This is a genomic window from Nonomuraea maheshkhaliensis, from assembly GCF_039529435.1.
Classification (GTDB): Bacteria; Actinomycetota; Actinomycetes; order Streptosporangiales; family Streptosporangiaceae; genus Nonomuraea; species Nonomuraea maheshkhaliensis.
Window position 1 is genome coordinate 109,970 of sequence record NZ_BAAAMU010000011.1, and the last position, 42,346, is coordinate 152,315.

Consider the following 42,346-nt stretch of genomic DNA (forward strand, 5'->3'; position numbering starts at 1 on the left):
GCGTCTCCTGCTCGGCAGGGACTAACGCCGGGGATCGTTCTGATGCTGCCTCGTGACTGTGTCCGGGAAGGGGCACGACATTGTCGAGGTGGTCTTCCTCGCCGGCCTGGCGCGTGGTTCGAATGCGGCGCACGGGGACGGTCACCGGCCCGCCTGTTCGGGCCAGGTCTCTTCCGGCAGCCCGGCCTCTTCGCTTCCGGCCGTGAACAGTTCTCGGGCGTAGTGCTGGTACTTCGTTGGCGAGCCGATGTTCTTGAGGACCTGTTTGAGGTAGTCCACGGCTACCGCGAGTTGTTCCTCTTCCGTGGCGGCGCTGTCCATCGCCGCCCTGGAGCGATCGCGGATGCGTTGAGGTCTGGGCTTCCTCCGCTTACGAGGACTTCTTGGCGTCCTGTTCGAAGGCATGAGGTCAGTTCTCCTGGTTACAGATCGTGGCAATCGGAGGTGTATGCTTTCTCGCGCGCCCGCGCGCGCCCGCGCGCGCGTTGGGTCCTCCAGATGCGGCGCGGATCAGGCCGGTCGGCGCACCATCTGACTGCAGAGGCGGTTACGCGCCGTGTTGTTCATTCCTGGTGACTTCGTGGCGCCGGCACGCGGAACCGGGCGGGGTTGGCCTCGAACTCCTCGAGCAACGTCTTGCCGCGCGGCCACTCGCAGGACAGGGCCTTGCGAATCTTCTCGGCCGACAGGTCGTTCGCGTCGAGCCGACCGGCGGCCAGTGCCTCACCGAACTCGATGCGCAAGTCTTCGACGCTCCGCCGCTTGTTCGCTCGATGCGTCGAGGAGGGAAGGATTCGACGCGTTGAGCCGCGCGGCTTGGTTGCGTCGAGTTTCGTCGCTCGACGGGACTTCGATGCCTTGCGTCCTGATTCCCTCGGTGCATCGAACCCTGGCTGCCTCGATTCTTGGCGTGGCGTCTTCGACGCGTCGAGATGTGGTTGCTTCGATGCATCGAGGAGGGCAGCGTTCAATGCATCGGGCACACGCTGGCCATTCGCCTGCTCGCTGGGCAGGTGCATCGAGCCGTTCGCTGCGGCACGTGGTCCTCTCCCCCGCTCTGCCGGCCTCGATGCGTCGGCGCGATGCGACAAAGCGATCATCGGGAACCTCTGCCTGAGGTAGTCCTCGATTCTGGTCATTTCGTTCTGGCCGACGAAGTCGTACACGTCGGCTGTGCGGACTCGTTCTGGGGCAAGCTGCTTGGGGCGCAGGATCCGCCCATCGGGGCCGATGACCAGTTCGCCGGCCTTGGCCATCTTGCGGTCGGCCTTTTTGCGTGCGCTGAGGATGGCCCGGCCGAGTCGGCGCTCGGCTTTCGTGCTGGTGGGACCCATGCCGTACCGATCGTGCCAGGCCAGATACCATGCCTGGTCAGGGGTGCAGGCCGGGCCGAGGGCAGCGCGGATGGAACGGGCCTGCCACTGCAGGACCCCATACCGGAGCCAGCGCCACAGTTCTGTGCGGATCTCCGCGAAGCTGCGCTGGCTCACCATCTGGGAGTTCAGAGCGGCGGTCAATTCCAACTGCAGCACCCCTAGCACGCTGCACGCTGCAAGGGTGACACCCTTGGCCGGTGACACCTCTGCGCCGTGCCAGAAGTTCATCCCGGCCGCCGCCGCGGTGAAGACCCAGGTCCAGATGCGGTAGCGCAAGGATGGCAACCGGCGCTGGATCGCCCGGTGGGTGAGGTAGGACAGATAGAGGGCGGCGCCTTCCAGCGCCGTGGGGAGCAGGAAGGACAAAGCGCCCAGTCCGAGGACCGCCGCGCCGAACTCGATCTGGCCCCGCCAGGCGATCAGGATCGGCGCGCCCATCGCGATGCCGCCGATCAGCCACGGCAGGCGGCCCACGATTCCTGCGGTGACCGTGGATGCGGCTCTGCGGACCTTGGCCCACCGTTCGGTCGCCTGCCGTGAGGCGGCCTTCCGCTTTTCACCCTTGAACGCGAGCTTCGCCCGCTTGCGATCGATCTTCTGCTGGTCTCGCCGCGCGGCGCTTGCGTCTTGAAGTTCAGCCTCGCGAGTTCGTCGCTCAAGTTCGCTCTCAGCGCGAATCCGCTCGGCCTCGGCGCTGGACTTGTCTCGCATGCCTTCGGCGAGGGTACGAGCGGCCTTGCTGTCGAACTGCGGCATTGCGGACCTCAGCCTCGCGCCGCAGACTCGCGTGGCACGGCGGGCCACTCAGCGGAGTCGCCTGATCGCATCCGCGGCGTTTGAGGCGCGGCTCCTGACGGACCGGTGAGCCCGCGACGGGCGGCCGCGAGGTCGGTCCTGTTCGGCGCGGCGATCTCTCCTCGGCGGGTCAGGTGTTCGAGGTCATCGCTGCTGCGCGTGCTCATGCGTCGTTTCTCCAAGCGGGGTGTCGTGCTAGGGCACGGGTCTGGACGGGCAGAGGGCGGGCTGCCATTCCGTATGAGGATACCTAAAATAGACCTAAAAAGTACCTTAATAGAACCATCAAGATCGACGCGTGCCACTCGCAGGCGGCCATCGAGTGCCCGAGCGGTCTAAAGTGGTGCAGCTACATGGCATGACGCCCCCCACTCACCTGGAGTCGAATGGACCTCGCGCATGGCCAAGCCGCCCGCTAAGGCGCAGGGGATCGCCCGGCAGCTAGCGCAACGGATCCGCGCCGGAGAATTCCCCGCCGGCAGCTGGTTCCTCAGCGAACGCCAGCTCGCCGGGGAGTACGACATCAGCCGCGGAACAAGCCGACGAGTCCTGGACATGCTTGCCGCCGAGAAGGTCATCATCCGCACGCCGGACGGGGCTCAGGTCGCCTTGCCTGCGTTGAGCGCGGCTGAACTGCTCAAGGAGGGACACTCAGTCACCTTGACGCGGACGTCTCAGGGCCTTGTCAAGGCAGTGGCCAGCGACGAGGCCGGTCGCGTGACAGCCGCCGGCGAGGCACCTACACCGGAACAGGCCTTGGCAGCCATGCGACACCTGCCAGCCCCATAGAGAGGGCTTGACAGGCGCACCCCTCTCTTCGACGACTCCTTTCCCGACCCTTCGGGGAGGCCATATGCGGAGCTGTCGTAGGCGTGGACCCTGAGCAGCGAATCGGTGGCCACCAGCCGCAGGCATACCGCCAGCGCTCCGGTGTCGGATCATCGGACGCGCCAGGCGCACGCGGTGACAGTTTCGGCACACGATGTGCTGGCGATCAACGTCGTGCTCCAACCTCTCTGGAAGGAGATGGGGCTCCGACGTCGAGATGTGACTCATCACGCAGCCTTGGAGCGCAGGAAGGCTCGCCCTTGGGCGACCGCGCGCAGCGCGGCTTGGCCTTCCGGAGCGGGGAGGCTGCGTGATTGCATCCTCGGCAGCGGCGGGGCGCGCACGCTGGCCTATGTCAAGGCAGCCGACTCAGCCACGCGGTGACCGAGGTGATGTTGTCGCCCGGGCCGCAGGCGCCATGCGGCGAGCAGAGATGGCGAGTCGAACGCGCGCACCAGCTGAAGACAGGGGCGGGTGGATTGCCGAGCGCATTGGAGCCGACCGCAATGATTCTGAAATGTGCAATGGACGCTGCGTCGCCGCCGAGGGCTGGGGCGTGAGATGCATCCTTGTGGTCCAGGGCCACGGAGTGCGCAATCACACCTACCAGCGCCCCCTTGGGGGACGTTCTCCAGCGTAGGCGCCCGGAGTGCTGATCACAGCGAAACTGGCCGGATGGCCTCGGGAATCTGATCGGGGAACAGCCCCATGAAGATCGGCTGGTCGGCGTGCGGTGAGACGACGGCGCCGGCTCGTCCGTCACAGCCATGGCAAAGCGCCGGGCCCAAGCCGGAGCGTGGGCAAAGAGGAAGCACTGAGGAACAGGAAAGAAGACCGCGGCAGCTTGATGAGCTGTCGCGGTCTTCTCCGATTGCTGTGCATCGGCTGCACCCTCAGCGCTGGACCGGTGGGCTCAGCCGTCGGTATCGGCCGGGTATTCGCTCATATACCGGTACACACTCATCTCGGAGATGTGCAGCAGCTCGGCGATTTCGCCGTACTCCTTGCCGTCGGCCCGTAGTTGGTGCGCGCGTGCGGCCAGGCCCTGCCGTTCCTCATCACGATGCCGCGCCTGGGCAGACAGCCGTTTGGTCCGCTGCGGGTTCAGATATCGCTCGGCGGTCGTACGGTCTACCTGAAGATGCTTCGCAATGTCCCTGATGTGCGCGCCGGCGGCATGCAAGCGGATCGCCTCTGCAGCGAGGCGCTCTCGTTCATCGGCGAGTTCCTGCTGAGAGGTGCGCGCCTTCTCTGACCGCCGGCGTGATGCCGGGTGGCCCGGTGGCGGTGTGAAATGAGGATCTTCCGTGGGTGCCAGCGGCTGGCCGATGACGACGCTGTAGGCGAAAACCGTGCGAAAGAGCCCGCCACCGCCTGACTTCAGCATCCGTTCAAGCCGGTACACGTACTCAGTGTCGACTCCCATCAGGGCTGAGACGTCATGACGTGATTGCCCGCTGCCTTCCCGGTACTGCACCAGTTCGCGGAAGGTGGGCCGGAACGGATAGCCGATCGCGTCGGCGTAGTCGAAGACGGTCTTAGCGTGGAGTTTCGGTGCGCCGGAGCTCAGCATCTGCTCCAGCCGTCTGAGATTGCTACGGACCATCCCCATCCGGGCCGCTATCTGATCTTCTGTGAGCGCACGCGCTGCACGGAGCGCCAACAGAATCGTTAGATCGAACGTGGGCGCTTTCCACGCGGCGGAAGTGGAACCCCGCCGTGTTCCGGCGCTCTCCTGCTGAGGCTGTCCTGAGAAGGGCGCGAGGTCTGGCCGCGGTGTGCCGGTCGGATCTCCGGTAAGAGTCAGCGGCTGACCGGTGATCACGCTGTAGGTGAAGACCGTCTGGATGGAAGCGCCCCCGCGACTTGTCAGATCGGCTTCCAGTTCACGTACCCTGCGTGCGCTGACGCCCATCGCGGCCGCGACGTCGTGAGGCGATTGCCCGCTGCCTTCTCGATGCCGAACCAACTCGTGCAGGGTGGGCCGGAGGGGGTGGCCGATCGCTTCGGCATAGCTATAGACGGTCTTGGCGTGGCAGGCGCTGTGGGCACGCAGTCTGCGTTCCAGTACTGCGAGGTTGCTGCGCCGGACTCCCATTCGCGAGGCAATCTGACTCTCCGTGAGTCCATGTGCCTCACGGAGATCAACCAGGACGGGCAAGGCGAGAATAGGATCAGCCACAGCTGGCCCCATTCAGTCCGCCCACCTCGTGATGGGCTACCCATGCCGCGCCTGCTCCGTCTGGGAGACCGTTGGGGCACCGCCCCCCACATAGCAGGGTCGGGCGCATCCCGAGACCGGGCTCGGCAAGCATCGCTCCGCTCTCAAGCGCCGCAAACGACGCACCGATCGCGATGGCCCGGGTTACCCGCGCCCGACGATCGATGCCAATGACGGGTACCACCACATCTTGCGCTTCGCTCACTCCCGACTCACACATGATGACCACGCGCAGCCCCCTTCTCGACCGCACCCCGGGGTGGTCCCGGTGCCTGGGGATCAGCGATCGCACGCACCCGTCGTTTCAGGAAGGCTCGCCCGCCAGGGCGACCGCGCGCAGCGCGGCTTGGCCTTCCAGGAAATGAAGGCGGCGTGCGATATCCCCAGGAAAGGCGCCGAGACCCACCCCGTCCGCAAGAGCCCAACGCTCGTGTCGCAACACCTTGTGGCACGTCCTGCGGCGGCAGGGACCCGGCGGCCGCTGGCGGCGGTCGTTGTGAAATCCCTCGCTGCGGCATCGCTGCCGGGCACACGACGGCATAACCCGGGAATGAGTTCCGTTGATCGGCTTCCGACGACCGATGAGAGTCGGCAGGCCGACAAGCCGTCAACATCACGACGGCGATCGAGGTACGGTGCGGCTGGCCGATCAGGTGCTGACGCCTCTGAAGGCGAAGGATTCAGGCTCGATGCCATCGGTGTGGAGCGCTCGTATGGTGGCGTTCAAAGCTCAGGCCCCGAGCTCGCCGCGACGATGAGTGTTGGCCACCCGAGCGGAACAACTCGCCCACGAGCAGGGGCCCTGCTCAGCCAACCCTCGATGCGGCGTGCAGCAGTACGACCATCTGACCGCCCGCGTCGGCCGTATGACGGACCCGGCGTAGTTGCCGAAGATCAACTCTCGGCAACAATTTGCAACACGCCGCTTCGGATGTGGCGTATGCAAACATCGATGCGTAATGATGCTCGGCATGGCTGCTATCGCTGGACGCACACGCCGCCCCGACTCGGGCGGCGTCTATGCATCGCTCGGTGGTCGCGTCGACCCAGCGATCCATCAACTCGCTTCGGACGGCGCTGCACGGGACCGCGTATCCATCGCGCTCTACCTCGAGCGGCTCGTGGAAGCTGATCCGCTAACCCGGCGAAAGCCAGCTGGTCCAGTGCCGCGCCGCGCCCGCGTTCCCTCCGGCAATGAGGTCATGCTGTCAGGGCGCGTCCGGCCGAAGGTGGCAGCGGCGGCGAAGAAAGGTGCCAAGGCCCGCCGGGTGCCGATCTGGCGCTATCTGGAGATCTTGGTCCAGGGTGCGGAAGTGGGGAAGCTCGATCTGAAGGCAGTGTCTCCTGACTCGGTGCAGGAGACACTGCCGTTCACGATCGATCACAGCCCATCGCAGGATACGGCTGACGCGGTCGCAGCGTGAGTCGTCAGTCGATGAAGAGCGGAAGGAGCGCCCTCGTGTAAGGGCAGCGCGGAAAGACCCGCAAAATGATGCGGGCCCTAGAGCACCTACTTGGCGGTTGAGGCTCTAGGACCCGAATGACACTCCGGCCCGGCTGAGCGTTGTCGGTCCTGAGATCCCGTTTCACGAGCCTTTGCTCGTTCCACTGGTCTTATGACCCTGGCGCCTTCGTCGTGCCGGTGTCGAAGCTAGGAGCCACGATAGACGATGGCCCCCTGGTGTCGCCAGTTGTGCCCGCGATCGGCGTGTCGTATTTGGGCGATTCCGGCTGCACCAGTTCGGACAACTTCATACCCGGCCAGGTGACCCGTACTCCTCATGACGGGCACAATGCCCTGGTCGAGGCAGTGTCGGACCGTGCCCTTGCGGTCGAAACGTATGCGCGTGTCGTGCCGTTGGTCGCTCAAGGTCTACGGGTTCGGCTGTCTCCGGACGGCGGGAAGTCTTTCCCCGATGGTAAGCATTCACGTCCGCTGGCCGTGCATCGGCCCCAACTGCCGCCTCAGCCCTCCACAGTGGCGCTGTACACCGACGACGGTGAGGGTCGCGTGCTCGCGGCTGACCTCGACGTGTCCGCGGCCCTCACCCAAGGCTTGTCCTACCAGGACGCAATTGCGCTGGTGGCGCGGGAAGCAGCCGCCATTGTCGAGCTCGTCGAGCGGTGCGGGGGCCAGGCTGTCACCGTCCGCTCCCCCAGCGGCGGCCGTCACGTGTGGGTGCGCTGGCAGCGGCTGCTACCGCGCCGCGAATTGGCCAGGCTGACACGGGCGCTCGCGATCCGCTTCACCACGTTGGACATCAGGCCCATGTGCCGGTCAGGGCAGATCCGGCCGCCGGGGGCACTGCACAAGACCATGGCCGCGCAGATCACCGGCTACATGCTGCTGACCATCCCGGTCGATGAGGCCGAGCGGATCCTGCGGCGTCCCTGCGGGCCCAGCGTGTGGGCACGCCTGCATCAGGAGCTCAGCGCCGAACTTGCCACGATCGACAGTGCCCACGCCGGCCACCCCACTGGGAGCGGCTCCCCCCCGACGGCGAGCATGCCCGGCGCTGCTGGTCGCACCTGCCCTCGGTGCGACCAGGTTGTCGACGTGCCGCTCGATGACGACGGCCACCCGTGGCTGCCACGCCGCGGCGGTCCCCGTCCTCTGCCCTCTGCCATGGAGACGCTGGCCCGGCGCGGAGACTGGCAAGAGCGAAGCAGCCCTTCAGCCTCTGAGGCCCGCCTGGGACTGCTGAACAGCATGGCCGCGGCTGGGCTTCGCCACCGCGAGGTACTCGCCCGGATGCGCGCTGGCGAGTGGGGCGGCGTGGAGCGGCTGCTGGCGTCCAAGCGCGTGTCGCACCGTGCTCGCCGCCTGCGGTGGGACTGGTGGCGAGCCGTCGTCGACACCGCCTTTCACCGCCATGTCCGCAACTGCAACACAAGCCCGAGTAACCCCTCCACCACCCCCCTCCCCTCCCCCGGCCGGCCGGCATCGCCGAAAAGCAACGCGGGACGCTCCATGGGGATGGACCAAAGGGGGCTCCTGTACAAAGTAGATTCGTTCGTTACCGTCGCTGGGCAGCACAATCTGAACGTGTGGGGACTGGCCACGCCGAACCCTGACGAAGTCGATGAGCGGGTGCTGGGCTGCTGGCAGATGATCCTCCGGTGGCGCACGTGCGTCTGGGTGGCCGAACGTGACCCCGAGCGCGTCGCCCGGTGGGGCCGGGCGGCACCCGCGATCCGACTCCTGCTGCGCGGCATGATCGTCGCCGCCCGCATGAGCGGTTCGGCGACGCCGGCGTTCGGCGTGCGATCACTGTCCGAGCTCGTCGGCCTGGACTACACCACGATCGCCCGGCACCTGCGGGCGCTACGCGAGGAGGACGACCCGCTGATCGTGCTGGACGAAGCGGGCCGCGGCAAGGAAGCCGACCGCTACCGGCTTGTCGTGCCCACCGCCTATCGCGCGCAGGCCCGGTGGATTCGCTGGCGGGGCGGCCACATCGACATCCTTCATCCGGCCTTCCACGAACTCGGTCCGGTGGCGGCACTGGCGTTCGAAGCGTTGTCGTCATGGGAGACAGGCTCGAGTGAGGTGGCCCGAGCCGCGCAACTGTCGCGCTCGGCGACCATCGAGGCGCTGCAGGTCCTGGCCAGCTTTGGACTGGCCGTACGCGAGCGAGGCGGCTGGGTGCGCGGCGGCCGGCCCCTGGCGGAAGTGGCCGCAGAGCTCGGCGCGGACACCGCGCTGGCCGATCGGCGACGGCTGCACCGGGAGCACCGCCGGCTCTGGCATGAGCTCATCGACTCGTGGGAGCAGCCGTCGGCCGGCCGCCGTACGCACCCGGTCGACGCGACATACGGGCAGGACGCGCCATGGCCGACGAAGCCAGCCGATGATAGCCAGGAGCGTGCGTACGACGGCGCAGAGTCCGCTGACGGGCCGGAACGGTTGCTGCCACGACCGCTGAGGGAAGGCCTGGCGTGGCCGGCGACGATCCCCGGCCGGCCGGACCGAACGCGCCCGGTGCCGATGAAGCAAATGGAGCTATTCTCGGCGCTGGGTGGGTGACAGCGTGCCGGTCGGGTGGTACGCGCACCTCCTTGCCGGGCCGCGACTGGCACGCTGGCATGTCTTCCGCCCTCTGACAGGTGTGAACGGACACGAGTTTCTCCAGGTAGATGGCCACGACGATCCAGATTCATGGCCACTCGACCTCCAGGTGGGCGGACACTACGCGTCCTGTTGGACGGCCATTTGTCCGTGCACGTAGTGACCTTCGGAAGGCTCGGGGCTGAGACCGTCACGATCGCCAACTTCGGCGCCCTCCCTACGGGCTGGGGCGATCGGAGCCGCAAGACCCTCCTTCGTCGGGCCTCACGGCATCGCACACCGAGCTCAGCGTCGCCTGGTGGAGCCCGAGGGGCCTCGCCATCGTTCGCTATGCCTGGCTGTGGCCCCCACATCTCAGCCCTGTGGAGTTGTCCGTCTACCTGGAGATCTCGTGGCCGCCCAGCAGGAGTCACATGGCCATCTACCAAGGAATGACGTGTCCGCCCACCAGGGTTTCCATATGACCGCTAACAACAGGCATGGTTTTTCTCGACGGTTGTGCCGGGCGGGCGGCGCGCACCCCTGGTGACTGGGCTGCCCGCCCGGTATGGAAGAAACCACATCACCAGGCTGTATCGGACCATGCCGTCCCGTCGGCTCCAACGTTGAGTGAGGCGAGGCGTGCGGATCTGGCAGGCGTCGCCGGTACTCAACGTGTAGGGGTTGCTGAGCTGGAAGGCAGGCTCTCGTTGTGAGCAGATGCAGAGGTCGGCACGAAGAGGAAGACTGCCGAGGCTACCTCAGCGATTGTTCTCACGTCCTCGGCGACTGCCGCTCCAGGCTCGCTCGGGTTGTAGGTGATGTTCACCCGCAGGCTTCGGCTGCGCAGCGCCTTCCAGACCTCGTTCGTGTGTCCCCCGTTGGTGTCCTGGCGTCTGTCGGCCAGCCTCCAGGTTTGGTTGTCGAAGGTCTGCTCCCATGTCCACAGCACCACCCACTTGGCGCCCCGGCGCAGAGGCACGTCGACGCGCTCGCGTACCAGCTGCGCGGCAGCCTTCGCGTCACATTCATCGGCCTTCGGATCCGCAGTGGGGCACGAGACCGGGCGAGGACGGGTATCTCCGGAATGAGCCAGACCGATCTCCCGCGAGCCGACATCGAGACCGGGCATACGGGTCTCCCAGCTCAGCTGCCGAAGTCGAAGCCAGACGTTGTTGATCACCGCTGCAGGCTGGATCTTGAAGGACTCGTATTGGTTGCCGAACACGGCGGAAACGTTGACGGCGTCGATGTCGCCGCTCAGAACGTAGCGCTCAACGGCTGTCAGCGACGCCTGTGGGTAGGCCTTGCGCATGGCCGTCACACACGCTTGATGTGCGCCGCATCCGAGTTCGGGAACGACGATGTCCACCGCGATACGACGGCCTGCAGGGAGTGCGGCGCGCAGTGCCTGGGAGGTCTCGGTGACGAACTGGTTGATCTGGTCGGCGTCGGAGAATCCGCGCAAACCTAAGTCGTAGGCGAACTTCACGCCGACCACGCCCGGTTGACGAGCGTAGAGCGCAAGTTGTTCGGCCGCGGTCTTCAAGCTCCCGGGTCCCGCCTTCCACGCGCCGATCAGGTCGCTTTCCAGCCAGATCCTGAGCTTGTTCTCCTGGGCGGCGGCTACGGCCTGGCTGACCGGATCGTCCGCGGCGATCGTTGGAGTCGGCGAGTTGGTAGGGGTTGCGCTCGTCGGTGTGGAGGAGGGTGAGCTGGCGGACGCGGAGGAGGCAGGTGTGCGCTGCTCCGGCGTGCCATCGCCGGGTGAGGCAGCAGTAGGGGAGTCGGTGGGGGATGGTGCCTCGGCGGGCAGCGAGGCGATGACGACGTCGTCGGCACAGGCGAAGTGCGGGTTTGTCGTGCAGATCCGCCCGGGTGGGCTCACCGAAGTGCCCTTGCCATCGACGCAGTGGTATTTCCCGTCGTCAGGTTGCCACAGGCAGACCAGGGTGTCCTTGCACTCCTTGGTTGGCTTGGTCGTGGCGGTTGCCGATCTGCCCTTGTCCCGGCAGAAGTAGAAGGGCGGGTTACCGCCCGCGTTGAGGGATGTCGCGGAGATGGAGGGTGACGTGCTGGCCTGGCCGCCGGCCACGAAACCGGCTGCGCCTGATGTGCCGGCGAGGTTGTCCAGGCATTCCTGGTAGCCCTGGGTGCCGACGTCGTCCCATTGCGCGCAAGCAGCCGCGTTGCCGGAGTCGTCGGTGGGGTTGGCGATGGCCAGCCCGGCTGAGCCGGTGACCGCTGCGGCGAGGATCACCGCGATGGTGATCCAGCCGCGTCGGCGGAAGTGGATGCGTTTCATCGTGTGTTTCTCCCTGATACGGCGTGGAGATGCATGCGCCTGGGCCCTAGCTCGCTGGGCAGGGACCGTTTCGCAGAGCGCAGGTGACGGTGATGCCGGCGATCGTCATCACGAGATGGTGCTGCAGCCGGTCCAGCACTGGTCCCCTTGTCTGTCCGTGACCGACTCGCTGCGGTCTTGAGCGATCGTCCAGGTGACGATCAGATGAAGGGTTCCGGAGGTCTCGGTACGGCCGGCGGAGTACACCCCGTCCCCGGTGTGGGTGGCGCGCCACGTGATGGTGACGGTTTCGGTGATAGTGCGGGGCTGCACATCACACCCGGGCTCGGACGCGGGAGCGTCTACCGTGAGCAAGCCGTCAGACGTGAGGGACACGGACGTGCCGGAGGAGTTCACCCACCAGGTCCCCGTTCCAGGTGTGAACGTGATGTCTATCGTGGCCGTCCGCGCTGAGCCAAGCTCAAGGATCGACGGGGTCAGGTGTGCCTGCGGTGACGCCGGGCGTGGCAGGCCGCTGGCCGGAGATGTGTCTGGGTGAGCGACAAGTCGGTCAGGTTCGACAAGCGTGGACACCGGTTTCGCAGCAGCGCTCGGCGCCACCTTGCCAGGGGTGCGCCGGGGCTGGGCCGGACTCGGGCGGGGAGAACCTCGCGCGAGCGAAGGGCTGGCGGATGACGTGCGGAAACCTGGCGTCGACGCGGTGTCGTCCGCGAGGAGTGCGGGTGGGGCCAAGTCGGTGGGCAACGGAGGTGAGGATTGGAACGGCAAGGGGCCTAGGTCGATGCCTGAGGCTTGCGGAGTCTGTGTCGACATGAGACTCGCTGGCGCAAAGGGGTTGATCAGAAGGATGAGGGCGATTGCCCCGGTCACGATCAGCCCTGCAGGTTTAATGGCACAACGCCACATGTCGGCGTGAAAGGCGATGGCGCGCCGGCCGAGGGGCAGGGCTGTTCCCAGTTCGTGGCGTCCGCCGGTGCGCGGGGCGCGCCGGTGCCTCCCGCCTGTGGCGTCTGTGTGCGGCGAGGAAGTGTCCGCTGACGCTTGGTTTCCCAGTGTCAGCGCGGGTGGCGTGAGGTGTTGCCGGTGGGACCCCTGCGGCACTGACGTGGCTCCTCACACTTTACAACTGGCATCAATTCTCAAAGTCATGCGGCTAGTCAATGTAGTCATGAAGGCTTTCTCCGGCCATGGAGAATTTGCAGCGAAGAGCCGATTGTGACCTTGTCGTGATGAATACTGCAGATAGATGCGACGAGCATCTATTCACAACCTGTAAACGGCCGAAAGTGGCACAAGATAGACGGTTCGGGCGTCGCGAGCAGGCGTTTCGTGTGGAAGACGAGCATCCTGAAGATAACGAAGTCATCACAGGTAAGGCTGTTCGATGATTTATCGGTGACGCAAAAGGCCAACCCCTCTAATCTCTGACCCTGGCCGCGCTAATCAGCCGATGACAGAGAACCCGTTCCAGATAAGGTCCGCAGGCCGCGCTCGTACATCCATGCTCCTGTATCGCGCGGTGATGAGAAGCCTCGATCGCAGCTCGGCAATGTACTGACCGCCTTGTCGCCTCATCGCGGAGTCTGCCCATGTATCAGCCAGGCGTTGGCGCGGACGGCCACGGCATCGTGGCTTGGGGATCGGACTCTCGTCCCACCCATCTCTGGCTGGCACCCGTCGCCTACCGCGGGGCCATCGCTTCGTTCGATTCCATCGGCGAGGTTGGCTTGATGTTCTGGCGGGACTTGACCGAGCATGCCCTCATGACCGATCATCGGCTGGTCAACCTTGGTGACGTACACCAGCTGGACGATGCACCGAACTCGGCACCCGACTCGACGCGCGAAACGCGCTTGTCAGCACGCACAGCCGCCCTTCCCGTACGGGGAGTACTCAGTGTGTCCGAGCAGAGCATCGTCTCGGCTGCGGAGCTCGCAGATCGTCTGGGTCTACCCGGATTCGGAGTGCAAGCTGCCCGCACCCTGCACGATCGGGGGAGGACGCATTCCGTCTTGCGGGAGGTAGATCTTCCCCTGCCGGTGACACTACAGGTTGACACTCTCAGCGAAGCCATCAAAGCCGCAGCCGTGCTCAGCTACCCGCTCTCCGTGGCCCCCGCAGAGCGGCACCTCGGCGTGGCCCGGCTGGTGCGAAACCCTGCGCACCTGACCGCATCCATCAATGCTGCCATGATCGACGCCGGCGAGGGAGGCAGCGTAGTCATCCAGTCGGCCAACCCCGCCGCAACCGTCATGCTGTGGTGCATGACCCGCGATGGTCACACTCAGGTGATCGCCGCGCGGCGGACCTTGCATCGGCGAAGCTCCTGCGGGTGTCTCGTCGGCCACCTGGTTGACGCAGCCGACCATGTTCGTACGGACGTCGCGATCGCGCAACACGCAGCCGCGGCCCTGGAGACGTTGGGCGTGCGGAACGGCCTTTCACGAGTCACGATGGAGATCACCACCCACGGCCCCGTGATCGTCGAGGTATCCCCCGGTTTTGGCGAGGCAAGCGATGTGCAGCTCGTGCGCATAGCCACAGGCATCGACCTTGGCCGGCTGAGCATCGCCATCGCTCTCGGATCGTCGACTGGACCCGTCACTGATTTGGACTTCCGGTGCGCGATGCAGGTCCTGCTTCCCGGCCAGCGAAGAGCCCGGCCTATGCGAGAGCGACTGGGTGATATCGCGGCAATGTCGTGGGCGAAGCACGTCACCTGGATCTGCGACCGCAGCCACCGCTGCCCACACCCCTCCGCCCTCTGCCCAGCGCCTATCGCAGCGGCCATCGTGGCAGGTTGGGACCCAGCACAATGTCTGCATTTGGCCGCGATCACGCAGGCCAAGTTCGCAGGAACCGCCCGTGTTTGAAGCTTCGCCGTCCAGCACACCACTCCTTCGGATTGGCCGTTCGGTGTCCGTGGCCATGTAAAACAAGTGGGTATGGCCCGCTTTCCGAGATCGGCCGTACTTCCAAGATCACGATCATGTTGAGCCGGATGCGGGCCGGTGGCGGCACCGGGACCCTGCTCTATGTCGATCATGGAATTGCTGGCGGTCGTGTTCCCGAATCTTGCCGCTGTGCGCATCGAGCGGGTGTATCGAATGAGGAGCGACCGTACGGGTGAAGGCCGCGACGAGGGAGCCCACGAGCGAATGTCCGGGCCTGTGGCAGCAAGTCGGTGCGAGTTCATAGCCGCTATGAGCGGTGTCTGGCGGATCTGCCGGTGGCCGGGCGGGAGGTGCTGCTCCAGGTGCGGATGCGCCGCTTCTTCTGCGACAACACCGCCTGTGCCAAGCGGACCTTCGCCGAGCAGGTACCCGGCCTGATCAGCAGACACGGCCGACGGGCAGGCATGCCTGCTGGAGATGCTGCGGACCGTGGCGCTGGCTCTGGGCGGTCGTCCCGGTACCCGTCATACCGCGCGCTTGGTCTGTGCGGTGGGTCGCTCTACGCTGTTGCGGCTGCTGCGGAGCTTGCCTGACCCGCAGGTGGTGACCCCGCGGGTGCTCGGAGTCGATGAGTTCGCCTGGCGCAAGGACCACACCTACGGAACGGGTGCTGGTCCACGTGGAGGGCGGCCATGCGGTCGACTTGCTGCCGGATCGGTCAGCGGACTCTTTCGCGGCCTGGCTGGAGTCGCACCCTGGGGTCGAGGTGATCTGCCGGGATCGGGCCGGCTGCACCGTTGGGAAGGCTGCGGCTCCTCCTGAGTGACTGAAGCGATCAAGCCGTGAGGGCGTATCCGTCCTGGTAGCTGGTCTGATGGACGCGCTCGTGTTGCCGGGAGAGGTGAAAGCGCCACTATGCCGACCTCCAGGTTATGCTGACCAGGACGCCGATCGGCGTGGTGAGCGGGCAGGGCCTGGAGTACGAGGTCGGCATAAAATCGCGGGGGTCACATGCCTTCCAGGAAAGCCAGGACGGCGTCGGGTGGACGGTAGCGTCCTGGCTGGCTGGTGGTGGGCCGGGTGAAGGCCAGAGCACGTTCTTTCAGGGCCAGATCGGCGTGGATGTAGATCTGGGTGCTGGCGATGTTTTCGTGGCCGAGCCAGAGCGCGATGACGGTGATGTCGACGCCCGCGGCCAGCAGGCGCATCGCCGCGGTATGCCGCAGGGTATGCGGAGAGATCGTCTTTTCCGACAGGGTCGGGCAGGCAGAGGTCGCGGTGGTGATGTGTTTGGCCAGGCGCCGCTGGACGGCGTCGACGCTCAGTGGCCTGCCGCGTCGGGTGGAAAAGACCGGATCGGTGGGCGTCCCGGCGCGTTCGCGTAGCCAGGACTTGAGCAGGGTGACGGTGCCGGTAGTCAGCGGGGTGATGCGCTGTTTGCGGCCTTTGCCCAGGCAGCTGATGTGGGCCCCGACTCCAAGATGCGCGTTGGCGCACGTCAGCGCAACCAGTTCGGAGACGCGCAGCCCGGTTTCGATAGCCAGGGCCAGCATCGCGTGATCGCGTCGGCCGGTCCAGGTGGATCGGTCGGGAGCGGCCAGCAGCGCGTCGACTTCGGCGTCGGACAAGAAGGTGACCAGGGTCTGGGTGAAGCGTTTGGGCGGGATGGCCAGCACCCGGGCGATGATGGCGGCGTGTTCGGGATGGCGCGGTGCGGCGTAGCCGAACAGCGCGTGGATGGCCGACAGGCGGGCGTTGCGGGTGCGGACGCTGTTGCCTCGATCATGTTCTAGGTGGGCCAGAAACGCGCTGATCAACGGCGCGTCGAGATCGGTGAGCGTCAGCCGGGAGGGTGGGGTGCGGGTGCGGGCGTGGGCGAAGGTCAGCAGCAGTTTGAGCGCGTCGCGGTAGGCGGCGATGGTGTGCCGGCTGGCCTGCCGGTTGCCGATCAGGTGGTCGGTGAAAAAGCTCTGCAGCGTCGATGCCAGGTCAGTCACGATGAGCCTTTCTGCAGGTGAGCCTCCAGGCGCTGGCCGGCCAGGGCGAGCAGTTCGGGGGCCGCCGACAGATACCAGTAGGTGCTGCCGGGATCGATGTGTCCCAGGTAGGTCGACAGCCGGGGCAGCAAGGCGGGCACGTCGGCGCCGTGGCGATACCACTCCAACAGGGTGCGCACCGCGAAGCTGTGTCGAAGATCATGAATACGGGGACGGCAGGAGGCCGAGCGTGCGCTCAAGCCAGCACCCTTGACCAGGCGGCCGAAGGTGGCGCTGACGGTCACATGGCGCAGCCGGGTGCCGCGGGTGGAAATCAGCAACGGCCCGGCGGGTGCACCCGGACACAATCGACGGCTCTGGTCGAGGTAGGCGCGCAGCGCGCCGGTGGTGCTGGCATGCAGCGGGACCAGCCGGTCCTTGCCGAACTTGGTGTTGCGGATGGTCAAGACGTCGTGCTCGGCGTCGAGATCGGCCACATCCAGCGCGATCGCTTCGCCGATGCGCAGCCCGGTGACGGTCAGTAGCCCCAGCAACGTCCGGTAGGTCGCCGCGTTCAGCGGGGAGGGCAGCCTGGCCGCGGCCTCCATCAGGCTGTCGATCTCGGCGTCGGTATAGAGGTAGGGCGTGGCCCGGGACTTGGCGGGGCCGAGGAGACCGGGTGGCACAACCTGGTGGGCCGGATTCAGCACGTGCAGGTACGCGGCGAATGAGCGCACGGCCGACAACCGCAGCGCCCACCACCGTGGGGAGGCCGTCGCGGGCAGGGTCGCCCAGGCCAGCGCATGATCGATGGTGATCACGTCGGTGTCGTGCTCGGCCAGGTAGGCGACGAACTGGGCCAGCAGCTGACCGGGCCGCTGAAGCTTGTAGCCCAGCGCCCGGCGCATGGCCAGATACTCCTTCAGCGCCTGCGGCAGCGACGCGGTCATGCTCGTCATGACCGCTGCGCCGGCCAGGGCCGCGCGATCACACGCAGCGCCTCGATATCGACCTTGGCGTAGATCGCCGTGGTCTTGAGCCGCTGGTGCCGCAGCAGCTGGCTCACCTCGGCCAGGGTTGCCCCGGCGGCCAGGGTCCGGCCTGCCAGCGCATGCCGCAGCCGATGCGGGGAGAGCCTTCCGACTCCGGCGCGGCCAGCGGCGTTGGCCACGACCGCTCCCAGGCCACTGGGGGTCAAGGCCCGATACGGGGCGCGGCTGCGGACGAACACGGCGCGGCTGTCGGTGGCCGGCCGACCGTCGCGCAGGTAATCCACGATCACTTGGCCCACGTCGGTAGGCAGCGGTAACCGCTGGTGCCGGTCGCCTTTGCCGCGGACCAGGATCTCCCCGCGCCGCCAGTCCACATCCTCCAGGCGCAGCGCCGCCAGCTCCGCACTCCGCAGCCCGAGCCGGGACAAGACGATCAAAATCGCCGTATCCCGCAGCCCGATCGGAGTGGCGCGATCACAGCAGGCCAGTACAGCGGCGAGCGTGTCGGCCTCCACACCGCGCGGCACTCCCGTCAGGGTCCATGAAGCCACCGAGGGGACCGCCGCGACCAACAATTCGTCGATGAGTCCCTCGACGTGGGCAAACCGCAGGAACGCCCGCAGCGCGGTCAGCAGCGGTTTGGCCGTGGTGACCGGCACCTGTCGGCAGCCGTCCAGGGCGAACCTGGTCACCTGCCCGGCGGTCAGCCGCCGAAGATCTGCGCTGCCGCCGACCACGTGCTCGGTCACGAACGGTCCGACGTAGTACAGATACTGCGCGGCAGTCCCCGCACCTGCCCTGCGCTCACCCAGTAAATACGTCCGGAACTGCGCCAGCACCTCATCCGCCGGAGTCACGGCCGCCCTGGTCACCGGTCCAGGAGCGATTCCCAGCCGCCGCAGATAATTCAGCAGCGGCGCCAGAGCAGCGCCGGTGCGGTGGTTGACATACCCGGCTGCGCGGCGGACGGCCATGAAATCCTCGACGATCAACGCATCCAACGCGGCGCCGTCCATGCCACGTTCCCCCAGCCACCGGCTCAGATGCGCCATCAAGTTCAGCTGCATGGCCGCCGAGGACGGCGTATACCCCAGGTCGGCCAGCTCGCCGCGGAACCCATCCGCATGCGGCGCCAGAGGGCCGGTGACCCGCACTCGTGAAGGGTCTCTCATCGGTGATCTCCCCTCGCCGCTTTCCCCGGCATCCGCCGACGAGACGAGCATCACCGATAGTTTCAATCTGAGCACTTAGCGCGACAGGCGTGGAATTATGCCGACTCGGCCAGCGCATACACCCCTTGCCAGGACATGCTTCATCTTTCATGTCGGCATAGCCGCGAGGTCGGCATAGTGGCGTTTATGCAGACGTCTGCATAAAGTCCAGTATTCGTCGAGTTCGCCGTTGATGATCAGGGCGCGGAGTTTGAGGACCGCTTCGGCTCCGGCCAGGCCCAGCGCGCCCCGGCCAGGTCGAACCTGTCGGCGATCAGATGACGGCACGCGCCCTCGACCACCCCGGTCGCTATCGGCCATCCCGCCTCCAGCGCCTGGTCATACTGCAGATGCCTGGCGTTGTTGGACAGATAGCGGATGCACGCTTCGATGCCGTCACGGTGCTGCGCGCCGGCTGTGGCGGCTTGCGTGGTCAGCGTGGTGATGACCTGGCCGGTGTGCCCGGCCAGCAGGGCCAGGGCATGCCCGGCGACCCAGTCCTCTGCGGCCGGTGCTGCGGGCGGGTGCAGACTCCACGCAGCAGCCCATAACTTCTCCAGCACGCGCACGAAATCGATCACGATGTGGACGCGGATGCGGCGCCGGGCGGCTTCGGTGGTGATCAGGTCGAGCTGGTGGCGGGGCCCCGTCGACGAGCACGACCCAGGGACGGGCGTGCGCGGGGTCACGGGCCTCGGCATGGTCGAACACCTTGGCGATCACAGGGCCGGGGCCGGTGACGACCGAGCCGCACAGCCACTTGCGCGTCGCGTTCGGCCGAGCCCGTGGCAGGCGCCAGCTGGATCAGTATCGCTGTTGCTCTCAAGGCCGCGAACCACTGACCCACAGTCATCACCTGGCCCGAACGCAGGCCGACGGTGCGTCGCCACCTCAAGCACAAGTCGTTGACGATTGACGAGCCGTCACTAACCGCGCTCTTACTGATCTGCGATTGCATACGGCCCTGCTGAGGAGCGCGCCGCATCGCAACGGAGTCGGCATCCGCGAGCGAGACAGGCGGCCTGGCCGGCCGACCGGGCCCCGTCGCACGGCAACGCGGCATTTCGGGTAGAGATCCACCAGCAGCGTCCGATGCTCGGGACAAACCGCGGCCCAGCCCAGCTTCCACCAGGTCAGCCCACACTCCGCCCGAAGTCGCAAGGCAGGTCGGGCATACTCCGCTGCCGAAGAACTGCACCCACTCACGGCCCTCAGCCCGGCGCACTGACTGCTCGTCGCCCACGCGGACCCCCGCCAGATCCAGGACCGAACCGTCGAACACCTCCAAGTGCATCCCACGCACGACCTCGGAGCTCACGCCTGTGGCGGCCTCGATCGCCCTGCGCATCTCCGGTCTCGTGACGACGCCGTACGCCAGTGAACGGACGTCACTCGACGCGCGCACGTTCAGCCCCAACGCTTCGATCATCGCCCACGGCGGGCATCCGTTCCGCAGGGCCATCCGATCTACCCACAACGCGAACGACTCACCGGACGCCGGTGCCACCACCAACGCCAGCCGCCGGGGCCAGACCGCCGCCATCTTTCGGGCCAAACCTCCTGCCGTACAAGCCGCTACTGCCAACTTCGATGACGCGCTTCCATGTCCACTTCCAGTTGCCGTGACGGACTGTCGTCTTCAAGACCGCTAGACAACCGGGAGTCACATCAACCGATTGGCCAGATCATGATCAAAAATGTCAATACACTATTGACATGCCTAAGCGCGCAGAGCCGCAGATCAGTAAAACCGCAGGTCAGAGGGCCATTGCTGAGATTGTAGAGCGTCGTCGGCAAGTGCGCGACCCGGACCTGGACAGCCTGCTGCGTAACGTCCCGGAGGAGCAGCCCGTCGACGTGATCCGGTACGTCCTGGCCTGTCAAAGGGTGCCGGACTGGGTGACCTCGAGTGACGTCATCGATGCCCTCTGGGTCCTGGCTTACGTGCGCCGATACTTCCCGCACCTGCCCGACGAGGCCGACCGGCTCGAGCGCGACCTGCTCGAGCTCGGGTGCGCCAAGCAGATCACCATGATCAGAATGGCGCCTCCACTCAACGTCCGAACGCGACAGGCGGTGGAGAACCGGATCCTGCGCCACCGAGCGGCCACATTGGGCTTGGCGCGGAGCGAACGGCAGGAGCGCGCTCACCGGCTGTCGTCCGTCCCGCTGCGAGCTACATCCGTCGAGGGACGATGGTACGACCGTCATGCCCTGACGCTCTGGGAGACGGCATCGGAACTCGTCAGCTATCGCGCCAGATTCGACCACCTTATCGACGACGAGCTTGCGGAGAGCCTCATCGGCCTGCGACGTGCGGTACGTGAGATGAAGTGGCCACTGACCCAGGAACGCTATCCCACGCTCCGCGAGATCGGTTGGTGGGCGCAGGAGATCGTTGACGCGCTCGACGACGAGCGATACGCCGCCTTTCGGCGGCAGCTCGGTGAGGTGCTCCCCCGCATGGCCGAACTCGCCGCCCAACAGCACGAGGCGCGGTTCGGCGCCATGTAGGTCACACTCTCTCACGCGTGGCTGGTCCCGGGAGACCCCCCGAGAAGGTGGAGACGGCCCCCTTCTGCTAGATCCATTCACGCCTTCGCATCCCCCTCTTGAAGAGGTCGCCCCATGGGTGAGCGGAACGAGGACCCTCATTGCCGCGCCGCTAAAGGACGCCTGCCGGCAGGGAGAGACGGTCCGGGACCTGAGGGCCAATGTGAATACTAGGGTGAAGACGAAGCGAGTCCAGTCGTTGAGCTGTAGGGCCCTCACTTCGCCCGCCGAGTTTCAGGCTCGGTCGTCATCGTCACTCCAGCAAGGGTGGGGACGTCCCTCCGTGGCCCCCGGCTGATCCCGGTCTCGAGCGCGGACACCCGCTCCGGCATGCGCTCTACCGCATGCACCGAGGCCGCCGCGGAGAGCGGAAGGCGCCCGACTACGCGTCGCGATTGGACGCCATCCGGGCAGCAACTCGGTGGCCCGATCGTGCTGGGCTAAGACCACCTCACGACGAACCGCGACGTGCTGATGCGCCGCCTGATCGGTTCTGTCCCTGACCCGAGCGCCTTCCACCTGCTCTCCAGCGTCGCGAACACAACCCATCCAGGGGTCTGGCACACACCTCAAGCGCAACTTGGGCAATCTCGCTTCCGCCACACCCCGACCGGCTCGAGGCGCTGATCCGTGCGTGGCTCTGGCCACATGCAGTACCCGATCCAGTCTGCTGGAGGCGTTCATCGCGCACATCGACCTGCTCCGCATGGTCGGCCGCGATGAATCCTGGGATTTCACCCTCTCGCACTCGTGCATGCACAACGGGGCTCATAAGCGGGAGGAGTTGTATCTGCGCGGAACCGGTATTGAAGGCCTGCCCTCCAGCAGGCGCGCCCTCCTACGGGAGGAAAATGGTCACCTCTGGAACTGGGCATTCGCGTGTATCGTCTGGGGACGCGGAGGCCGGAGAGAAGAGGCGGCGCGCTCGTGGCTCTCGCACCCTCCAGGATGGGACACTTGAACCCCAGTGATCAGTATGGAATCATCTTCTTAAGGTTGCAGGCGTAGAGCGTTTCCGCAGGTCGGCACGAGTAATAGGTGTCCAGATAGGCGTGGAGACAGGTCTGCAGATAATTACTACAGAAGACTCATAGAAAGTAGTGAGAATATGTTTTGGCAGATGTGCTTCAAAATAACTAAAGATATGATGACAAATAACTTAGAAAATAAGTTTACAGATACTGAAGTGAATAGACGTGAAAAGCTGCATGAAAATATGGCTTGAAAGCAGAGGAGCGGTAGTTGCTCCAACAGTTATTCCAGTAGTGATGACTTCAGTCGTATAGATCAATAGGGAAACAGGGCTGCCAACGACCATGGTCTCTGGTGGTGACACTGGGGGATAGGTAGCGCAACAGATGAACTTGTCAGGGGAAGGCCACGCCACTAGATGCACCGCATGCTCAGGCGAGCGGGGGGATGCGGCAGTACGCAGAGAATCGAAGGCGTAGGCCGTTGCGCCCTCGCCAGCCAGCCGACACACCAACTGCGACACGCCAGGCACCAAGATGGCGTCAGGGACATGGATCTGTTAATAAAGAAGCAGATGCTTCCTCCGATCACCTTGGTGCTCCACATCTCAAGGTGAAGTGAGACTGAGGAAGCTGGCACTCAACCGTCGGTACGCACAGGAGAGTAGATCCATGACCTTCCCCCTCACTGGCACAGCGGCCCGAGGGTTGACCAAAGAAGAGATCATCCAAACAATCCGTCCTCAGCTACGCCGCGTACTCATCGTCCTGAACAACAAGGGCGGGGCCGGAAAGACCACGACCACCGCCAACATCTCGGCCCAACTGGCGGCCGCTCTGTCCCAGGCTGGATCCACCAAGCGAGTGCTGGCCATCGACCTCGACCCTCAGGGCAACCTCGGCCTTGATCTCGGCTACCAGGGCACCCCCGGGGACGACGAGGGTCAGAGCGTCATCGGTGTCATCGAAGGCACAGGTTCGTTGCACATCCTTCGAGACGTCCGACCACATCTCGACGTCGTACCGGGGGGGAAGGTCCTCAAGAGAACAACCGCGTCGATCATCGGCACACGTTCCATCGACCCTCGCCGCGAGATCCTGCTGAGCCTCGCGGAGGCGCTGGCCGACGTCGCGGCGGACTACGAGTGGATCCTGATCGACTGCCCGCCGAACATCGCCGACCTTCAGCACCTGGCGGCGGTAGCCGCCGAGTACGTCCTGATCCCCGTGTGTTTCGACCAAGGCGCAATCCAGGGCTTGGAAGGAGTGAGCGAGGTCTTCGATGTGGCCACGCCGCTGAATCCGGCCCTGACCCCCCTCGGCGTCCTGCTGTTCGGCTTCGACCGCCAGCACCTGCGCAAGGTAAAGGACGATGAGGGGGAGGTGGTCGGCGTGAGAGAGATCGGATTCCTCGCCAAGAAGCGGCGGGAAATCGAGGCGGTCCTCGCCGACTCTGGAATCCCGATCTTCCAGACGGTGATCACCCGTGCCGTCAACGTCGCCGACCAGTGCCGTAAGCACGGACGTGTGTTCGCCGAACTCGCCGATCTGTCGGCCGGGCCCGACTGGAAGAAGCACGCAAAGCAACATCAACTGACTCTCAGCTCGGAGTCGGCCGAGACCTCCGCGATCGAGATGGAGGAGGCCACGACGGAGATCATCAGAAGGGCACTGGCCCTGGAAGCGGAGGCATACGCGTGACCAGTGAGTTTTTCGAGGACAAGCCTCCGCAGCCGAAGCTGTCGGGCATGTCACGAGCGCGCGGCAGGCGCGGTACGAGCGGCCTGTCTGCCCTGGTCGCCCAGCCTCCTGAGATCGCGCCCGTATCGGTGCCCGAGACCGAGCGGCCGCCGAGCACGACACCGGTCGACAAGCCGAGGGCGTCTTCAGCGGTTGCGGCCACTCCGGTAGTCCCGCCTCCAGCGGTGGCGCCCCCGGCCATCCCGCCCAAGGCGGCGCCCGAGGCGTCCAGTGAGATGCCGCCGGCACCGGCTGAGCGTAGTGCCGCCGCGGAGGTTGAGGAGCCGAAACACCAGGCGCCCGGCCGCCGTGGCGAGTCCACGCCTCCGGTCATCGACCAGGAAGCGGGGCTAGGTCAAGAGCGCGAACCCGCGGCTTCTCCGCAGGCCGACCGCAGCGTGCCCCCGGAAGCACCGTCAGAGCCTGTTGACTCCGCTTCCGCTCCTGTCCCGCACAAAACGCGCCGCCAGGCATCCCGGGCAGCCCAACCCGGCACACGCCGGCCGTCCGCGCCAAAGGCCGTGGCAGCCGAGTCGAGCGCGTATCAGACGCCTGAACAGATCAGCATCTACGTAACTCCCGCGGCCAAGGAACGGGCCAGGGCGATGAGCCGCATCGAGGGAATCGAGTACGCCCAGCTGGCGATGGACGCCATCGACCACTTCCTGAGCGAGGGCATGCTGTCGTTCCTGGTCCGGGCTCGTCTGGAGGTCAGCCGTCCCAACGGATCACATTTCCCGCCCCGCCGCAATCTCCGATCGAGGTCGAAGACAGGCGTTCGCCGGGTGCTCTGGCCGGTGCAGTTCCGGCCGGCTGAGCTCGATGTCCTCAACAGCCTTGTCAGCGAGACCGGGGCGGAGCACCTTTCCACACTGGTCTCCGTCGCGGTGGAGGCGTTCCTGCTGGATGATGACGACGCCGTCCCCTCTGCGCGGTCCCTGGCCAACGACGCGGTACTGCCACGCGGGAACTGAGAGGCGAGTATCCAGCATGGGGAGAGAGGCCCAGAAGCCGCCCGATCGGCGTCGGCCGCCACGGAACCCGGGGGCTGAAGGGCTGCGCAATCGTAGGATTCCGTCCTTGATCTTGTACGAGCTGCCCCCTTGCGGACGGTGACACGCCCAGGGTCTTCCCGGACTGCGGCCGCATCGATGAAGCTCCTCACCACGACCTCCTTTTCCGTGGTCAGCTGCCGGCCGCGAACCTCGGGCTCGTCGCCATCAGCAGCGCGCGTGCCCGTGCCGCCGACCTGTCAGGGCCACCGGCGTTGACGCGGGCAGCTGCCGGTGCCTCGACTCCTCGCGGCCGAGGGATCCGTCCGGTAGCCGGGGGCCGGGCACACGCGGGTCTCGGCGCGTTCTCCGGGGGCGGGAGAGCGGGGAACGTCCCCGGCAACCGCCGCCCTTGATTGATCTCCGCGCCGATCTCCGCGTAGGCCCCACAGGGATATCCGGAAGGCAGCAGATGATCTTCGCAATTCGGCCGCGGGCACTCATACCCCCGCCGCACCACGGTCAGAGCGCTGCGGCCACCGGGCGTCGTGGCGACATGCCGTAGCAGGGCAGCAGGCGGTGGCGGACACGTGCCGGCATCTGCCCAATCGTACGTCCCTTGATGATCTCTGTCTCAATCGCGGAGAGCACCAGTTCGCGGTCGCGCTCTGTCGTGCCCGTGAGCCACTCCGTCGGCAGCGCCGTCATCGCGCTCGGCGCGCCGCGCACTCGTACAGGTTGAGCCGGGCCAGCATCGGGGGGAGTGGTGAAGCAACCTCTCGCGCGACAGCGCGTTGTCGCCGGTTGCGCCCTTACGGTGAGGTGCCTCGCCTGCGGCGAGAGGGAGGTGATCTTGCCTCTCTTCTCGTGCTCAAACGTCGTGCTTCTGGGTCCGATCAGCAGCTTTGATCGTTTCCGATGAACCGTCCTGATCATTTCCAGTCAGAAGACCCGGACCAGTGCTGTCCGTGCCCGGCTTCCTAGGCGCGTCGTGGGTGCGGCAACGAGCCCGGCAGTTCTTCCGGCGGGTCCTCGTGGGCGCCGGCCGCTGTTACCCAGGTGACCTCGACGCCTCCCACGATCAGCGCGGCCAACCTCCACGACAGCGTTGCGCTGAGCTTGGTTCGGGCGTTAGCCGCCTCAGGCCGTTCCTCGATCGGCCATGCCCCAGTGATCTGGGAACGCCACTGGCCCTTGACCGTGTTCTTCTTGTTCTTGCGGATGGGACGGCGCGTGCGCAGCTTGGTGCACAGCTCACGCGGGATCAGCTTCCACCGGATCGTGTAGATCGCTCGGTAGATGCTTTCGTGGCTGATCCGCATGAGCGGGTTGCCAGCGTGCGTCAGCCGCAGATGTCCCACGATCTGCTCCGGGGACCACTCGTTGTCGAGCAGTTCGATCACCCGCCAGCGCAGCACCGGGTTGTCCTGCAGCGCGGACGGTTTGGGCGACGTGCCTGTTCTTGAGCGCGTTGCTCAGCGGCGAGCGCACGGTATTTCACCCGGCCGCCGTTGCGGGCGACCTCCCGGCTCACTGTGGATGCCGGGCGGCCGATCGACATGGCGATCGAACGGAGGAAGGCCCCAGCCTCGAGACCGCGAGAGATCGATTCCCGCTCCTCGGCGCTCAGCCGGTCGGCCCGGTGCACCCGCGCGGCTGGCGCGATGCCGCCATGGTGCAGCACCGTGAAAACCGACCCCGGAGACTTGCCCAGCGCCCGGGAGATCACGCTGATGGAGTCACCAGCGCGCCACCGCCGCCACAAGTCCTCTTTATCGCGTCCGACATCCCGGCCGACCCATCTGATCCACGTTCCACCCATCCACGAGCAGCGTTGGGTTGATCGTCTGAATCCAAGCCTGCGCGACCGAGCGGTCACCGCGTCGGCACAGCTCGACGATCTCGGCCTTAAAGTCCGGCGTGAACGAGCCGTGAGGACGCGGCTTCTTCTTCCCCATGTTCTCCACCATGGACATCCTTTCAGGGACGAACCCTTGATCTCGGATGTCCGTCAAACCGGATCAAGCACAGATGGCGGACTGTGGGATCGTGGGCAGGTTTTGTCACGATGCTCTCTTCCTTCGCTGTTCCGCTGCACGTCGCTGCGCCAGTAGCAGTGTCCCGGCCACGTTGCGCTTCCGGGCTGTCACCCAGGTTGTCCGCGCTGCCGCCAGGCGCTCGTGTAGATCGGCCCGCGTCTCGGCTGGCAGCATTGACGGCACGTGCGTACGCCTTGGAATCTCCGCTGTTGCCCGCTCCAACGTCTCGGTCCGCCGCGCCGTCTCCTCGCGCAGCCTCGCCTGCTCGGCTAGCGGGGCGGGCCGCCCGGCCAGCGTTACCTGCGACGGCAGCGGTCTGACCAGATTTCCATCCGACCCAAGCCAGACAGACACCCGCTTCTCCAGCATCGCCCGCAACCGCAGCGAGCTCCGCCAGTTCCGGCGGCGAGGCTCGCCGAGCACGGCGGCCACCGCCGTCCACTGCCCCATCTCCGGGTGTGTGTTGAGCACGTGCAGGAAGTCGCCCAGGGTGCCGCCCCGATCGAAGATCGGCTTCCCGATCCGGCCCAGATCCTTCGCCGACAGGCCCCGCAGCACCATCTGGTCACGCCGGATCCGCTCCCCGGCCGCGATTCGATGCCTCCTCTTCGTCGGCGTGGCGGTCAGCGGATACGGCGCATCCGTGTATGATCGCGCGCCCCTGCGTGGGAGATTCGCTGACCCGACAAGAGAAACCCTTGAAAACCTGGGAGTGCACGTTTCGTCCACACGCCGGGCGCGAACACGCTCGGCGACCTCCGGATCGATCATCCGGAACGGCACCGTCGCCACCGGCCAGGGCACGTCATCCCACGGCCCAGCCACGATGCTCGCCTGCGTGCCGCGCACCCGACGGCGAAGCTCCTCCGACAGCGCCCCGTACTCCACCTCCAGCTCCTCGGCCCAGAACTCGCCGTACAACGCCTCCAGGACCGCGACGGGGACGATCAGCGCGTACTCGGCCGCCATGTTGTGCGGGTGGCCATGCCGCCCGTGGGTCACCGTGGCGAGCAGCCCGTGCGTGCGCCGCCAGGCAAGCTGGTTGGCCAGCGTGCGGCGGCTCACGCCGGCGTCGGCCGCGAGCGTCTCCCACGTCATGCCGCGCCGGGTCTGCATGTTTGGTTCGACGTTGCGCGCGAGGGCCTCGCCGACGAGGCCGTGGCTGCGCAGCCAGTTCTTGTAGTGCCGAGTCCCGCCGACCACGTACGCCTCGCACTCCAGCCACACAATGATCGAGGGCGCGATGACGTGCTCGGTCGGGATGACCGGGTCTGATGAGCTCTCGACGCTCTCGCTGTGGGGGCATCGGGTCACTTGAGGCTCCGGCGCGTGTGGGAGTTGCGCTCTGACATCCGAAGCAGGCAGGGGCCAGAAGGGAAACATGGCCCGCTTAGGTCGTGGCGGGTACACCGGTCGTAGCGACGGTGTGCCTCAACCGTGGTCGCGGGCGCTCGTTTGACATTCGCTTTAACTGCGAGCGGGGTGTCACCCGTTTTTGGGTACACCAAATACAGCGCATGGCTGTTCATAGGTGCTCCGTGCGTTTCAGAGTGCACTTAATAGAGCTGCCGACGGTCTCTGTCTGTTCGGCGGCTAGATGAGTGCCGTTATGGAGTCTGTGGGTGAGGCCCAGATGTGGGCGCGCGGGTGATGGGGTCAGGTCAGAGGCGGCTCCAAATCCATGAATAGGTGTGCTAAGCCAAGGTGTGCATTCGTTGCGCTGCATCCGGGTCGGTGCGGGGCCTTGCCAGAACAAACCAGATGCAACGCACGGCTAACGGAATATTTCGTGTGAAATTTGGGTATACCAAACAAAGGTGTTGGCGACTTTGAGTCGCTTGGCACCTGCTGTGTGGGCGTATGAGTTCTGTGCAGAGCCAGGGATGTCGCGTCCGGCGTGATTCAGATCAGAAGCGCCTCCCGTAGGGAAGCTTCGAGCCGGCAGCAGGATCGCGCCCGTGGGCCTTCTTGAGGGCACTTGGGCGCGGTGAGGTGAGACGTCTTACAGAGCTGGCTTGTCTTAGGAGACACGCTGGTCGTGTTCTCCCGCCATCGGTCCTGGCTGCAGTAGCCCGACAGCCCAGTTCGTCCCTGTCCGATCGCCTTGTGGTGGCTAGCGGGAAGGAAGGGCGCATGCGAACGGCCTGCAGGGTGGGCCGCCGGGTGGGCCCGCGCGATGAGACTGTCACCATGCCCATGCGATTCCTGCATAGCAGCACTGGCAGGGGCATGGCGTGCTGGCAGGAGGGCCCACCAAGATTGCGACACGCCCAAGATCCCGAACTTGATGTCGCAAGGTGTTCGGGAATACACCGGAAACGCGCAGGTCCCGGCGGTAGAGTGACGGATCGGCGCAGCGATATCGTGCGACAGCGGCGTGCCCAAAAGAGGCAATGCTGGGCTGACCCGGTGGCCCTGAGGTATGCTCGGCTCCAGGCAAAAGCTCAGGCCCGGCCTGGCATGCCGAGGTTCCAGCGTGATGGTCACGGGTAGGACCCTCACGTAGGTACACCCCGCACGTCAGCGGGCTAATTGAAGAGACGCCTTGCGGTATGGAGCGCCAACTCGGACGCAAGGAATCTCATTGGATGTCGTGAGGCGTCCCGGTTCTCCGGGGCGCCCACGCTCGTTTAGGGGCCCACGTCTTCCCCTCCTGGGTGTGCGAGGTTACGAGGGCTCACGCAGCTGACCTAGTCCTTGACGGACGGGCAAGGCTTGGGGCCGCCGAACGTCTGGTGGGCAGTTCTTGACGGTCGCTGGCATTCAGTTGGTGTTGAGGGCTGTGATCAGTCGGGTTGTCAAAGCCAGGCAGCATACAAGCTTCGACCGTTCGGGACGCTGCCTGCTGACGCGCACGTTCGCGGCGCGCCTTCTCCTTGCGAATGAGTTGACCGAGCAAGACGTTGAGTGACACTCCATCCTCGGCCGCCATCGTGTGGCCGTCGACAAGCTCTGCCCCGAGGAGACGGGCAGAGGTCTTGAAGATCTTGTCAGGGTGGGCGGCAGCCTCCGGCAGGCACGTCGCCACTCCACCTCGCTGGCCTCTGCGGCTAGGAAGGGCTGCGGTCGTCGTCGATGTTGCCATGAGGCTAGATCTTGCCGTACTTGAGGACGAAGTGGCGTCACTTCCGCTCGGCGAGTCGTACTTTTCTTGCTGAAGTCCTCGATCGGGATGGCAGAAGCTCTCACGAGCGGCCAAACCTCCTTCCAGCGCCTGCTGGCACTGAGGTACAGCGATGAGGGTTCGAAAAGAAGCGTTCGGGCCCGCCCGCTCCTCTCGCCGGCCCCACGCGGAGCACAGGTGTTGCCTGAACACTTGGTATCGGGGGCGATGGTCCTGCCTGGCTGAGCAATAAGAGACCTCATCGAGCGGCGTCCCATACTTTGAGGTGGCATTGTGCATCAGGCCTTGTACACCGTTCGACTTTGCTGCGCGCAGCCCAGTGTGTATGCGCCAACGAGCAGCCAGTCGCAATCCGTAACTAAAGGTTGCACGGTTGATCGTAGGTTGGCCTGTGGCCGCCAACTGCCGCTCTCGCTCGCCTCCTATCGCTCACAACTTCACACCTTGTGGCTGAGCATGATGGCTGGCCCTTGGGCATGCTAGTTGGTCCAGGCAGGGGCCAGTCCGACGTCCTGCTGGGCGTCACGCCGGAGTTCTGCACGTCGACCTCCTCGAGCACGTCTTCCAACGTGCTGTTCTGCTTCGCCACCAGACCACGCGTCGATCCTTGTCCGGAGACGTGCAGGGCCAACCAGCGCCCCCACAGGCCAGCTAGCGCTCCCGAGGTCACCCATGCTCAGGGAGAACTCACGCGCCAAGTCATAGATCACAAATTGGATACATAGCGACTTCACTCTCGTTTTGACTGTCAGTCATGCCTCCTTGACACCTACACTCTCTCATCGTTATCTGACAGGCACTGTCAACAAGAGTCAGGATGTCATGTCTCAGCTTGGAATAGGGCTCTCCTCGGTGAAGGATCGTCCATTCGCCCGGGCCGCCTCCGGAGGCAAGAGCTCGATGAACTGGATGACCTCCTGCAACCGTCTGCTTGCAGGGCCAGGTTCTCAGGCTGCTCAAGGAGGGGTTGGCCGCGCTACGACGAGGAGTACTGGTAGCGCTGCTGCGGTGAGGGTCAGGCCCCAGTCGCTCCGCGGCCATCTCCCCCATTTAGGAGGGACCCTCGTCATGTCGTACTCTTCTCCGTTCGACTCTGCTGGGTTCGTGGCCCGACATGCCTCGGGGGCCGCTCCAGGCGCGGACATGCCGCGGTCCTCCACATCGCTGACGTTTTCAAGTCGTGCTTCTCGGAAGGCGCGGAGCGGGCGGTCGATAAGCACGGACGAGGCGATGGTCGGAGCCGTCTTACGGATTTGTGGACGCTTGTGTGAGACCCCTCAGATCGAAGTTGTTCCGCTGCCCCGAGGCGGCGTGTGTGTCGAACTTCGTGACGCGCTGGACGGAGGACATCGTTGGCTCCTCGGCCATCAACTCCTCCATGAGTTGGCGTTGGTTGGTTGGCGTGTGGTGGTTGACGACACACGGTTACTGGTTCTGGGTTGGAGCGCAGCCGAACTGCAGCACCGGCTGAGCGTGCTGCAGCGATCACTTCTCCAGCTTCGTCACGTAGAGCCGACGGTCGGAGTCGCTGTTGCCGCGACTGAGCAGCATCGCCGCCGCATGAGCCAGCCGACCCTCACGTCGGCATCAGCGGAGGTGGTTGCTGACGTGGAGCGGGAGCATCTTCGCTGGCCGGCTCGCTTGGCGGAGCTGGAGGGCCTGGAGCGCACGTCCCGGCATCGGATGCTGAGGCACCAGCTGGATCAGTCTCTCTGGCTGGAGGGCCAGCTCCGCAAGGCGTGTTCATGGCATTCGGCCGTGGCCGCTAAAGCCGTTGAGGTGATGTGGCAGATCCTGACTCGTGAGGGATTGACCGGCTCCCGTGCACGGACGACGGCCATGGAACGAGTCTGCGGTGACTTACGTGGGGAAGGAACGGGTCAGGCCCGGAATCTTGGGCCGGCGATGAGCGCATGATGGCCGCTCATCTTGAGACGACGCAGGCGATCTTCATGGCCTGTGATGCCGTGGGAGCCCGTCCGTCGTTGCAGGCGCCCGCAGCGTTGGCTGGCCGGGGACGTCCCTGGCATCGGGCGAGTCGCCGGCGCTACGGATTGAGGGATGTAAGGCCCGAGCTGGCGCGTCAGCGGATGGACGGCGCGATAGCGATGAGCCCTCCAGCAGGTCACGGCGCGCTGGCCGACAAGCGAGGAGAAGTCCCATGCCGGTGACTTCCTCTGCGCCGTCGCAGCATCGCCGGATGGCTGCACCCCATGTTGGCGGTGGCCGATCGGTCATCCTGGTGATGGTTTGCTCCCTGGTGATGCTCGTGGTGATGGCTGACACCGTGGCCGCCACCATCGCCATGGGTGTGCTCGCAGCGCCGCCCGTGCCTGAAGTGGTGTTGCCGGGTGAGCTGGCGCACAAGCTCGGGGTTGGTGGTCTGCCGTGGCTTGCGACCAGTTTCCTTGTACCGTTCGCCGCCTTCCTGTGCTTCGCTGGTCAACTGGCCGACCGGCTGGGGCATCGCTTCGTCCTCGGCGCGGGCGCGGCGCTCTTCACCGCGGCGACTGCCGGGATGCTGGCCGCGCCCACCTGGCTAGTGCTGCTCAGTGGACGAGCAGCGCAAGCAGGAGGCGCGGCGCTGATGGTGCCGGCCTCGCTGGGGCTACTTGTGAGCCGGCTGCCGGCGGCGCGCCGCCACGTGGGCATCGGGTGGTGGACCGGCGCGGGCGGGCTGGGCGCGGTGCTGCTGCAGGGCGGCGGAGGCGCGCTCGCCGATGCGCTCGGCTGGCGCGCGCTGTTCGGGCCAGGCCTGCTCTTGGCGGCCATGCTGGTGTGCCTGACGGTGCTGCTGCCACCCGATGGCCAACGCGCCGGGTGGCTACCCGATGCTGTGGGTGCCTGCCTGCTGGCGATTGGGATCGGTGCCCTGGTGATGCTGATCTGTCAAGGTCCCTCGTGGGGGTGGACCTCCACCCGGATCCTTGCCGCCGCGTTCGTCGCTGCGCTGGGACTGTGCGGAGCGCTGCTCCGTTCACGGGCACATCCGCGCCCGGCTGTGCCCATCATGCTCTGGCGGCAGGGCAGCATCCGCTGGGGCTGGCTGATGTCAGGCGCCTACGGCCTGCTGTCGGCTCCTATCTTGACCTTCGGGCCCAGCTATCTCGTGGCGGCGAACCTCGGCGGGTGGCGCGCGAGCTACCTGCTGGCTCCGATCTCGGTGGCAGTGCTCCTGGCCGGACCTTTGACAGGTGCGGCCGTGCGCCGGTGGGGAGATTCCGCTCTCGCCTACGGCGGGGCCTGGACGGTCATCGCCGCCGGCACGGTACTGTCCTGGGCACTGCCGGCACAGAACGGTCTTGCCGCGCTGGCGGCGCTGGCCGGGCTAGGGCTCGGATTGGGCGTCCTGTCCACGGTGGCCGCCGCGGCGGGCAGCCGCACGGAGTTCCCCGATCAGATGGCCGCGGCCAGCGCGGCCAGTATGACCATGCGCCAAAGCGGGATGGCCCTCGGCGTGGCCGGAGCAGCGGTGCTGGTCAAGCATCCGTTTCTGGACGGCCAGGCAGCCGGTTACCACTCCGCCCTGGGTGTGTGCCTGGTGGTGGCGGGGTGGTGCGGGATGGCCGCAGTGGCCCGGCCCCTGTGGCACGCCTGGACCGACCGCCCTCGCGCCCCAGCGTCGGCCGGCGACCGGCCTGCGGCCGCAGTGCATGCCAAAGTGCCGCGAGAGGCCCTGACGCAGTTGCATCACTCGCTGATCGAAGTCGCCCGGGCGGCTGAAAGCTGGATGGCGCAGCACGAACGTTCGCGCGTATCCGCCTCTTCGGCGACACCGCCGGTGCCCGTCCCGCTCAAACCATCCGCGCTGGCGGACGGTGCCGGCTTGTCCCCACCCATGGTGGCGACAGGAAGCATCGCTCGCCGTTGCACCTGCCATCCACGACTGGATCCGCTGGAGGCGACCTTGCTGCATGCGGCACCTGCCCTCACGCGGGAGCGCCAGTCGGTCCTGGCACCGGTTCCCGCTCCAGCACCTTCTCCTTAACTCCCGCTCAGCCAGCCGCCTTCCCGCAGCTGCCAGTCTCCGGAAGAGAGAACCACGCCCGTGCTCATCACCGTCGCGATTGACGCGGATCCCACCCGCGCTCAGCGCACCCATTTTCTCCATGCGCTTTCCATGACCGCGTGTGCTGTCATGAACCTTCAGCCTGGCCAAATCCGGCTCACGGTCACCGAGATCGACGCCCAGGCTCGGGCCCGCGCTAAGCGGGAACGAGCCGTGCTCCTGGCCTCCTGGACCGGCTGCTGATGTGCGCTTCCATCAGCAGCCCTGCCTCGTCGTGCAGCGCCGATGTTGCGGCGGCGCTGCACGACATGGCTCAGCGCACCGTCGCCAGAGAGTTAGCCCGGCTGGAAGCACGCGCCAGCTTGCCGGAGACCGCGCGCACGGAGGTCGCTGCCACACTGCAGCGGATCACGACTGCCTTGGTGCATCCGGCGTGCAGCTGGCTCCTGCACGTGTCCGGAACTCCTGCAGAGGCCCGATACCTCGACGCCGTGCGACAGCTGTTCGCGCTCCCCGCGGTGACGACGATCGGAGCAGCGCGATGACGGCAGCCAGGCCCGCAGATGCCGTCTCGGCGCTGCACTCTCACGCGCGCGCCCGGGTCGGCCTCATCGTGCCGCCGGCCAACCCGGCCGCCGAACCGGAGATCGGACATCTGCTCGGCAGCGTCAGCACGCTGCACACCACCCGCTTTGCGGTGAGGCACGAGCCGTTACGGGACAGGCTGGCGAGCTACAACCGAGATTTGCCCGACAAGATCGGCTCCTTCGGAGGACTGCCCCTGGACGCGCTGGTGATGGCCTGCAGCGGGTCACGCTATCTGCTGGGGCCGCAGCAGGACGAGGAATCCTGCACCGAGCTGAGCGCTCGCTGGGGTGTCCCGGTCGCGACGGCCACCTTCGCCACGCGCGAGGTTCTGCGGCGTCTCGGCAAGAACGATCTCGTGCTGGTGTCACCGTACAAGCCGTGGCTGACCGAGCAGGCGCTCCACTTCTGGGAGCATGCCGGCTGGCAGGTGCGGGTGGTCGCGGTCAGGACCGCGGACGGTGCACACGCCCCGTACGAGATCGGCGCCGACGAGCTCGTCGAGCAGGTCGAGCAGGCCGGCTTGCCTCACGACGCGGTGGTGCTGTGCACCGGCACCGGGATGACGACCCTGCCGGTACTGCCGTATCTCGCGGCGGACACCGAGCGTGTCGTGCTCACCTCCAATCTGTGCGCAGCCTGGTGGACACTCGGCCAGATCGGAGCTTGGCCTGACGCGAACGTGCCCTGGTCGCTGGCGCGCCTGGCCGAGCAAGGATTTCTGCCATGACCGGCCACAGGCCTCACGTCATCGTGGCAGGGGCAGGTCCGGTCGGGCTGACCGTCGCCTTGACTCTGGCCCGTGCCGGTGTGGCTGTCACCGTGCTCGAGCGCCAGACAGAGCTCGCCAGTGTCTCCCGGGCGGCGACCTTCCATCCGGCGACGCTGGACCTGCTGGCTGATTTCGGTGTCACCGAACCGTTGGCCGCCGCCGCGACGCTGGTCGACAGGCTGCAGTGGCGCACCCGCCACAGCGAACGGCCGCTGGCAGAGCTGCGCATGACCCTCCTGGACGGCCTGACCGGTCACCCCTTCCGGCTGCACGCCGAACAGAGCACGCTGACGAGGCTGCTGGCCGATGAACTGGCCAGGTATCCGCATGCCGAGGTACGGCCAGGCACCGCAGTCGACGGAGTCACCCACACCGCCTCCCAGGTGCGGGCTCACACCCGGCGCGGCTGGCAGGAAGCCGATTACGTCATCGGTGCTGACGGCGCACGCAGCAGTGTCCGTGCTGCTGTCAATCTGGAGTTCCCGATCACGCCTTACCCCACGCTGGCCTTACGCATCTTCACCGACTCGCCCCTGTCCGAACATCTGCCGGGCCTGGCACCGCTCACCTACGTGCGGGACCCGAATCTGTCGTGCAGTCTGCTGCAGTTACCCGATCACTGGCGGATGGTGATCCGGTTACCGTCGCGTCTCGCGGCCGGATTGACCGATGACATGGTGAAGGTCCTGGCCCGCCAGGCTCTGCCGAATGCACGTGAGCCGCACATCGTCCACTGGCACACCTACCCGCTGGTGCGCGCTGTGGCATCGCAGTTCCGGCGCGGACGTGTGCTGCTCGCCGGGGACGCCGCACACCTGACGTCAACCGCCGGCGGCCTCAACATGAACGCCGGCATACACGACGCCGTCGAACTGGGACGCGCTCTGACCCAGGTGCTGACCGGCGCGGCCGGCCCCGTGGCACTCGACGCCTGGGCCGCCCGGCGCCGCACGATCATGCTCAACATGATCATTCCGCGCAGCGAGGCTCGCGTGGCCGGCCTCGAGGGCAACGGCGAGCACGGCGCCGAAGCCACAGACAGCACGAACTCGCTCGCCAGCCTCGTCGACCAGATGCGCACCCTGTCGGCGGACCCGGAGGCCGCCCGGGCCTGGCTTGTCCAAGCCTCGATGCTCGACACCATCCCGCTGCCCGACATGCACCCGATAGGTACCTGACATGCAGATATGGCGCTGCTGGATGCAAAAGCATGCCGCCGCAGGACGGTCGACGAGCCTGGATGAGATGTACGCCAAACACATCGCCGCCATCGCCCGCACCAGTACCGTCGACCTTCACACCCTGCCGCCGCACGCCTACGACTCCACGCTGCCCGAACAACTCGTCGGCCACGGTGACAGCGGGCTGCTGATCAGCAACTTCTTCGCCGACAGCGCCGTGACCGCCGAAAAGCAGGGCTATCACGCCTGGATCAGCGCGGCCGGGCAGGATCCCGGCCTCCTCGCCGCGCGAACACGCTGCTCGATTCCCGTGGTGGGGTACGGCGATGTCGTCTGGCAGGCCGCCCGGGCCGAGCAGCACCGCCTCGGTGTGCTCGGCTTCCACCCCGGCCTGCGCGAGCCGATCACGGCCAACATCGCCGCAGCAAGCGCTCCGCTGGCCCGCTACCACGTGGTAGAGCACGGGCCCGAGCTCGTCACGCGGGCACTGAACGGCTCCTTCGACCCGCTCCTCAACGCCTACAGCCAAGCCGCCGCCCAAGCCGCCCAGGCCGGTGCGCAGTGGCTGGTCCCGGCCGAAGGCATCGTCAACGAGATCTTCGTCCACCTGGACCTGCACGAGATCGAGGGCCTGCCCGTCATCGACCCCGGCGGGTGGGCGATCAAACAAGCCGAGCATCTGTGCGAACTGCGCTCCTTACGCATCGTCGCCCGCCCCACCACCGGGTACTGGCGCAGCCGCACTCCCGAGCCGCTGCTGGAACGCCTGCAACAGGCACTCCAGCCCGAAAGGACAAGCCGATGAGAAACGACCTTGTACACCGGCCGCGCCGACTGCGTCGCACGCCGGCGCTACGCCGCCTGACCGACACCACACACATCGCCCGCTCCAACCTCGTCTTGCCGCTGTTCGTCAGCGAAGTGCTGCCAGAACCCCGGCCGATCGACAGGATGCCGGGAGTGGTCGTGCATACCCGCGACACGCTCCGGAAGGCCGCTGCGGCAGCAGCCGAAGCCGGAGTGGGCGCTCTGATGTTGTTCGGCGTCCCGGACCCCGACCGCAAGGACACCACCGGCAGCCAGGCGTGGGCCGCCGACGGCATCACCCAGCAGGCGCTGACGGACCTGGCCGCCGAAGTGGGGGAGAAGCTGGTGCTGATCGGCGACGTCAACCTCGATGAGTGCACCACCCACGGCCACGCCGGCGTTCTCGGCGACGACGGCGACGTGGACAACGACGCCACCCTTCAGACGTACGCCAAGGTGGCCGTGGCACAGGCTCAGGCAGGCGCCCACATGGTGGCCCCCAGCGGCATGATGGACGGCCAGGTAGCGGAGATCCGCCACGCCCTGGACGAGGCCGGCTATCCGCATACGCCGATCCTGGCGTATGCCGCCAAGTACGCTTCTGCGTTCTACGGACCCTTCCGCCAAGCCGTGAACTCCTCGCTCACCGGCGGCGACCGGGCCACCTACCAGCAGTCGACGGCCGGCTCGGTGCGCGAGGCGCTGCACGAGGTTTGCCTGGACGTGGCGCAGGGCGCAGACGTCGTCATGATCAAACCCGCTGGCCTGTATCTCGATGTCATCCAAGCCGTCCGCGACCAGGTCGACGTGCTGGTGGCGGCCTACCAGACCTCAGGAGAATACGCCCAGATCGAGGCCGCCGCCGCCTTCGGCTGGCTTGAGCATCGCGACAAGGCGATACGGGAGAGCCTGCTGGCCATCCGCCGGGCGGGTGCCGATCTCATCATCACCTACTGGGCCACCGAGGTTGCCAAAGGGGCCGATCACTGATGCCCGTACACCGACTGGATGGGATGAGGCCACGCAGGCCCGCCACCGCCTTGGCAGCGCTACCCCCGCTAGCAGCGCTGCGGCCGGCCTCGCTCATACCCGGCGGAAGAGGGCGCCTGCCGAGCTGCCCTGCAGTCGCGGCTGCGCTCGAAAAGCATGTGCCGGCGGACGTTGCCGCAGCCTCGCCCCGCCACGCCGTCGGCGATCGAGCCCGCAGCGCCCCCGGCTTCCACATCGGAGGAGTCGCTCGTGCTGCCTGACCACACCGCCTGCCTCGAGCGCGCCCGGTCCGAGGAGATGGCAGGCCGGGTGGTGCTCATCACCGGCGCGGCCAGCGGGATCGGCCCAGCCATCGCCACAGCCTTCGCCGCTGCGGGCGCCACCGTGGCAGCGGTCGACCTGCCCGGCTCGCCCCTGGCTGAGCTCGTCGCCGCGATCCCCGGAATGGTGGTGTACGCCGCCGACTTGAGCGATCCGTCGGCCGCCGCGGAGATGGTGGCTCACGTGGAACGCCACGCCGGCCCGATCGAGGTGTGCGTGCAGGCGGCCGGCACGTTCTCAGCCGCCGCGGTGACCGAGACAACCGCCGTGCAATGGCGGCACATGTTCGCCGTCAACGCAGAGGCGACCTTCCACGTGGCCCGCTCAGTGGCACAGGTGATGATCCCGCGCCGGCGCGGAGCCATCGTCACCATTGCCTCCGACGCCGCCAGTGCCCCGCGCGTCCATTCCGCCGCCTACGCCGCCTCCACAGCAGCCGCTGTGATGTTCACTCGCTGTCTCGCCCTGGAATTGGCGCCCCACGGCATCCGGTGCAACGTCGTCTCACCTGGACCAACCGACACCGCCACGCTGCAAGCCACCGGCCCAGACCTTACCGGCACGATCGCCGGCGCTCTCGATCGATGGCGGCAAGGCATCCCGCAAAGACGGGTGACCCAGCCCACCGAGATCGCCGAGGCGGTCCTGTTCCTGTGCGCGGACCGGGCCCGGCACATCACGATGCGCGAACTCATCGTCGACGGAGGCGCCAGCCTCATCTGACCACCCGTCCGCTCCGGCCCTCGTATCGCAATCCGGGAGATACCCACCCATGCTCCTGCCCGTGTCTCCGCCTGAAACCCCACCCGCCTACGAGCACGTTGTTCCGCTGCTCAGCCGCTATAGGCCGGGCGACCTCCTGCTGACCGGCACGTCCTACAGTCTTCTGGCCCGCAGCGATCGTGTCCTGACCGGCATCCCCCTGGACGAGCTACCCGCCATCGTGACCAACTGCCTGGACGCCCGCTCGCCTGCCCTCGCGGCAGGTGCGATCACCATCGACGGCACCCACTGCCGCATCACCCTGTGTCAGGACCCGAAGTGGGCGGGCCCGCCTCCGATGCACCCCTGCGTCCGGTGCGAGTCCTTCGACTGGCAGGTCAGCGCGATCCCGGGCCAGGACGGCTACCTCCAGGCGGTCCAGACCGCCCGCGATCGGATCGCCGGCGGCGACCGGGACACCGTCGTCCTCGCCTGCTCGCTGGACCTGACCGGGCAGCGCCCGCTGCTGGTGCGCGACCTGCTGCGGCACCTGGGCGGAGGAGGCATGCATACCTACGCGGTTCCTCTTGGCGGCGAGCAGGTCCTCCTTGCCGACTGTCCTGAACTGCTGGTCGCCAAGCACGGCTCCACCGTGACCGCCACCTCGCGATCCGGCTTGGCCCGGCGCGATCTCGCTGACCCGGCTGAGGACCGCGCCATCGCTGAGCGGCTGCTGCTGTCGGTCGAGGACCGCCACGAACACCAGTTCCTCACCGACGCGGTCGCGGCCGCCCTGAGACCCCATTGCCAGCGCCTGCACGTGCCCGAGCCCACCGTGCTGGCCACCCCCACCGTGTGGCACCTGTCCACGCCGATCAGCGGGCGGCTCACCGACCCCGCACCCACCTCGCTGGAACTGGCCGCCACCTTGCACCCCACCCCCGCCAGGTGCGGCACCCCCACCAGTCAGGCTGCTGCCCTGATCACCAAGCTCGAGGCAGGCATGTGCGTCGAGCGCGGCTTCTACGCCGGCCTCATCGGCTGGCAGGACGCTCACGGGGACGGCGAATGGGCGATCACGCTGCACGGGGCCGTCCTGGACGGGCAGCACCACCTGCGGATGTACGCCGGCGCCAGCATCGCCGCCGCCTCTGACCTCGATGCCGTGCTGACCCAAACCGGCGACACCTTCGCGGCCATGCTGCACGCCCTGCATTACGAACCCGACACCGCCCGCTGATCCGCCCTCCTGTGCGCCTTCGATCCGGAAAGGCCCTTCGATGCCGCTGCCCGCCATCCCCCACTACGACATGCCGGCCGCCCTGGCCGCTTCCGCGGTGCACTGGTCACCGCAGCGCGACCGCGCCGCGCTCTTGGTGCACGACATGCAGAACTACTTTCTGCGCCCCTTCGAAGGTGACCGCGTGCTGGGCGCGCTGCTGGCCAACGTGCACGCCTTGCGTCAGGCCTGCGCCGAGCACGGCATCCCCGTCATCTACTCCCGGCAGGCAGGTAGCCAGAGTGCCGGCGAGCGCGGCCTGACAGCGGAGTTCTGGGGCCCGGGCATGAGCGACTCTCCCGCCGACACCGCCATTCCCGAGGCCATCGCCCCCCGCCCCGGCGACCACGAGGTGATCAAACGGCGCTACAGCGCCTTCCATGACAGCACTCTGCGGCAGCTGCTCACCGACCTGGACCGAGACCAGCTGATCATCTGCGGCGTCTACGCCCACATCGGCATCCAGCAGACCGCCGCCGACGCGATGCAACACGACCTGCCCCCGTTCGTCGTCGCCGACGCGGTGGCGGACTTCGACCGTGACCGCCATGAGACGGCGCTCAGGTACGTCGGCGACCTGTTCGGCCGGGTGCTGCGCGCCCACAACGTGATCACAGCCTTCAGCCAGCAGCGCCAGGCCCGCTCAGGCGCCGCCGGCTGAACAGCGCGCGTCTCGCCTCGAGGTCAGCACTCGCACGCGCCGTTCCCCACGCCCCCACCCGGCCAGTTCGCCCAGAGACCGCCGGCCTGGGCGGGCACACCACCACGTCCTGTCTCCTCGCCCGCGCTGTTGCGGGCCACCACACCTGCCCACCCAAAGGATCCTTGTGACAGTCCTTCACCCCGACGCCCGGCCGGCCGCGCGACAGGCCGCCCTCTGCCCTGACGGCGGCCGCGACTGGCCCCTGACCTCACCCGCTCACGACACCACCCGCGGCACAGCCCAGCTTGCCGCAGCCTCCACCGTGGTGTCGCGGGGTCGGCCATGAGGCGGGCGACGACCCGTGCGAGGCCCCTGGCCGCGCCCGTCCGCGCAGCAAACCACCGGACCGCCGAGACTCCCACCCTGACCCTCGACCTGGAACAGATCCGCCGTAACCACGACCTGCTCCGCACCGCCTTCCCCAGCACCTGGCTCTATTACGCGGTCAAGGCCAACCCGGCCCCCGGCATCCTGGCCACGCTCGCCACCGCCGGGTGCCGGTTCGACATCGCCAGCATCGGCGAAGCCTTCGCCGCGCTCGCCGCCGGCGCCGATCCCGCACACCTGTCCTACACCACCCCGATCAAGAAGTTCGCCGACATCAAGGCCGCCCACGAGCTAGGCGTGCCCTGGTTCACCGCGGACAGCGCCGACGAGGTCGACAAGGTCGCAGTCGCCGCGCCGGGGGCGACCCTGTTCGTGCGCATCGCCGTCGGCAATGACGGCGCGGCCGCCCCGTTCGGTGAGAAATTCGGCTGCGATCCCAGGCACGCCGCGGACCTGCTGCGCCGCGCCACCCACGCCGGGCTGTCTCCGGCCGGCGTCAGCTGGCATGTCGGTTCCCAGCAACTCGACGTCCACGCCTGGGACAAACCGATGGGTGTAGCTCTTTTGCAGTGACTTATTCGATCAGGCGCCGAGGGTGTATTCGT

The 42,346-nt window shown here is 66.6% G+C and carries 32 protein-coding genes and 1 pseudogene; 19 read left to right on the forward strand and 14 right to left on the reverse strand.

The features are described 5' to 3' along the window. Positions 1–141: 141 nt before the first annotated feature. Complete coding sequence (locus tag ABFX54_RS10460) at positions 142–321, reverse strand: hypothetical protein (protein WP_346103617.1); 180 nt, start codon at positions 319–321, stop codon at positions 142–144. A 242-nt stretch (positions 322–563) separates the two neighbouring features. Beyond that, the gene (locus ABFX54_RS10465; protein WP_346103618.1) at positions 564–2,132 is read right to left on the reverse strand and encodes a DUF2637 domain-containing protein; all 1,569 of its coding nucleotides are present in this window, start codon (positions 2,130–2,132) and stop codon (positions 564–566) included. A gap of 438 nt (positions 2,133–2,570) precedes the next feature. On the opposite strand from ABFX54_RS10465, the gene ABFX54_RS10470 reads away from it, so the two are divergent. Then, the gene (locus ABFX54_RS10470) at positions 2,571–2,960 is read left to right on the forward strand and encodes a GntR family transcriptional regulator (protein WP_346103619.1); all 390 of its coding nucleotides are present in this window, start codon (positions 2,571–2,573) and stop codon (positions 2,958–2,960) included. 952 nt (positions 2,961–3,912) lie between these two features. Here the strand turns inward: ABFX54_RS10470 and ABFX54_RS10475 are convergent. Next, positions 3,913–5,097, reverse strand: coding sequence for a helix-turn-helix domain-containing protein (locus ABFX54_RS10475; RefSeq protein ID WP_346103621.1), 1,185 nt, complete (start codon positions 5,095–5,097; stop codon positions 3,913–3,915). Between the two features lie 1,082 nt (positions 5,098–6,179). On the opposite strand from ABFX54_RS10475, the gene ABFX54_RS10480 reads away from it, so the two are divergent. Then, on the forward strand, positions 6,180–6,644 hold the full coding sequence (locus tag ABFX54_RS10480) for a hypothetical protein (protein WP_346103622.1): 465 nt from the start codon (positions 6,180–6,182) through the stop codon (positions 6,642–6,644). 554 nt (positions 6,645–7,198) lie between these two features. Continuing rightward, the gene (locus ABFX54_RS10485; protein WP_346103623.1) at positions 7,199–9,247 is read left to right on the forward strand and encodes a hypothetical protein; all 2,049 of its coding nucleotides are present in this window, start codon (positions 7,199–7,201) and stop codon (positions 9,245–9,247) included. A 691-nt stretch (positions 9,248–9,938) separates the two neighbouring features. On the opposite strand, the gene ABFX54_RS10490 is transcribed toward ABFX54_RS10485, so the two are convergent. Beyond that, a complete protein-coding gene (locus ABFX54_RS10490) occupies positions 9,939–11,573 on the reverse strand; it encodes a hypothetical protein (protein ID WP_346103625.1) in 1,635 nt (544 codons plus the stop codon). Positions 11,574–13,162: 1,589 nt separating this feature from the next. Between ABFX54_RS10490 and ABFX54_RS10495 the strand changes: the two genes are divergently transcribed. Together ABFX54_RS10495 and ABFX54_RS56885 are read left to right on the forward strand one after the other, a co-directional pair. Further along, positions 13,163–14,446, forward strand: a complete 1,284-nt coding sequence (locus tag ABFX54_RS10495) for an ATP-grasp domain-containing protein (RefSeq protein ID WP_346103626.1) — start codon at positions 13,163–13,165, stop codon at positions 14,444–14,446. Between the two features lie 308 nt (positions 14,447–14,754). Beyond that, positions 14,755–15,060: pseudogene (locus tag ABFX54_RS56885) on the forward strand (transposase family protein); the annotation flags it as partial. A gap of 414 nt (positions 15,061–15,474) precedes the next feature. Here the strand turns inward: ABFX54_RS56885 and ABFX54_RS10500 are convergent. From ABFX54_RS10500 to ABFX54_RS56890, 5 genes are all read right to left on the reverse strand, one after another. Continuing rightward, positions 15,475–16,464 (reverse strand): tyrosine-type recombinase/integrase, encoded by a 990-nt coding sequence (locus ABFX54_RS10500; RefSeq protein WP_346103627.1) that lies wholly within the window; start codon positions 16,462–16,464, stop codon positions 15,475–15,477. Then, complete coding sequence (locus tag ABFX54_RS10505) at positions 16,461–17,393, reverse strand: tyrosine-type recombinase/integrase (protein WP_346103629.1); 933 nt, start codon at positions 17,391–17,393, stop codon at positions 16,461–16,463. The genes ABFX54_RS10500 and ABFX54_RS10505 overlap by 4 nt, the downstream gene beginning before the upstream one ends. A gap of 5 nt (positions 17,394–17,398) precedes the next feature. Next, positions 17,399–18,589, reverse strand: a complete 1,191-nt coding sequence (locus ABFX54_RS10510) for a site-specific integrase (protein ID WP_346103631.1) — start codon at positions 18,587–18,589, stop codon at positions 17,399–17,401. Between the two features lie 254 nt (positions 18,590–18,843). Then, positions 18,844–19,347, reverse strand: coding sequence for a hypothetical protein (locus tag ABFX54_RS10515; protein WP_346103633.1), 504 nt, complete (start codon positions 19,345–19,347; stop codon positions 18,844–18,846). Beyond that, on the reverse strand, positions 19,332–20,189 hold the full coding sequence (locus tag ABFX54_RS56890; protein WP_428834519.1) for a TniQ family protein: 858 nt from the start codon (positions 20,187–20,189) through the stop codon (positions 19,332–19,334). The genes ABFX54_RS10515 and ABFX54_RS56890 overlap by 16 nt, the downstream gene beginning before the upstream one ends. 173 nt (positions 20,190–20,362) lie before the next feature. Between ABFX54_RS56890 and ABFX54_RS10520 the strand changes: the two genes are divergently transcribed. The 3 genes from ABFX54_RS10520 (at position 20,363) to ABFX54_RS10530 (ending at position 24,884) form a co-directional block, all read left to right on the forward strand. Then, positions 20,363–21,160: a hypothetical protein gene (locus ABFX54_RS10520; RefSeq protein ID WP_346103635.1), complete on the forward strand. Its 798-nt coding sequence runs from the start codon at positions 20,363–20,365 to the stop codon at positions 21,158–21,160. 1,682 nt (positions 21,161–22,842) lie between these two features. Further along, positions 22,843–23,871 carry a ParA family protein gene (locus ABFX54_RS10525; RefSeq protein ID WP_346103637.1) on the forward strand — a complete coding sequence of 343 codons (1,029 nt, stop codon included), beginning with the start codon at positions 22,843–22,845 and terminating at the stop codon, positions 23,869–23,871. 644 nt (positions 23,872–24,515) lie between these two features. Further along, the gene (locus ABFX54_RS10530; protein WP_346103639.1) at positions 24,516–24,884 is read left to right on the forward strand and encodes a hypothetical protein; all 369 of its coding nucleotides are present in this window, start codon (positions 24,516–24,518) and stop codon (positions 24,882–24,884) included. 540 nt (positions 24,885–25,424) lie between these two features. Here ABFX54_RS10530 and ABFX54_RS10535 read toward each other — a convergent pair. From ABFX54_RS10535 to ABFX54_RS10550, 5 genes are all read right to left on the reverse strand, one after another. Further along, complete coding sequence (locus ABFX54_RS10535; RefSeq protein ID WP_346103640.1) at positions 25,425–25,631, reverse strand: hypothetical protein; 207 nt, start codon at positions 25,629–25,631, stop codon at positions 25,425–25,427. 251 nt (positions 25,632–25,882) lie between these two features. Beyond that, positions 25,883–26,320, reverse strand: coding sequence for a hypothetical protein (locus ABFX54_RS10540; protein WP_346103642.1), 438 nt, complete (start codon positions 26,318–26,320; stop codon positions 25,883–25,885). Then, positions 26,302–26,724, reverse strand: a complete 423-nt coding sequence (locus ABFX54_RS56895) for a helix-turn-helix domain-containing protein (RefSeq protein ID WP_428834520.1) — start codon at positions 26,722–26,724, stop codon at positions 26,302–26,304. The genes ABFX54_RS10540 and ABFX54_RS56895 overlap by 19 nt, the downstream gene beginning before the upstream one ends. Next, positions 26,675–26,872 (reverse strand): transposase, encoded by a 198-nt coding sequence (locus ABFX54_RS10545; protein ID WP_346103644.1) that lies wholly within the window; start codon positions 26,870–26,872, stop codon positions 26,675–26,677. The genes ABFX54_RS56895 and ABFX54_RS10545 overlap by 50 nt, the downstream gene beginning before the upstream one ends. 93 nt (positions 26,873–26,965) lie before the next feature. Further along, positions 26,966–28,324 carry a hypothetical protein gene (locus ABFX54_RS10550; protein ID WP_346103646.1) on the reverse strand — a complete coding sequence of 453 codons (1,359 nt, stop codon included), beginning with the start codon at positions 28,322–28,324 and terminating at the stop codon, positions 26,966–26,968. Positions 28,325–32,226: 3,902 nt separating this feature from the next. Between ABFX54_RS10550 and ABFX54_RS10555 the strand changes: the two genes are divergently transcribed. The 11 genes from ABFX54_RS10555 to ABFX54_RS10600 all read left to right on the forward strand — a co-directional run bounded on the left by ABFX54_RS10555 (position 32,227) and on the right by ABFX54_RS10600 (position 42,314). After that, a complete protein-coding gene (locus tag ABFX54_RS10555; RefSeq protein WP_346103648.1) occupies positions 32,227–34,053 on the forward strand; it encodes an MFS transporter in 1,827 nt (608 codons plus the stop codon). A 60-nt stretch (positions 34,054–34,113) separates the two neighbouring features. Further along, positions 34,114–34,317 carry a hypothetical protein gene (locus ABFX54_RS10560; protein ID WP_346103650.1) on the forward strand — a complete coding sequence of 68 codons (204 nt, stop codon included), beginning with the start codon at positions 34,114–34,116 and terminating at the stop codon, positions 34,315–34,317. After that, positions 34,317–34,619 (forward strand): hypothetical protein, encoded by a 303-nt coding sequence (locus ABFX54_RS56900; RefSeq protein ID WP_428834521.1) that lies wholly within the window; start codon positions 34,317–34,319, stop codon positions 34,617–34,619. Before ABFX54_RS10560 ends, ABFX54_RS56900 begins: the two co-directional genes overlap by 1 nt. Continuing rightward, a complete protein-coding gene (locus ABFX54_RS10565) occupies positions 34,616–35,389 on the forward strand; it encodes a maleate cis-trans isomerase family protein (RefSeq protein ID WP_346103652.1) in 774 nt (257 codons plus the stop codon). The genes ABFX54_RS56900 and ABFX54_RS10565 overlap by 4 nt, the downstream gene beginning before the upstream one ends. Then, positions 35,386–36,609: an FAD-dependent oxidoreductase gene (locus ABFX54_RS10570; RefSeq protein WP_346103654.1), complete on the forward strand. Its 1,224-nt coding sequence runs from the start codon at positions 35,386–35,388 to the stop codon at positions 36,607–36,609. Before ABFX54_RS10565 ends, ABFX54_RS10570 begins: the two co-directional genes overlap by 4 nt. 67 nt (positions 36,610–36,676) lie before the next feature. After that, the gene (locus ABFX54_RS10575) at positions 36,677–37,417 is read left to right on the forward strand and encodes an aspartate/glutamate racemase family protein (protein WP_346103656.1); all 741 of its coding nucleotides are present in this window, start codon (positions 36,677–36,679) and stop codon (positions 37,415–37,417) included. Beyond that, positions 37,414–38,409 carry a porphobilinogen synthase gene (gene hemB / locus ABFX54_RS10580; RefSeq protein ID WP_346103658.1) on the forward strand — a complete coding sequence of 332 codons (996 nt, stop codon included), beginning with the start codon at positions 37,414–37,416 and terminating at the stop codon, positions 38,407–38,409. The genes ABFX54_RS10575 and hemB overlap by 4 nt, the downstream gene beginning before the upstream one ends. A gap of 249 nt (positions 38,410–38,658) precedes the next feature. Continuing rightward, a complete protein-coding gene (locus ABFX54_RS10585) occupies positions 38,659–39,453 on the forward strand; it encodes an SDR family oxidoreductase (protein WP_346103660.1) in 795 nt (264 codons plus the stop codon). Positions 39,454–39,514: 61 nt separating this feature from the next. Next, positions 39,515–40,672 carry a chorismate-binding protein gene (locus tag ABFX54_RS10590; RefSeq protein WP_346103661.1) on the forward strand — a complete coding sequence of 386 codons (1,158 nt, stop codon included), beginning with the start codon at positions 39,515–39,517 and terminating at the stop codon, positions 40,670–40,672. A 40-nt stretch (positions 40,673–40,712) separates the two neighbouring features. After that, positions 40,713–41,372, forward strand: coding sequence for an isochorismatase family protein (locus ABFX54_RS10595; RefSeq protein ID WP_346103663.1), 660 nt, complete (start codon positions 40,713–40,715; stop codon positions 41,370–41,372). A gap of 324 nt (positions 41,373–41,696) precedes the next feature. Then, positions 41,697–42,314: an alanine racemase gene (locus ABFX54_RS10600; RefSeq protein ID WP_346103664.1), complete on the forward strand. Its 618-nt coding sequence runs from the start codon at positions 41,697–41,699 to the stop codon at positions 42,312–42,314. The last annotated feature ends 32 nt before the right edge of the window (positions 42,315–42,346 follow it).

What these genes read in the sequence shown, in the direction of transcription:
- ABFX54_RS10530 (WP_346103639.1), top strand. Translation starts at nt 24,516, where the DNA reads ATGAGCCGCATCGAGGGAATCGAGTACGCCCAGCTGGCGATGGACGCC.
- ABFX54_RS10475 (WP_346103621.1), bottom strand. Translation starts at nt 5,097, where the DNA reads ATGGGAGTCCGGCGCAGCAACCTCGCAGTACTGGAACGCAGACTGCGT.
- ABFX54_RS56900 (WP_428834521.1), top strand. Translation starts at nt 34,317, where the DNA reads ATGTGCGCTTCCATCAGCAGCCCTGCCTCGTCGTGCAGCGCCGATGTT.
- ABFX54_RS10570 (WP_346103654.1), top strand. Translation starts at nt 35,386, where the DNA reads ATGACCGGCCACAGGCCTCACGTCATCGTGGCAGGGGCAGGTCCGGTC.
- ABFX54_RS56890 (WP_428834519.1), bottom strand. Translation starts at nt 20,189, where the DNA reads ATGGCGGCGGTCTGGCCCCGGCGGCTGGCGTTGGTGGTGGCACCGGCG.
- ABFX54_RS56895 (WP_428834520.1), bottom strand. Translation starts at nt 26,724, where the DNA reads ATGGGTGGAACGTGGATCAGATGGGTCGGCCGGGATGTCGGACGCGAT.
- ABFX54_RS10495 (WP_346103626.1), top strand. Translation starts at nt 13,163, where the DNA reads ATGTATCAGCCAGGCGTTGGCGCGGACGGCCACGGCATCGTGGCTTGG.
- ABFX54_RS10460 (WP_346103617.1), bottom strand. Translation starts at nt 321, where the DNA reads ATGGACAGCGCCGCCACGGAAGAGGAACAACTCGCGGTAGCCGTGGAC.
- ABFX54_RS10515 (WP_346103633.1), bottom strand. Translation starts at nt 19,347, where the DNA reads ATGCCGAGGCCCGTGACCCCGCGCACGCCCGTCCCTGGGTCGTGCTCG.
- ABFX54_RS10565 (WP_346103652.1), top strand. Translation starts at nt 34,616, where the DNA reads ATGACGGCAGCCAGGCCCGCAGATGCCGTCTCGGCGCTGCACTCTCAC.
- ABFX54_RS10505 (WP_346103629.1), bottom strand. Translation starts at nt 17,393, where the DNA reads ATGACCGCGTCGCTGCCGCAGGCGCTGAAGGAGTATCTGGCCATGCGC.
- ABFX54_RS10545 (WP_346103644.1), bottom strand. Translation starts at nt 26,872, where the DNA reads ATGGTGGAGAACATGGGGAAGAAGAAGCCGCGTCCTCACGGCTCGTTC.
- hemB (WP_346103658.1), top strand. Translation starts at nt 37,414, where the DNA reads ATGAGAAACGACCTTGTACACCGGCCGCGCCGACTGCGTCGCACGCCG.
- ABFX54_RS10555 (WP_346103648.1), top strand. Translation starts at nt 32,227, where the DNA reads ATGCCGGTGACTTCCTCTGCGCCGTCGCAGCATCGCCGGATGGCTGCA.
- ABFX54_RS10595 (WP_346103663.1), top strand. Translation starts at nt 40,713, where the DNA reads ATGCCGCTGCCCGCCATCCCCCACTACGACATGCCGGCCGCCCTGGCC.
- ABFX54_RS10465 (WP_346103618.1), bottom strand. Translation starts at nt 2,132, where the DNA reads ATGCCGCAGTTCGACAGCAAGGCCGCTCGTACCCTCGCCGAAGGCATG.
- ABFX54_RS10470 (WP_346103619.1), top strand. Translation starts at nt 2,571, where the DNA reads ATGGCCAAGCCGCCCGCTAAGGCGCAGGGGATCGCCCGGCAGCTAGCG.
- ABFX54_RS10525 (WP_346103637.1), top strand. Translation starts at nt 22,843, where the DNA reads ATGACCTTCCCCCTCACTGGCACAGCGGCCCGAGGGTTGACCAAAGAA.
- ABFX54_RS10600 (WP_346103664.1), top strand. Translation starts at nt 41,697, where the DNA reads ATGAGGCGGGCGACGACCCGTGCGAGGCCCCTGGCCGCGCCCGTCCGC.
- ABFX54_RS10480 (WP_346103622.1), top strand. Translation starts at nt 6,180, where the DNA reads ATGATGCTCGGCATGGCTGCTATCGCTGGACGCACACGCCGCCCCGAC.
- ABFX54_RS10550 (WP_346103646.1), bottom strand. Translation starts at nt 28,324, where the DNA reads ATGTTTCCCTTCTGGCCCCTGCCTGCTTCGGATGTCAGAGCGCAACTC.
- ABFX54_RS10575 (WP_346103656.1), top strand. Translation starts at nt 36,677, where the DNA reads ATGTACGCCAAACACATCGCCGCCATCGCCCGCACCAGTACCGTCGAC.
- ABFX54_RS10520 (WP_346103635.1), top strand. Translation starts at nt 20,363, where the DNA reads ATGCCTAAGCGCGCAGAGCCGCAGATCAGTAAAACCGCAGGTCAGAGG.
- ABFX54_RS10490 (WP_346103625.1), bottom strand. Translation starts at nt 11,573, where the DNA reads ATGAAACGCATCCACTTCCGCCGACGCGGCTGGATCACCATCGCGGTG.